This window comes from Achromobacter spanius, from assembly GCF_039673305.1.
GTDB lineage: Bacteria > Pseudomonadota > Gammaproteobacteria > Burkholderiales > Burkholderiaceae_B > Achromobacter > Achromobacter spanius_F.
In genome coordinates this window covers 1-57,043 of the sequence record NZ_JBDJLJ010000022.1, presented here as the reverse complement: position 1 = coordinate 57,043, position 57,043 = coordinate 1, and the positions used below count along the sequence as shown (strand labels likewise).

Below are 57,043 nucleotides of genomic sequence, written 5' to 3'. Positions count from 1 at the left end.
GGGGAACAATCCGCAGGCTTGCGCACCAGGCTGGTGCGCTTTGCGGCGCAGACGGGCACCAGAATGGTGGCGTCCGCGCCGTCTGTGCAACGGGCGCGTCGGGCGACAGCAGTCCGCTCAGCCCGGCTGCGCCAGCAGGCGCTGGATCTCCGCCTCGGTCTCTTTGTACCGGCCTTCGCCGAAGTGGCTGTACACGACCTTGCCCTGTTTATCGATCAGGTACGCCGCGGGCCAGTACTGGTTGCGGTAGGCGCTCCAGGTGGCGTAGCGGTTGTCCTGCGCCACCGGGTAGGTGATGCCGAAGCGCTGCAGGGCCTTTTCCACATTGGGCGTGGACCGTTCGAAGGGGAACTCCGGCGTATGCACGCCCACCACCACCAGCCCCTGGTCCTTGTACTTCTGGTGCCAGCTCGTGACGTAGGGCAGCGTGCGGATGCAGTTGATGCAGGTGTAGGTCCAGAAATCCACCAGCACGACCTTGCCGCGCAGCGACTCCATCGTGAGCGGCTCGCTGTTGAGCCAGTTTTCGATCCCGGTGAATTCCGGAGCCTGAGGTGCGGCGGCGGCTGGCGCAGCCTGCGCGGCGCCTTGCATCAGGGAGGCGGCGATCAGCGCGCCCAGGGCAATCTTCTTGAACGTGGCAAACATGGTGAGCTCCTTGAGGGTCAGGCGAAGAGGTTGCTGATCCAGGCATAGGCCAGGACGTCGTACTGGAAATGGATGGCGATGGCGGTCAGGACGAGCAGCACGCCGAAACCCTGCTGCAGCCGATGCGTGTGGCGCGACAGCCCCCGGACGCGGGTGGCGATGGCTTGTCCGCCGTAGGCGATCACCAGCATGGGAACGCCCGCGCCGATGGCGAACACCAGCAGCAGGGTGCTGGACTGCACCAGGTCCTGCGCCTTGGCGGCCAGCACCAGGATCGAGGCCAGCACCGGCCCCGCGCAGGGCGTCCACACGGCGCCCAGCGACAGGCCCAGCACGAAGCCGCCGGCATTGCCGCTGCCGGTTCCCCCGGCGGCGGACAGGCGCTGCAAGGGGCCGCCCACGCGGGCGATCAGGCGGTCGTAAGGTTCGGGCCAGATCCGCGCCAGGCCGAACAGCGCCAAGAGGACGATGGAGGTCGAGCGCACCGCTTCGTGCACGGATTCGTTCAGGTTGGAAAGCAGGCTGAGCGCGATGCCCAGGCCGGCGAACGCCAGCACGAAGCCGGACACGACGAACAAGGGGCGCAGCCGGTCGCCGCGTTCCAGCGAGGTGCCCAGCAGCACCGGCAACAGGGGCAGCACGCAGGGCGACGCGATGGTCAGCATGCCGGCAAGCAGAGCGATGGGAGTGTTGATGAGGTCCATGGGGGTCGTCCTTTGGAAAGTGACCCCATTGCACCCGCCGCACGTATCCGGCATGTGCCGGATGGGCGGTTTTTTTCAAGCGCGTGTATCCGCCGCCTCGGCGTATACAGTACGACACACTCCAGGGAGCCGCCGGCGCTATAAAGCGATCACACCCCGTACCGGAGCCTCACATGAAGCGCTTTCTTGCCGTCCTGCTGCTGCTCTTTGGCGGTTTCACCGCCGAAGCCGCCAAGCCCTTCCAGTGCCAATTGATCTCGAATACCCGTCCACGCCGCGATCCCCTGCCCCCGGGCGAACGCTAGGCTTCGATAGAATCCCGATACCCATCCGGCGCGTCCGGCGCGCCGTCATCCTCGAACAACAAGGCACCCGAAAATGGATCACATAGACCACGTCATGATCGTGGACGACGATCGGGAAATCCGTGAACTCGCCGGCGGCTTCCTCAGGAAGAACGGCCTGAACGTCACCCTGGCGGCCGACGGGCGGCAGATGCGGTCCCTGCTGGAAAGCCTGTCCGTCGACCTGATCGTGCTGGACATCATGATGCCCGGCGATGACGGCCTGGTGCTGTGCCGCGAACTGCGCAGCGGCAAGCACCGCCGCATCCCCATCCTGATGCTGACGGCGCGCAGCGACGACATGGACCGCGTCCTGGGCCTGGAAATGGGCGCCGACGACTATCTGGTCAAGCCCTTCGTGGCGCGCGAACTGCTGGCGCGCATCAAGGCGATCCTGCGCCGCACGCGCATGCTGCCGCCCAATTTCCAGGTGACCGAGCCCGGGCGCGAGATCGCCTTCGGCAACTGGCGGCTGGACACCACCGCGCGCCACCTGCTGGACGCCGACGGCACCATCGTGTCGCTCAGCGGCGCGGAATACCGGCTGCTGCGCGTCTTCCTGGACCATCCGCAGCGCGTGCTCAACCGCGACCAGCTGCTGAACCTGACGCAGGGCCGCGACGCCGACTTCTTCGGGCGCTCGATCGACCTCCTGGTCAGCCGCCTGCGCCAGCGGCTGCGCGAAGACGCGCGCGAGCCCATGTACATCAAGACCGTGCGCAGCGAAGGCTATGTCTTCTCCGCCGCGGTCGACGTCTCGGAATCCGGCCAGTGAGCGCCGCCGCGCCGCGCCCGTTCGCCTGGCCCCGCACGCTGGTCGCCCGGCTGTTCCTGATCTTCGTGGCGGGCCTGGTCCTGGCCTATGGCCTGTCGTTCGCGTCGCTCTTTTATGAACGCTACAGCGCCACCCGCAACATGATGCTGGGCGACCTGGAGCGCGACGTCGCCATCGCCATGGACATCCTGGACCGGCTGCCCGCCGCCGAGCGCCCCGCCTGGCTGCCCCGCCTGTCCAGCAACAACCGCCAGTACCTGCTGGGCGACGGCAAGGCGGACCAGCCGCTGGGCAATGACGCCGCCCGCACCGCCGCGCAATCGATCGAGGCCGCGCTGGGGCCGGACCGTCCGGTGACGGTGCACGCCATGGCCGACGATCCGCGCCACATCCAGGCCCGCGTCGTGCTGTCCGACGGGCAGCCGGCGATCCTGGACATCGAGCTGTCCCGCATGCGGCCGGCGCCGTGGCTGTTCGGTGTGCTGGGCGTGCAGCTGTTGCTGCTGGCCGGCTGCGCCTGGCTGGCCGTGCGCCTGGCCGTCCGCCCGCTCACGCGGCTGGCCCGCGCGGCCGAGGAGCTGGACCCCGACAAGAAAAGTCCGTTGATGGACGAAGCCGGCCCCGCCGAGGTCGCGCATGCCGCCGTCGCCTTCAACGCCATGCAGGATCGCATCTCGGCCCACGTCGCCGAGCGCATGCAGATGCTGGGCGCCATCTCGCACGATCTGCAGACGCCCATCACGCGGATGAAGCTGCGCACCGAATTCATGGACCCGTCCACCGACCGCGACAAGCTCGCTCAGGACCTGAACGAGGTGGAGCGCCTGGTGCGCGAAGGCATCGACTACGCCCGCAGCGCGCACGGCAAGGCCGAAACGCCTGCGCGCATCGACCTGAACGCCTTCCTGGACAGCCTGGTGTGCGACTACCAGGACACGGGCAAGGACGTCAGCCTGACGGGCGACGCCGCGCCGGCGCTGTCCACGCGCCCGCACGCGCTGCGGCGCATCCTGGGCAACCTGATCGACAACGCGCTCAAGTTCGCGGGTGCGGCCGAAGTCGCCGTGGCGGCGCGGGACGGCGCGAACCTGTCGATTTTCGTGCTGGATCGCGGGCCGGGCATCCCGGCGGGCGAACTGGACGCGGTGCTGCAGCCCTTCTACCGCCTGGAAAGCTCGCGCAGCCGCGACACCGGCGGCACCGGCCTTGGGCTGGCCATCGCGCACCAGCTGGCGGCGGCCCTGGGCGGCGCGCTGATCCTGAGCAACCGCGAGGGCGGCGGCCTGTCGGCTGAAGTGCGGATCGCGCCGATCGGCCTGTAGCCCCGGGGCGTCAGGATGCCGGCGTATCTATGGGGACGGCACCCTGGCCGCCCCGCAGCGCGCCCGACTGCAGCAGCGGCTTCAGGATGCCGGCCGAGTACACCCGCGCCAGGTTCACCAGGAACTCCGTGAAGTCCGCCTTCGCCGCGTGGTCGGCGCTGTCGGAGATGATGCGCATCACGGCGAACGGCACGCCGAATTCATGGCAGACCTGCGCCATCGCGGCCCCCTCCATTTCCAGGCAGAGCGCATCGGGCAGGCGTTCGCGCAGCGCGTGGGCCAGGTCGTTGTCGTTGACGAACACGTCCCCGGTCGCGATGAGGCCGTGATGGACCTGCGGCGGCGCGGACGCGGACGGCAGGCCGCCGTTGCCCGCGAATTCCCGGGCGCTGTCCAGCAGCAGCGCGCTCAGGGCCGGATCGGCGTCGAAGCGCTCGCGTCCCAGCAGGGGGATTTCATGCCGGCCGAACAGGGGCCGCGCGTCCATGTCGTGCTGCATCAGCGCCTCGGCCACGACCACGTCGCCCACCCGCACCCGCGGATGCAGGCCGCCCGCCAGCCCGGTGAAGATCACCCGGGACACGCCGAATTCCTGGATCACGATGGATGCCGTGGCCGCGGCGGCCACCTTGCCGATGCGGCTGAGCGCGATCACGCAGGGCGTGCCCCACAGGCTTCCCACCTGGAAATCGCGCATGGCGATGCGGCGGGTTTGCGCGCCGGGATCCATGGCCGCCAGCAGGTCGGCGATTTCTTCGTGCAGCGCGCCCAGGATGGCGAGACGTCCCATGATGTTCTTCTTCCGTGAATGATGCGCGGCCGCGTGCCGCCAGGGCGCAACATACTCCAATGCCATCGCGTCCGCCAACGCCTGCGCGGTTTGTATCGCAGCGTATCCGGCGGTCCTTTCGACACGTCGCGATGCAATCCCGCCGTGTCGCGGACACATGGCCGATACAGCGCCTTGTTGCAATGCAGGCTCTCAACCCACTGGCGCAGCCCGGCCGCGCCGACACCCTGGAGTCATCATGGCAAAGCAACTCGAGCAGGTCCTCTACACCGCGCACACCCACACCACCGCCGGCCGCGAGGGCGCCGGGCGCAGCAGCGACGGCGAACTGGACGTGACGCTCAGCACCCCCGGGTCGGGCAAGCCCGGCACCAATCCCGAACAGCTCTTCGGCGTGGGCTATTCCGCCTGCTTCATGGGCGCGATGAAGCGCGCCGGGGCCACCCACGGCATCGCCGTGCCGCGCGACGTCGCCATCGACGCCAGCGTGTCGCTGGGCAAGGTCGACAACGGCGCCAACTTCGCGCTGGGCGTCACCCTGGCCGTCTCGCTGCCCGGCTTGACCGCCGAACAGAAGCAATTGCTGGTCGAGTCGGCGCACCAGCTCTGCCCGTATTCGCGCGCCATTCGCGACAACATCGACGTGCGGTTCGAGATCGTCTGACGCCCGACGTCCGGCGCGTTCCGGAAAGCGGCCCCTCTGAACCGGCCCCGAAAGTTGGACAGGATCCAGCGTTCGGGGTCTTGCGCATCGGGCCGTTTTTTCGCGGCTTTCAGATACCAACCGATCGCAGTCCGGATTGCTGCTGATGCTGTAGTAAAGGCGTACTCCCATGCGCGGCCTGCAATGTTTTCGCCCAGGGAAATCGCCTTCTCGGCAGGCGCTAGCTAGGCAAAAAGATGGTGTACATCCATGCAGCAGGGAAACCACGCGCCCTGCCCGGCCTGCCGTGCGTGATAGCGTGCGTCACGCAGGCGTGGTCCCAGCCGGCGACAGAGGTATCGAAAGACTCTATCTGTGTGTGGGAGACGATCATGGTGAAGAACCTTGCCGTATTCTTCGACGGAACCTGGAACGAACCCAACGACCGCACCAACGTCTACGAGCTGTACAAGGCCGCGCCCGAGACCAGCACGCAGGAAACGCTCTACATCGAGGGCGTGGGCACCCAAGGCCAGGGCCTGTGGGCCGCCATCGACAAATTCATGGGCGGCGCCTTCGGCGCGGGGCTGTCCGCCAACATCCGGCAAGGCTACCGCTGGCTGTGCCAGCGCCACGAGCCTGGCGACCGCATCTTCCTTTTCGGCTTCAGCCGCGGCGCCTACTCCGCCCGCAGCCTGGCGGGCATGGTGCGCAAATGCGGCCTGCTGAAAACTCCCACCGAAGACGGCGTCGCCGAGGCCTACGCGCTGTACCGCGACGACTGCGCGCCGTCGTCCATCGAAGCCGCCGCCTTCCGCGACCGGTTCTCGCGCGAGACCGACCTGCACTTCGTCGGCGTCTGGGACACCGTGGGCAGCCTGGGCATTCCGGTCGGCGGCATCCCGTTTCCCGGCTTCTCCGGGTTCTACAACTTCCACGACACGGAACTGAGCAACCACGTCCTGAACGCGTACCACGCCATCGCCACCAACGAATACCGCGAACCCTATTTCCCGACGCTGTGGACCCGCCGCGCCGACTCCCCGCCCCGCCCGGCCCACCTGCCCGTCGAGCAGCGCTGGTTCATCGGCGCGCACTCCGACGTGGGCGGCGGGTACCAGGACGGAAGCCTGCAGACGCTGCCCGCGTCATGGCTACAGGAAAAGGCGCGGCAGGCGGGATTGGAGGCGGGCACGGTGCAGCGGATCTCCACCGACTACGAGCAATGCGAGCCGCATGACTCGTACAAGGAATTCACGGAGAAGGTGCCGATTCCGGTGAAGAAGCGGCCGAGGCTGTGGGACAGGGAGACGGTGCTGAACCTGACGATCGATGATCGGCTGGTCCGGCGGTTTGAGAGGAACCAGGGGTTTTTGAGGGAGTATCCGGATTTCAGGGATGAACTGGGGAAGCTGGAGGTGGGGAAGTAGGGGCGCCCCGCGCGCGGCGGTGGCCGTCAGGCCGCTTCGTGCACGCGCATTTCGACGTGCAAACCGGCCGCGACCGCCATGTTCACCAGCGCATCCAGTCCAAACAAGTTTATCTTGCCCCGCATCAGATCCGAGATCCTCGGCTGGGTAACGCCGAACAAACGGGCGGCCTGCGCCTGGCTCATCGGAGACTGCGTAATGTGATGCTTCAAAGCCATCATCAATACAGAACGCAGTTTCAAGTTTTCTGCTTCTGCCGGCGTGTCTTCAATGGCATCCCACACGCTGCCGTGCTGTTGTTTGTTCATCAGATCAGTTCCCCCAACAAGTCCCGGTATCGCTTTGCGAGAGGCGTAGAGCACGACGCGCGGACAGGGCAGCCGCTTTTCTTCCTGCCGAATGGCGCCCAGGGAACGAGCGCGTCGCAACGCTGGAACTTGGGCAGGAAACCCTCTGTTCACTCGATCGGCTGATGAGTAAACAATGTCGTGCGGCACGCTTTTACTGTCGATCAGATGAGTCCGAATCTGCGAAGTGTCAGCAGAGAATCACCCCGCCGCATACCCCAACGCCACGCTGGCCGCCAACGCCTCCTTCTTCACCGCCGCCACCACCGCTCCATCCGCCGACACATCAAACCCGCCCGTCGCGCCCAGCGCGGTCAATACCGCGCAGACCCGCCCGGTATGGTCATACAGCGGCGCCGACACGGCGCTGATGCCGCGCAGATTCGTGTCCTTCACGGTGGCGCACCCCGACGCCCGCACTTCCCGGCGCAAGGCGCCGATGGGGTCGTCTCGATCCAATAGCGCGCGCTGCTCGGCCGGGGCGCCGGCCAGTTCGGCTTCCGCCAACGCCTGCACGGGGGCCTCGTCCAAGAGGCCCAGGAACGCGCGGCCGGTGGCCGACCACAGCATCGACAGCACGGAACCCACGCGCACGTTCACCGTGACCGGCAGGCCGGGTTCCTCGAAGCGCACGATGGTCGGGCCTTTGTTGCCCATGACCGCGATGAAGCAGGTGACGGCCAGGCTTTCGCGCAGGCGGACGAGCGCGGGTTCGCCTATGCGCAGGGGGTCGGCCTGGCGCATGGCAGCCACGCCGACGTACAGGGCTTCGAGGCCCAGGTGGTACTGCTGGGTGGCGACTTCCTGGTCGACCAGGCCCTCGGCGATCAGGCTCATCAGGTAGCGGTGCACCTTGGCCGGGCTTTCGCCGACGTGGGCGGCCAGGGCGGTGAGGCTGGCGCGGCCGCCCAGGCGGGCCAGGCCCTTGAGCACGGTCATGCCGGTTTCGGCCGCCTGCACTCGCTGGCGGCGCTCGCGCGGGCGCGCGGCGGGATCCGATTCGAAGTCGGGGTCGGATGCGGGCGGCAACGCGGCTTTGCTCATGGGGAAATGCTGCTCCGGAACGGGTGCTCGCAGGCAAACGGGGGACTGAAAGCCTGGAGCGGCACTAAGGTTAACCCTTCTTTATAAATTACGCATTGCGTATATGATTTACGCAAACGCAAACAAGGAATGCAATTTTGACATTCCACAAAGAGGAGACTTGCCCATGCGCAGTGTTAAACACCATGTCCTGGCCGGCCTGCTGGCCCTGCCCCTGCTGGCTTGTGCCAGCGCGTCCGCCCAGCAGCCGGCCGCCGCCTACCCCGCCAAGCCCGTGCGCTGGATCGTGCCCTACGCCGCGGGCGGCGGGTCCGACTTCCTGGCGCGCAGCATCGGCCAGGGCCTGACCGGGCGCCTGGGCCAGCCGGTCGTGATCGAAAACAAGCCCGGCGGCAATACCGCCATCGCGGCGTCGGAGACGGCGCGCGCCCCGGCCGACGGCTACACGATGCTGTCCGCCGACAACGGCACGCTGGTGTTCAATCCGGCGCTCTACAAGAAGCTGTCGTATGACCCGGCGAAGGACCTGGCGCCCGTGACGTTGATGGGCCGGTTCCCGATGATCCTGGTGGTCGGCCCGGCCATGAAGGTCAACTCGGCCAAGGAGTTCCTGGCGGAAGCGAAAAGCCGCAAGGAAGGGCTGGACTACGCCTCGGCCGGCGCCGGCAGCCCGCACCACCTGGCGATGGAGCTGCTGAAGGTGGAAGCCGGCCTGACGCTCACGCACGTGCCCTATCGCGGCGCGTCGCCCGCGCTGGCGGACGTGGCCGGCGGGCAGGTGCCCGCCATGATGGTGGACCTGGCCGCGGGCGCAGGCTTCATCAACGGCGGCAAGGTGAAGGCCCTGGCGGTCGCCAACCCGACCCGCCTGCCGCAATTGCCGGACGTGCCGACGTTCGCGGAAATCGGGCTGAAGAACGTGGAAGCGGCCGCGCAAGTGGGCGTGGTGGTTCCCGCCGGAACGCCCAAGCCGGTGATCGACGCCCTGAACAAGCAGGTCGTGGCCACCATCAATGACCCCGCCACGCGCCAGCGCCTGGTGGAATTCGGCATCGAGCCCGTGGGCAATACGCCTGCGCAGTATGCCGAGATGCTGACGAGCGAGCGCGCCCGCTGGCAGAAGCTGATCACCGACCTGCGCATCACGCTGGACTGATCGCACCGGCCCGCCGCCAGCCCCGGCGCGCGGCGGGCCCGCAAGACGAACACACGGAAGACCCCATGAATCAAGCACCCGCCTCCCCGCGCCCTTCGGGCTGTCCCATCGACCACGCGGCGCTGGCCGCCGCGCAAAGCCCGACGGGCTGTCCGGTCAGCCCGCGCGCCGCCGCCTTCGATCCCTTCGGCGACGGCTACCAGCAGGATCCCCCGGAATACGTGCGCTGGGCGCGCGAGCAGGAACCCGTGTTCTACAGCCCGCAACTGGGCTATTGGGTGGTGACGCGCTACGAGGACATCAAGGCGATCTTCCGCGACAACATCACGTTCAGCCCGTCCATCGCGCTGGAAAAGATCACGCCGACGGGGCCGGAAGCCAACGCGGTGCTGGAGTCCTACGGCTACGCGATGAACCGCACGCTGGTGAACGAGGACGAGCCCGCCCACATGCCGCGCCGGCGCGTGCTGATGGACCCGTTCACGCCCGAAGAACTGAAGCACCATGAACCCATGGTGCGCCGCCTGACGCGCGAATATGTGGACCGCTTCATCGACGACGGCCGCGCCGATCTGGTCGACCAGATGCTGTGGGAAGTGCCGCTGACCGTGGCGCTGCATTTCCTGGGCGTCCCGGAAGAGGACATGGACCTGCTGCGCCAATATTCCATCGCGCACACGGTCAACACCTGGGGCCGTCCCAAGCCGGAGGAACAGGTCGCCGTGGCGCACGCGGTGGGCAACTTCTGGCAGTTGGCGGGCAAGATCCTGGACAAGATGCGGCAGGATCCGTCCGGCCCCGGCTGGATGCAATATGGCCTGCGCAAGCAGCAGACGCATCCGGAGGTCGTGACCGACTCGTATCTGCATTCCATGATGATGGCCGGCATCGTCGCGGCGCACGAGACCACGGCGAATGCCTCGGCCAACGCCTTCAAGCTGCTCTTGCAGCACCCGGAAGCCTGGCGCGAGATCTGCGCAGACCCGGACCTGATCCCCAACGCGGTCGAGGAATGCCTGCGCCACAATGGCTCGGTCGCGGCGTGGCGGCGGCTGGCGACGCGCGACGTGGAAGTCGCGGGCGTCGCCATTCCGGCCGGTTCCAAGCTGCTGATCGTGACGTCGTCGGCCAACCACGACGAGGGGCAGTTCGAAGACGCCGATCTGTTCGATATCCGCCGCGAGAACGCCAGCGACCAGCTTACTTTTGGCTATGGCTCGCACCAGTGCATGGGCAAGAACCTGGCGCGCATGGAGATGCAGATTTTCCTGGAAGAGCTGACGCGCCGCCTGCCGCACCTGAAGCTGGCGGAGCAGGCCTTTACCTACGTGCCCAATACGTCTTTCCGCGGGCCGGAACACCTGTGGGTGGAATGGGATCCGGCGCTCAATCCGGAACGCGCCAATCCCGCCCTGCTGCAGGGGCAGCAGCCCGTGCGCATCGGCGAGCCGTCCTCGCACGCCATCACCCGCCCGGTGGTGGTGCAAAGCGCGATGCAGGCCGCCGATGGCGTCGTGCGCCTGCGGCTGGTTTCGCCCGACGGCAAGCCCCTGCCCCGCTGGTCGCCGGGGTCGCACATCGACGTGGAGTGCGGGGACACGGGGCTGTCGCGCCAGTATTCGCTGTGCGGCGATCCGGCCGAGAGCGGCGTGTTCGAGATCGCGGTGCTGCGCGAGGCCCATGGCCGCGGCGGTTCCGCCTGGATGCACGAGCATGCCGTGCCGGGCGCGCGCCTGCGCATCCGGGGTCCGCGCAATCATTTCCGGCTGGACGAATCCGCCGGCAGGCTCATCCTGATCGCGGGCGGCATCGGCATCACGCCCATCAGCGCCATGGCGCGCCGCGCGAAGGAGCTGGGGCTGGACTATGAGCTGCATTACAGCGGCCGCTCGCGCCCCTGCATGGCGCTGGCCGACGAGCTGGCGCAGTTGCATGGCGACCGCCTGCGCCTGCACATCAAGGACGAGGGCGGCCGCGCGGATTATGCGGCACTGCTGGCCGCGCCGCAGGACAAGGCCCAGGTCTACGCCTGCGGGCCGCAGGGCCTGCTGGATGCGCTGGCCGGCTGCTGCGCCGCATGGCCGGAGGACTCGCTGCGCGTGGAACATTTCCATTCCACGCTGGGCACGCTGGATCCGTCCCGGGAGCAGGCCTTTGAAGCGGTGCTGAAGGATTCGGGAATTGTCATCACCGTGCCCGCCGACCAGACCCTGCTCACGGCGCTGCGCGGCGCCAATATCGACGTGCAGAGCGACTGCGAGGAAGGGTTGTGCGGGTCGTGCGAGGTGCGCGTGCTGGAAGGCGACATCGACCACCGGGATGTCGTGCTGACGCGCGCGGAGCGCGAGGCCAACAGCAAGATGATGGCGTGCTGCTCGCGGTCGTGCGGGGGGAAAAGGGTCGTGCTGGAGCTTTAAGGACTTTTACCCGGACGACCCAAAAAAACGCCCCGGCGGTTCACGCCGGGGCCATCCCTGCACCACACACTGCTGCTTGCTCAATCCATCCCGTTCAGTTCGGGAACACCTTGATCTGGTCGCTCTTCAGGACGTCGGGCGTCAGGCTCTTCTCGATCCAGGCCATCGACGTGTCCGTCACCCCCGGCGTCACCAGTTCGGCCGGGACGATGGTGATGTCGGCCAGCACCTTGAACGGATACTTGTCGCTCTTCTTGGTCACGCCGAAGAGCTGCGCTTCCAGCGCCTGGCCGTCGGCGCGATGCATCTTTACTTCGCGGCCATAGCCCTTGAAGCTCACGTCATGCATGGCGGCCGCCACCTGTTCCGGCGTGGGCCAGTTGCCGCCGTTGTCCTTGATGGCCTTTTCGTAGCCCGCCTTCAGGCCCTGGATGCCCTGCACCATGTGATAGACCGAGTAGATCGGATAGGCGCCGGTCTTGTCGTGGAATTTCTTCACGAAGGCCTGGTGCTGCGGATCGTCCTTGGTTTCCGGATGCAGGAAGTAATGGTCGCCGCGCGCGCCGACCAGCACGCCCTCGGGCAACGCGTTGCCCAGGCGCTCCAGCGAGCTTTCCGCCAGCGACAGCACGAAGGTGGAGTTCTTGAACAGGTTGCGCTGCGAGGCCTGGCGCACGAAGTTGTCCAGGTCGCCGCCCCACGAGGTGGAGACGATGACGTCCGGGCGCAGCGCCTGCAGGCGGCTGATCTCGGTGGAGAAGTCGGCGGCGCCGAACTTGGGGAACATCTCGGCCACGACCTTGACGTCGGGCTTGAACTTCTTCAACGCGGCCAGGAAGATGTCGCGCGAATCGCGGCCCCACGCGTAGTCCTGGTTCACGATCGCGATGGTCTTGAAGTCGGGCTTGACCTTCATCAGGTACAGCACCTGGGCGACCATTTCCGTGGTGGCGTTGGCCTGCGTGCGCACCACGTACTTGTAGTTCTTGCCTTCCAGCGCCTTTTCGGTGCCGCAGTCCCACAGCACGTTCAGCACTTTCAGGTCTTCGGCCACCGGCGCCACGATGTTGCAGTGGCCGCTGGAGATGGCCGACAGCATGACGCGCGTGCCGCCTTCGGCCAGGCGGCGGTATTCCGACAGCAGCTTTTCGCCGCCGCCGCCTTCGTCGATGTAGCTGGGCACGATCTTCACGCCGTCGATGCCGCCGTTGGCGTTGATGTCCTGGATCAGGATGTCGGCCGCGTCGCGGGCCGGCACGCCGAACACCGAGGCGGATCCCGACAGGAAGGTCGAGATGCCGACATTCAGTTCCTTGGGCTTGTCGGCGGCGACCGCCAGCGAAGCGAGTCCCGACAGCAGGGTGGCGCCCAGCAAGGCCGCCAGTCTTGAGGTTTTCATGGTGTTGTCTCCAGTGTTGTAGTCGGGTCTGTGCCCTTAGAAAACGATGGCGTCGCGCAGGCTGCCGCCGGTGGCGAGGTGATCGAACCCCTCGTTGATCTGGTCCAGCGAAAACGATCGGCCCATCATCCTGTCCACCGGCAGGCGGCCGGCCTTGTACAGGTCGATGTAGCGGCTGATGTCGATGGCGGGCACGCCCGAGCCCAGGTAGCTGCCCCGGATCTCGCGCTCTTCGCCCACCATCTGCGACAGCGACAGCGGGAAGCTGAACTTGGGATTGGGCAGGCCGGACGTGACCGTGGCGCCGCCGCGGCGAGTCAGCTTGTAGGCCGTTTCAAAGGCGGGCACGGCGCCGGCCATGTCGAAGCCGTAATCCACGCGCCCGCCCGCCAGGTCCATGAGGTCGTCGTCCGACTTCACCTGTTTCGGGTTGACGATGTGGGTAGCGCCCAACTCCCTGGCCAGCGCCAGCTTTTCGTCGCTGAGATCGATGGCGACGACGCGGCGCGCGCCGGCGGCCACGGCGGCCAGCAAGGCCGACAGGCCCACGCCGCCCAGCCCGACGATGGCGGCCGTGTCGCCCGTCTTGATGCGGGCGCGGTTGATGACGGCGCCCGCGCCCGTCAGCACGGCGCAGCCGAAGAGCGCCGCCTCGCGGTGGCTGAGCTCGACATTCACCTTGACGCACGAACGGCGCGACACCACGGCGTATTCCGCGAAGCAGGACACGCCGGTGTGGTGGTTGATGTATTCATCGCCGATGTGCAGGCGGCGCTCGCCACCCAGCAGCGTGCCCTTCGTGTTGGCCACGGCGCCGGGCTCGCACAGGGCCGGGCGGCCTTCCATGCAGGGGTTGCAGCAGCCGCAGCTGGGCACGAACACCATGGCGACATGGTCGCCGGCCTTCAGGTCCGTCACGCCGGGGCCGGTCTCGACGACCTCGCCGGACGATTCGTGGCCCAGCACGATGGGCACGCCGCGCGGCCGGTCGCCGTTGATGACCGACAGGTCGGAATGGCAAAGGCCCGCCGCCTTGATCCTGACCAGCACCTCGCCAAAACCGGGCGGGTCCAGTTCGATGTCCGCGATGGTCAGGGGCCGGGTCTGCGCATACGGCCCCTCCACCCCCACTTCCCGCAATAACGCCGCTTTGATTTTCATGCGCCTTCATCCACAGAAAGAGATCGGAACCGCAGCCTGGCGCGGCGCCGGGTGTGCGCCGGGGCGGCCGGGCCCCTGCGGGCCAGCGGCCGTCCGGCTCCCTGCCCTACACCGTGCGTCCGCCGTCCACCGGGAATTCCACGCCGGTGATGAATTCGGCGGCGTCGCTGGCCAGGAACAGCGCGGCCGCGGCCACGTCGGACGGCTGGCAGAAGCGGCCCAGGGGGATGGTCGACACGAACTTGGCGCGATTCTCCGGCGTATCGGGCAGGCCCATGAAGAGCTCGAACATGCCGGTGATGCCCATGACGGGGCAGATGGCGTTGACGCGGATGCCGTCGGAACCCAGTTCCACGGCCATGGACTTGGACAGCACGTTGACCGCGCCCTTGGACGCGTTGTACCAGCTGAGTCCGGGACGCGGACGGATGCCGGCGGTCGACCCGATGTTCAGGATCACGCCGCGCTTCTGCTTGCGCATGACGGGCACCACGGCCTGCGCCATGTGATAGATGGACTTCACGTTGATGTCGAACATGCGGTCGAACATGGCCTCGTCCACGTCCAGCATGGGCTGGTTCTTGTGGGTGATGGCGGCATTGTTCACCACGATGTCGACCGACCCGAACTTGTCCAGGCAGGCGCGCACGGCGTTGTCGATGTCGGCGCGGCTGGACACGTCGGCCTTCACGGCCAGCGCCGCGGCGCCGACCTCGGCGGCCACGCGGTCGGCGGCCTCTTTATTGATGTCGGCGATGACCACCTTGGCGCCTTCCTTGGCGTACAGCTTGACGATGCCCTCGCCGAAACCGCTGCCCCCGCCCGTGACGATCGCGACCTTGCCTTGCAACTGGCTCATTTTCTGTCTCCGTATGATGCGCGGCGATCACTCGCCATAGAACTGAATCAGGGTCTTGGTGGTGCTCATTTCTTCCAGGGCGATGAAGCCTTTTTCGCGGCCGTGCCCGCTCTTCTTGACGCCGCCGAAGGGCAGCTCCACGCCGCCGCCCGCGCCGAATCCGTTGATGTAGACCTGGCCGCACTTGATGCCGCGCGCCACGCGCTGCTGGCGTCCGCCGTTCTCGGTCCAGACCGCACCCAGCAGGCCGTAGTCGGTGGCGTTGGCCAGGCGAATGGCCTCAGCCTCGTCCGTGAACGGCAGCGCCACCAGCACCGGGCCGAAGATCTCCTCGGTCAGCAGATCGCTATCGTGGCTGGCGGCGCTGAACAGCGTGGGCTTCACGAAGTAGCCGCCCTTGGGCACGCCGTCGGCGATGCCGCCCTCGGCCGCCACCTTCAGGCCGTCGGCCAGGCCCTTGGCGATGTAGCGGTTGACGCGGTCGAACTGCGCCTTGTTGACGACGGGGCCGCAGGTCAGGTCCATGTCCGGCGTGCCGGCGCGCACCTTCGAGAATTCCTCGGCCAGCGCCTTCATGAAGTCCGCGTAGATGCCCTTCTGCACCAGCAGGCGGCTGCCCGCCGTGCAGGTCTGCCCGGTGTTGTGCACGATGCCCTTCACGATGGCGGGAATGGCCAGCTTGTAGCTGGCGTCGTCGAACACGATGTGCGCCGACTTGCCGCCCAGTTCCAGCACGCACTTGACCGCATTGACGGCGGCGGCCTGCTGGATCAGCACGCCGACCTCGTTCGAGCCGGTGAAGGTGATGAAGTTGATGCCGGGATGGCGCGACAGCGCGGCGCCCGCTTCTTCGCCCAGGCCGGTCACGATGTTCAGCGCGCCGCGCGGAAAGCCGACTTCCAGCGCCAGTTCGGCCACGCGGATGATGGACAGGCAGGCGTCCTCGGCCGGCTTGACGACGGCGGCGTTGCCCATGGCCAGCGCCGGCGCCACGCTGCGGCCGAACATCTGCGCGGGATAGTTCCACGGGATGATGTGGGCGGTGACGCCCAGCGGTTCGCGGATGAGCTGCACCGAATAGTCTTTCTGGAACGGGATGGTCTGGCCGTGGACCTTGTCGGCCGCGCCGCCGTAGAACTCGAAATAGCGCGCCAGCACGGTGATGTCGCCCCGCGCCGTGGACATGGGCTTGCCCGTGTCGCGCGATTCCAGCTGGGCCAGTTCCTCGTGGTGCGCCAGCACGCTTTCGCCCAGGCGCAGCAGCAGCCGGCCGCGCTCCAGGGCCGTCATCTGGCCCCAGGCGCCGTCCAGCGCATCGCGCGCCGCCTGCACGGCGTCGTTCACGTCGGCCTGCTGGCCGCGCGGAATGGTAGTGAACACCTCGCCGTCTACCGGCGAGACGACCTCGAGCTTGCGGCCGTCCCGGGCATCGACCTGGCGGCCGTCGATAATCATCTGCGTCATTGAGAGTCTCCGTGGGGATTCAGTTCAGCGTGATCGAGCCGCGCTCGATCGTCCATATCTGGTCGGGAATGTCGCCGAGCAACTTCACGTTGGACTCGGTGATCACCACGCACAGGTCGGGCTGCATTTCCTTCAGCCGCGCCAGCGCCTCGGTGTAGTCGCGCGCCAGCTTGGGCGCGAGTCCCTGAAAGGGCTCATCCAGCATCAGCAGGCGCGTGCCGACCATGACGGCGCGCGCCAGCGCCACCATCTTGCCCTGGCCGCCCGACAGGGCGGAGCCGGACCGCTTGAGCATGGGCTCCAGCTGCGGCACCACCTTCAGCACCGTTTCCATGCGCGCCTGGATGTCGGCCTTGGACTGGCCCTGCACCTCGCAAGGCAGATGCAGGTTTTCCTCGACGGTCATGGTGGGGAAGATGACCCGGTCCTCGGGGGCATAGCCCACCTTCAGCGCCGCGCGCCGGTGGCCGGGCAGCGCGGTGAGGTCGGTGCCGTCGAAGGAGATCTTGCCGGACTTGAGCCGGGTCAGTCCCATGATGGTGCGCAGCAGCGTGGTCTTGCCCGCGCCGTTGCGGCCGACGATGCCGATGGTCTTGGATGCGTCGAAACTGGCGCTGACGTCGCGCAGGATGCGGTTGCCCGCCAGGTCGACGTTGATGGCCGATAGGTTCAACATGGTTCAGGCCCCCAGCACTTCGCTACGGATTTGCGGGTTGTTCAGGACGTCGGCGGGCGAGCCGTCGGCGGCCACCTTGCCGGCGATCCAGGCCGCCACCCGCGTGGCGTAGCGCGACACGATGTCCACGTCGTGCTCGACGAACCAGCTGGTCACGCGCCGTTCGTCCAGCGCATGCATCACGGTTTCCATCAACGCGAATTTGTCCTCGGAGGCCACGCCGCTGGTGGGTTCGTCCATGATCAGCAGCTTGGGCTGCAGCGCCAGCGCCATCGCCACGTCCAGCAGCTTGCGCTTGCCCTCGGGCAGTTCGATGCAGGCTTCGTCGGCGTCGGGCAGAAGGCCCACCAGGTCCAGCGTGGCGTCCACTTCGCGCCCGTCGATGGTGCTTTCCAGCGGACGGAACCAGCTCAGTTCCTTGTTGCGGCGCGCGGCCGCGATCTGCACGCACTCGCGCACCGTGTGCTCGGTGAAAAGCTGCGGCAGCTGGAACGAACGCCCCAGTCCCAGGCGCACGATCTTGCGCGGCGCCATGGCGGTCACGTCCTTGCCGTCGAAGTAGACCTTGCCCTTGGACGGCGCCAGGTAGCCCGTGCAGATGTTGATGAAGGTGGTCTTGCCGGCGCCGTTCTGCCCGATCACCGCCAGGCGTTCGCCTTCGTGCAGTTCGAAGTTGATGTTGTCGGCCGCCACCACGCCGCCGAAGGCCAGGTACAGGTCGGTGGTTTGAATGAGGGGTTTCATCTTCAGTTCCTTGCCGCGGCCTGCACGGGGGCCTGGGTGCGGCGCTGGGCGCGCTCGCGCGACTTGATGCGCTTGTTGATCTGCCCGACAAAGCCCGTGGGGAACATGAAGATCACCAGGATCAGCGTGAGGCCCAGCAGGAACTGCCAGAGGCCCGGGAAGTACGCCGCGGACACCAGCTTGACGGATTCGAAGCCCACCGCGCCCAGGAACGCGCCCGCGGCATGGCCCGCGCCGCCCAGGATGGTGATGAAGACGAATTCGCCCGACCGCAGCCACGACCCGATTTCCGGCGTGACCAGTCCCTGCATCAGCGCCAGGATCGCGCCCGAGAACCCGACCACCACGGCCGACAGCAGATAGCCCTTCCACATGATGAAGTACGCGGAAAACCCCAGGTATTCGATGCGCGTTTCATTGGTCTTGATGGCCGACAGCGCCTGCCCGCTGCCCGAACGGAAGTAGCGCTGCACCCACCACGCCAGCACCAGCGACAGGACCAGCGTCAGGAGCAGCAGCGCGCGCTCGAAGGATTCGCGCTCCATGGCGATGCCGGCCATGGTGGGCCGCACGATGCGCATGCCGTCCGAGCCGCCCGTCAGCGTGTACAGCTTGCCCAGCAGGGCGAACAGCACCATGCTCAGCGCCAGGTTCAGCATGCCGAAGAAGATGCCGCGGTAGCGCACGACGAACAGGCCGATGACGACGGCGGCCGCGAAGCTGGCGGCCACCCCGGCCAGGATCAGCGCCAGCGCGTCGATGCCCGGCACGGCCTTGGCCAGGAAGGCCACGGTGTACGCGGAAATGCAGGCGAACATGGCATGGCCGAACGAGATCTGGCCGGCGCGCGCCATCACCGACACGCCCAGCGCGGCGATCGCGTAGGTCAGGCCGATGACGATGGGCGTGATGGTCCAGGACCAGGTGTAGCCGAGGAACAGCGTGACCAGCGCGGCCAAAAAGCTGAGGACAGGCACTTTCATCAGATCGTCCTCGCCTGGGCCACGGTGAACAGGCCGTGCGGACGGATGATCAGCACCAGCACCATGATGATGTAGGGGACCGCCACCTCCAGTTCGGGCGCGGCGTAGACGGCGATGGCGCGGATGACGCCGATCAGGAGCGCGGCGATCAGGGCGCCGGTGATCTGGCCCAGTCCGGCGGTGGCGACCACCGCGAACGACAGCACCGTCATGTCCGTGCCGGCGCCCGGCACCAGCGAGGTCGTGGGCGCGGCCAGCGCGCCGCCCAGGGCGCCCAGGATGGTGGCGATCACGAAGGTGACGTATCCGATCTTCTTGGCGTTGATGCCCAGGGACGTGGCGACCTCGCGGTTGTGCGTGGTGGCCACAGTCTGCTTGCCCAGCTTGGTATGGCGCAGGAAGTATTCCAGGCACACGTAGGCCAGCAGCGCGGTGACCGGCACCACCACCAGTTGGTAGGTGGTGTAGGTGATGTCGCCGATCTCGATGTTGCCCAGGCGGTTCACGACTTCGCTGGCGCTGTAGGGCTGCGCGCCCCACAGCAGGCGCTGGATGTCTTCCAGCATCAGGAACGCGCCGAAGGTGAGCAGCAGCTTGAGGATGGGGTCGTAGTTCTGGGCGCGGCGGATCAGCACGAACTCCATGATGCTGCCCAGCGCGAGCCCCACCGCGATGGCCGCCACGAACAAGGCGGCGAACAGCAGGATGGGGGAGTCGGTCTTGGGCGCCATGAACATGACAAGGCTGGCGGCGGCGTAGCCGCCAAAGGCGTAGAAGGCGCCGTGGGCGACGTTCAGGATGCCCATCACGCCGAACACCAGGGTTAATCCCATCGACACCAGGAACAGCAGACTGGCGTATGCCACGCCATCCACCAAGGCGAGAGGCAGTAGATCCAAGGTCAAGCGTCTTCTCCCAATACGCTGAGCACGGACGCGGCGATTCCTGGAATGCTGCGCAACGTGCGGGCTTGCGCCCGGGCGCGCCCGGCGCGCCCTTGTCTCTTGTCAACCTTTCCGTGTCCCCGCGCCAGGGTTGACGCAGGGGCCGGAAGGCGCTTTTTGTCAGGCGGATAGCCAGCCCCGCGATGGCGCCGGACAGACCCGCCTGGGTATGTGTGCGAAGTATAGGTAGGGGTTTATCGGGCAGCTATTTATCTTTGTGCAAGCCGGGTTTAACAAGCGGTGGAGTGGCCGCGGGCCGCGGCGCGTCCCGGCCCATCGCGGCCAGCGGCGCCCGGGTCTGATAGTCCGGGATAATCCGGATCTGCGCCTCGTCCGGCAGGCGTACATAACGGCCTAGGCCATCCGGCGCAAGCGCGCCCACGTCCAGCAGGGCCAGCGCGGCGCCGGCCGCGTCGCGCACGTCGATGCGCAATTGCGGCGGCGCCAGGCCATAGGTTTCGCCGGCCTCGGGCGTCAGCACGCGGTCGCTGCGGGCCTGCGAGAACAGCGCGACGAAATCGGCCGCGTCGAACCCCGGCGCCGCGTCCGGCGGCGACGCGGTCCAGCCTTGCGGGCCGCGCGTCAGGCTGACCGTGCCGGCAGGCGCGGCCAGCGTCACGCGGGCTGCCCGGCCCGCCTCCCAGGCATAGAGCCGCGCGGGCTTGCCGCTGTCGTCATGCAGATGGGTATGGCCGCCATGGTGCGCAGGCGACTCGGCCGCCTCGCGCCATTGCCAGGCCGACAGCGCGATGCCCGCCGCCAGCAGAGCGGACCACAAGGCGCGCGCGCCTTTCACCGACGCCTCCACCACAGCAGCAGCCCCGCCATCAGCGCCAGCAGGGGCAAGGCCACGGTGCTGGTCCAGAACACCGCGCGCATCTGACGGTTGGTCAGTTCCACGCGGCGGTTCTCGTAGTGGCGGGGCCGGATCGTCAGCAGCGCGTCCTCGCCCGCCAGCAGGGTGACGGCATTGGTGAACAGCGCGCCGTTGCCCAGCGTGGCGAAATGGCGGTTGATGGCGAAGTCGCTGTCGCCCGCGACCAGCAGCGTGGGACGCGCCGAGCCGTCCTCGGCAGAGGCCTGCGCGTTGCGCGTGGCCAGCGCCATCAGCGTGTAGCGCGACGCTGGCCGCCCTGGCGGGTGGGCCTCGGCGGAGGTCTGCGCCAGCGGCGTCACTACCACGCCGGGCGGCAGCGCCTCGCCGGCCGGCTCCAGGCCCGCCGCGCCGGGAAAGAAGCTGAGCGGCAGGCCGCGCGTCATCTTGTGCCGCGTGTAGTCGCTGACCGCCGGACTGCCCGGGTCGTTGCGGTAATGGCTGCCCGGATCGGCCAGCGGGCCCGCGGCCAGGGCGATGCCGAAGTCGGCCAGCAGTGCGTCCAACCCATGCCGGGTATCGGGTTCGAGCAACAGCAGCGTCTTGCCGCCCGCCCCCGTCCAGCGGCGCAGGGCCTGTGCATCGTCTTCGCCGAAGGGCGTGCGCGGTCCGGCGGCCACCACCACGGCGCAGCGCGGCAGGGCCTGCGCCAGGCTGCCGGCGCTGACCGCGCGCGTGGAGAAGCCCAGCGTCTGCAGGGCGTTGCGCGCCATCGCCATGCCATGCTGTTCATGGACTTCGACGCGGGCCACCAGGTTCTCGTCGCCGTCGTGCTCTTCCAGGTCGTCCAGCGACGTCAGGCTGTCCAGCGCGGCCTCGCCGTGACCCTGCGTGAAGCACACCGTCTGCGCGCCGTTCTGGCTGATGCGGATGAGCGCGTTGGTGAAGTCGGTCTCGGTGCCGCCGTTGATGGTCGTCTTGCGTTCGCCCGAGGCCAGCACCGCGCTGCCCGCGAACTGGATGCCGGCGGCGCGGGCCTCGGCCGGACGCAACGCCGGATCCACGCCGCGCACGCGGATCAGCGGGTTCTCGCGTTCATACTGGCGCAGCAGTTCCAGGGCGTCGACCATGCTTTTGTTGCGCAGGTCGTAGAACCACGTCACTTCCACCGGCTGGCGCACCTGGCGCGCGACCTCCAGGCTTTCCGGCGCCAGGCTGTACACCCGCTGCGCGGTCAGGTCGATGCGCCCCAGGTGACGGGCGGCCCACAGGTTCAGCGCCAGCAGCAGCGCGGCCACGGCCAGCACGGGCAGCCACAGCGACAGGCGCCTGGCGGCGCGGCGCAGGACCGGGCGGCTCATCGCAGCCTCCAGCGCTTCAAGTTGACCGCGGCCACCATCAGGGCCAGCACGGCCACGCTGGCCAGCGTGACGGTCGCGGGACCGGGCAGCACGCCCCGGATGAAGTCCACGTGCTGGGCCGACAGCGACAAGGCCTGGAAGAACGGCGACAGCGCGGGAAACGCGTCCAGCGCGGCCGGGTAGTCGATGAACCACAGCAGCACCAGGATGCCCCAGGTGGCGCTGGCCGCCACGATCTGGTTCGAGCAGGCGCTGGACACCGCGATGCCGATGGCGAGGAACAGCGCGCCATACAGGAACACGCCGATGTAGCCGCCCATGATGGGGCCGTAGTCCGGTTCGCCGTACCAGGCCAGCGGCAGCACCGCCGACATGGTGCCCGCCAGCATCAGCGCCAGCATGGTCAGGCCGGCCGCGTACTTGGCCGCGACCAGGGCCACGTCCGACAGCGGCAGTGTGAGCAACAGCTCCAGCGTGCCCTGCCGCGCCTCTTCCGCAAACGCCCGCATGCTGACCAGCGGCATCACCAGGATCAGCAGGATGGTCATGTTGTGGAAGGCGGTCACCATCTGGCCCGTGCTGACGAAGAACAGGTTGAAGCTGAACAGGTAGCCCGACAGGGCCCAGAACACCGCCACGACGGCCAGCGCGACGGGCGAGCCGAAGTCGGTGCGCAGTTCTTTGCGGTACAACGCCGCGAAACCCTTCATGCGCGCCTCCGTAATGGGGGATCGTTGGGCGCCAGCGCCGCCAGCAGGCGGGCCTCGACCGCTTCCTGCGCCGGCAGCACCGCGCGCAGCTCGGCGTGCGCCAGCACGGCGCGCATCACCGCATCGCAGGCCGCGCCGCTGGCGGCGGGGCTGTCCCAGGCGATGCGCCATTTGCTGTGGTTCGCGTCCAGGACGGCGACGTCCACGCTCCGCACGCCCGGGCAGGCGGACAACGCCGCCCGCAGCGCGGCGTGCCCCGCCGCGGGCAAGGCAAGATGAAGCTGCAGCGCGGCGCGGGACTCGCCCAGCGCCGCGTCCTGCACCAGCCGGCCCTGGCGCAGGATGGCGATGCGCGTGCACAGCGCCTCCACTTCCTGCATCAGGTGGCTGCTGAACACCACCGCCCGCCCCTGCGCGCAGCGCCGTATCATGGCGCGCGCCTCGACGATCTGCACGGGGTCCAGGCCGTTGGTGGCCTCGTCCAGCAGCAGCACCGGCGGATCGTTCAGCACGGCCTGCGCCAGCCCCACGCGCTGGCGCTGCCCCTTGGACAGGCGGCCGATCACCGACCGCGCCACGCCCTGCAGGTCGAAGCCGTCGATGGCCCGTTCGATCGCCTGGCGCCGCGCCCGCGCGCCGCCCTGCACTTTCACGCCGGCGCCGAACTCCAGGTACTGCGTCACGGTCAGCGCGTCATAGAGCGGCGCGCGTTCCGGCAGATAGCCGATATCGGCGTTGCCGCGCCCCGGGGCGGGTTCGCGTCCGCGGATCTCGATGCGTCCGCTGTCGGGCGTGTAGAAGCCCGCCATCAGGCGCAGCGTGGTGGTCTTGCCGCTGCCGTTGGGGCCCAGCAGCCCCAGGATTTCTCCCGGCCTGACGGACAGGCTGAGGGAATCCAGGACCTGGCGCGGCCCGAACGACTTGCAGACCTGGTGCAAGGCAACGGCGGGCTCCATGGCGCGCCCTCAGTCGAACACTTTGGTCTTGGCGTTCTGGGCGTGCTGCTCCGCGTCATGGCTGTACCAGAGCTGGCCCTGGCGCGCGTCGCGGATCTGCTTGAGGCGATCGATGGCCAGCATGGACGCCGCGGTGTTCCAGGTGATGCCGGGAATCACGCCCGCCTCGTTCTCGCCCGTGTAGATGGCGTCCGCCGCCAGCAGCACCGTGCCGGTCTTGGGCAGCTTCACCTGCAGCGACTGGTGGCCCTGCGTGTGGCCCTTGGTGTCCAGCAGCACGATGGTGCCGTCGCCGAACAGGTCGAAGTCGCCCTCCACCTGGATGAAGTCGTAGTCGCGGGTGGTGTCGAAGTCCTTCATCACGTAGGCGGCGCGCTGGAATTTCTCGGGCCACCAGGCGGCGCGCAGCTCGGCCTTCTGGACCACATGCTTGGCCTTGGGGAACATCTTGATGTTGCCGGCGTGGTCCAGGTGGAAGTGCGAGTACACGACGTACTTCACGTCGCTGACGTCGAAGCCCGCCGCCTTGAGCTGGCGGTCGATGACCTCGTCGCGGCCCTGGATGGAATTGAACGCCCCGCACAGGCCCTGGCCCCAATAGTTGGCGCAGTTGCCGTCGGCCGTGGCCTGGTTCATGCCCGTGTCGAACAGCACCAGGCCGCGCGGATGCTGGATCACATAGGCGGGAACCGGAATCTTGATCTTCGTGCCCACGTCCACCATGGCGGTCATGAAGCCCTTGTCCAGCTCGATCTTGCCCACCGACAACTGCATCAACTTCACGTCCGTCGGCGGCGCGTCGGCGGCTTGCGCCCATCCGCCCGTCATCACCGCCACCGCCGCAACCATCGCCTTCCAGCTCTTGCTCATTGTTGTCTCCTCGAACCAACGGGGGGAGCCGCAGCCAGGCGGCGGCGGCCGATCAGCAAGCTCCCGGTGTGTCCCGGGTTCACATCGTCGACAGGGTGTTTTCCGTGCGAGGGGGCCTTGCGGCGGGCCGCGCCAGAACGCGCGGCCGGAAACGGCATCTGACGGCCGTTTTCTCTGTTGCGCACTCTGACGCAGCCCGGGTTGGCTGCCAATTAAGGATTCGTTAAGCAGGGCTTCGCGGCGCGCGAAGTGGGGGGAACCCTAGGGCGCAGTCCGCGCCTGCAGTTCGGCGAACGACACCAGTTCACCGGCGAGCGCGCTGGCCATGACGGTGGGCGGGCTGGCCAGCCAGACGCTGCCCGGCCCCGACCGTCCCGGGAAGTTGCGGTTGATCGCGCTGACCGTCACCTGCGAAGCATCCGTGGATGACCCCGGTCCGCAATTGGCGCAGGCGCCGCAGGACGGCTGCAGGATGCGCGCGCCCACGGCGGCGAAGGTGCGGTCGTAGCCTTGCGCCACGCAGTAGTCGCGCACGGCGGTGGTGCCGTACTGCAGGTACAGCGCCACGCCGTCCGGCAGCGTCAGCCCGCGTGCGACCGCCCAGGCCAGCACGTCGTGATAGTGGTCGAAGTCCTCGCGCTTGCCGGCGGTGCAGGACCCGCCATAGGCGATGTCGATGCGGGGCCGTTCCCGCAGCGACGACAGCGGCACGCCGTTGCCCGGATCGCCGGGCGCCGCCACCAGCGGCGACAGCGCCGCGCAGTCCACGCGCAGCGTGGCGGAATACTCGGCCCCGGGATCGCTCTGCATCCACGGCTCGATGCCGGCGTCCACGCCGCGGCGTTCCCGCAGGAAGCGCGCCGTCTCCGCGTCCGGCGCGACGATGCCCGTCAGGCCGCCCAGTTCGGCGGTCATGTTGGTCAGCGTGGCGCGCTCATCGATGGACAGGCCGGCCACCGCCTCGCCCGTGAACTCGAACACCTTGCCCACGCCCGCCCCCGCGCGGATCTCGGGCAGCGCCAGCAAGTGCAGCACGATGTCCTTGGCCGTGATGCCCGGCGGCGGCGCGCCGGACAGATCGATGCGCAACGACGCGGGCATCGTCAGCCGCACCGCGCCCGTGACGAAGGCGTTCGCCATGTCGGTGGTGCCCACGCCGAAGGCCACGCAGCCCAGTGCGCCGCTGTGCGGCGTGTGCGAATCGGTGCCCACCACGACCTGCCCGGGCAGCGCGTAGTGTTCGGCCATCATGGCGTGCGAAATACCGGCCACGTTGCCGCCGGCGTCGGCCGCCGCCTCGGCTTCCGTCAGCGTGCGGTGCTGGCGCAGGCCGTAGGCCCTGGCGAAATCCCGCTGCGCCTGGCACATCGCCCGCACGTTGGGCACGATGCCCATGCGCACGTGGTTCGGGCTTTCGTCGACGTACGACGTATGGTCCTCGAAGACGACGATGCGGCCGGGATCCGCCAAACGCAGGGGCCGGCCGATCCGCGCATGCAGCATATGGGCGGCCATGCCGGTGTAGTACTCATGGATGAAGCGCCAGTCAGCGCGCAGGAAGACGCCCGCCCCCTGGACGGGTTCACCCGCCGTCGCCGCGGTGCGCAACAGGTGGCGCAGGACGATCTTTTCGAACAGGGTACGCGGCGGCGCGGCGCCGGCCGCGTCCGCCCCGATCTCGACGGGCGCGACCTCGCGCAGCTGCGATTGACCGAAGGCCAGCAGGCCGCCCGCCTGCACGATGGCGGCGGCCAGCGCGTCGCGGCCGGCGACGACTTCGTCGACAGTGATGCGCTCGCCCCGTTGCAGGCGATCCACCAGCCCCATGTCGGTGCTGGTGTAGAGCCCGATGTTGTCGGCGTTCTGGCGATAGATGCGCTCGAAGCTCTCGGCGATCACCAGCCGCACGCCCGCCGACTTCTCGGCCATCGGGCTGTGCTCGCGCGACGAGCCCTTGCCGTAGCGCTTGCCGGCGACCACCACATTGATGCCCGCCTGCCGGACCGCGTCCACGCCGATGGGCAGCGCGTCGCCCGCGCGAAAGCCGGTGTAGGGGTAGCGGCCCAGCTTCTCGTCGAAGTGCGTCAGGATCGGCACCGGCGTGATCTCGTCGGTGGAGATGTCGTCGCGCAGCGCACAGGCCCGGCCCGGCGCCAGCGCGCCGCCAGCGAGCTGTTCGGCCACGCAGGCCGGATCCCGCGCCAGGAACAGCAGGCGGGCCGGGGCGTCGAGTACGGTTGCTGCGGTCATGGCAATGCGGCTATTCAATGGTGACGCCCGCGGCCTTGACCAGCGCCTGGCTCTTGGTGATTTCGGCGGCAAGCGTCCTGGACGCCTGCTCGGCGCTGCTGCCCTGCGCCACGAAGCCCTGCGGCGACAGCGCCTTCAGGACCGCCGGCTCCTGCATCGTCCTGGCGGTGGCGGCCTGCAGTGTCTGGACGATATCGGCGGGCAGGCCGGCCGGGCCGATCAGAGAAATCCAGGCGTCATAGGAATAGCCCTTCACGCCCGCCTCGTCCAGGGTGGGCACATCGGGCAGGATGGCAAGGCGTTGCGGGGTGCTGACCGCCAGGGCGCGCAGCTTGCCCGCCTGAACCTGCGCCAGCACCGACGGCGTCGCCAGGAACGCCACCTGGATCTGTCCCGACATGACGTCGGTGATCAGGGCATTGCCGCCCTTGTACGGGATATGCATCATGTCCACGCCCGCCTTGGACTTGAGCAGTTCCCCGGCCAGGTGCAGGACGCTGCCCGTGCCAGACGAGCCGTAGTTGATCTTGCCGGGCTGCTCGCGCGCGGCCTTCAGCAGGTCCGCCATCGTCCTGTACGGCGCATTTTCCGCCACCACGACCACCAGCGGCGTCGTGCCGATGACGGAGATGGGCGTGATGTCCTTGACCGCGTCATAGGGCATGCTCTTGTACAGGCTGGGGTTTATCGCATGGTTGGACGACACGATGCCCAGCGTGTAGCCGTCGGGCCTGGCCGACACGAGCTGGCGCGTGCCGGGAATGCCGGCCGCGCCTGCCAGGTTTTCGACGATCATGGGCTGGGCCAGCGCCTTGCCCAGGTTCTCGGCCACCACGCGCGCCACCATGTCGGCGGTGGAGCCGGGCGAGGTGGGCACGATCAGCCGGATGGGTCGGTCGGGATAGCCCGCGGCAGCCGCGGTGGACGCCGCGCACAGGGCGCCAAGGGCGAGCGCACAGCTCGCAAGCAATCTGGTGGGGGTCATGGTGTCTCCGTATAGGACGCAGCGGGGTCTGTATGCCCCGTACCGGCGATGAACGCGCCTTGACTATACGAATACCGCCGCGATTGCCGAAGTGTCTTCTCGGCAATCCAGCCATCGCGAAACGCGACGGCGCGTTGGCGACGGCGCGTGGGCGACGGCGCGTCTGCGACGGCGCGATCGCGACCGCCCGCTGGCGAGCGCGTCAGCCCTGCTGGGCCAGGAACTTGACCAGGCTGCCCGCCGTGGCGGAAAGCTGGGCCTGTCCCGGAAACACGATGCAGAGCTGGCGCCTGGCCCAGTCGTCGGACAGGGGACGCACCACCACGTCCAGCGCCTGCAGGTAGAGTTCGGCCACCTGCTGCGGCATCACGGCGATGCCCAGGCCCGCATGCGTCATGCGGCACAGCGCGTCCAGGCTGGCCACGCGGATCTTGACCGACAGCGTCTTGCCCAGCACGGCGGCGCGGGCGGCCAGCAGCTGGGTCAGCGCGCTGTTCTCGCGCAGGCCGACGAAGGTCTCGTCGACGATGTCCTGCAGGCTGAGCTGGCGGGCCGCGGCCTTGGGGTGGCCGGACGGCAGCATCACCGCCAGGCGGTCGCGGCGGTAGGGCAACTGCTCCAGGCCTTCCGCGCCGGCGATCTGGTTGCAGATGCCGAAGTCGGCGGCGCGCTCGCGCACCAGCCGCAGGACGTCGGGACTGTGCTGTTCTTCCAGGTCGATATCCACATCGGGGAACAGCCGCTGGAACGCGGCCACGTCTTCCGGCAGGAACTGCACGATGGCCGACAGGTTGGCCACCACCCGCACATGCCCTTTCACGCCCTCGTAGAAGCGCGACAGCTCCGCGCCCATGGCTTCGACGTCGCCGATGATCTGGCGCGCGTGGCGCAGCACGGTCTGTCCGGCCGGTGTGGCCGTCACGCCGCGGGTATGGCGGTCGATCAGCGGCAGTCCGATCAGGGCCTCCATGTCGGCGATGCGCCGGCTGACGGCGGATGGCGCGATGAACTCGCGCTCGGCCGCCCGCGCGATGGTGTTTTCCTGGCACACCGCCACAAAGAGGCGCAGCGAGGTCAGGTCGAGTTTGCGGAGGATGTTTTCCATGGCGTGGCGGGCCGGGCGGCGGGGCAGGCCCGCATTGACGGGGGATCGTACACCACCGCGCCGCCCGCGCGTTCAGGCCGCCCGCTGCTCCCGTCCGCCATTGCGGTAGCGTTCCCACAGCGCCGCCTGCCGCGCCCGGGCCTGCTCCACGCTCTTCTCCTTCACATGGCCATAGCCGCGGATGGCGTCCGGCACGTCGGCCAGTTCCAGCGCCGCGTCGCGGTTGCCGGCGTCCAGGGTTTGCGCGAACTCCGCGGCCAGCGCCAGGTAGTCGGCCGCCAGCTGCCGCTCCATGCGGCGCTCGGCCGTCTTGCCGAACACGTCCAGCCAGGTGCCGCGCACGCGCTTCATGGGCGCCAGCGCGCGGAACGCCAGCGCCATCCACGGGCCGAAGGCGCGCTTCTGCAGGCGGCCCCGCGCGTCGCGGCGCGCGAACGCCGGCGGCGCCAGGTAGTAGCGGACCTGGTAGTCGCGTCCCGGCTCGCCCTCGAACTGCGCACGCAGCCGGTCCTTGAAGGCGGGATCGGCGTACAGGCGCGCAACTTCGTACTCGTCCTTGTAGGTCATGAGCTTGGCCAGGTTGCGCGCCACGGCGCGCGTCACCTCGTGGCGCTTCTCTCCCAGCGCGGATTCGCGCGCGCGCACCGCCTCCACGGCCGCCCGGTAGCGGCTGGCGTAGGCCTCGTCCTGGTAGGCGCGCACATGCGCCGCCAGCCGCTCGACCAGCGCGTCCAGGGACTCCGGCAGCGCCACCAAGCGCCCGGGCGCCGCCGGACGCAGTGCATCCGCGCCGCGATGCGCCGCCTGCCGGCCCAGTTCGAAGGCGGCCAGGTTCTTTTCCACCGACACGCCGTTGATGCGGATCGCCTGGCGCAGGCTGTCCAGCGCCAACGGCAGGCCGCCCTTCTGCCAGGCATAGCCCAGCAGCAGCGGATTGGCGTAGATGCTGTCGCCCAGCAAGGCTTCGGCCAGCGGCCCCGCCTCGATGAAGTCGCAATGGCCGCCGGTGCTCTGGTCCAGCGCCGACTGCGCCTGCGCGCCCGGAAAACGCCAGGCGGGCTGCGACAGGAACGCGGCGGTGGGCGCGGCGCTGCTGTTCACCACCGCGCGGCCATGATCCGGCCGCAGGCGCGACAGCACCTCGGGCGACGCCGCCACCAGCGCGTCGCAGCCGATCACCAGGTCGGCCTCGCCCAGCGCCACGCGGGTGGCGTGCAGGTGTTCCGGCCCGTTGGCGATCTGCACGTGGCTGAGCACCGCCCCGCCCTTTTGCGCCAGGCCCGCCATGTCCAGCACGGTCACGCCCTTGCCTTCGATGTGCGCGGCCGCGCCGAGCAGCGCGCCGATCGTGACCACGCCCGTGCCGCCCACGCCCGCGACCACGATGCGGCACGCGGCGCCGGGCGCGAGGGCCGCGAGCGCGGGCTGGGGCGCCTCGGGCAGCCCCACCGCCTCCCCCGCCTGCCCGGGCTTGCGCAGGACGGCGCCTTCCGCCGTCACGAAGCTGGGGCAGAAGCCTTCCACGCAGGAAAAATCCTTGTTGCAGGTGGACTGGTTGATCCGCCGCTTCGTTCCCATGGGCGTATCCAGCGGCTCCACGGACAGGCAGTTCGACTTCACCGAACAGTCGCCGCAACCTTCGCAGACCGCCTCGTTGATGAAGGCGCGGCGGGGCGGGTCGGGATACTCGCCGCGCTTGCGGCGGCGGCGCTTTTCGGTGGCGCAGGTCTGGTCGTAGATGAGCACCGTGGTGCCCTCGGTGTCGCGCAGCGTGCGCTGCACGTCGTCCAGGGCCTTGCGGTGATGCACTTCAATCCCGGCCGGCCGCGTGCCGCCGCCCGCGTACTTCTCGGGCTCGTCCGTCACGACCACCGTCTTGACCACCCCTTCCGCCAGCATCTGCGCCGCGATCTGCGGCACGGTCAGCACGCCGTCCACGGGCTGCCCGCCCGTCATCGCGACGGCATCGTTGTAGAGGATCTTGTAGGTGATGCGGGCGCGGGCCGCGACCGCCGCGCGGATGGCCAGCAGGCCGGAATGGAAATAGGTGCCGTCGCCCAGATTGGCGAAGATGTGCCGTTCCGACGTGAAATCCTTCTGGCCCAGCCAGGCCACGCCCTCCCCGCCCATCTGGCTGAACGTGTCGGTATCGCGGTCCATCCACATCGCCATGTAGTGGCAGCCGATGCCCGCCACCGCGCGCGAGCCCTCCGGCACGCGGGTGGACGTGTTGTGCGGACAGCCGGAACAGAACCAGGGCTTGCGCTCTTCCACCAGCACCGGCCGGCTGGCCTCGCGCTCTTTCGCGTCGATCACGGCCAGGCGCGCCGCGATGCGGGCGCGCAGCGCGTCCGACAGGTCCGCCTTTTCCAGGCGCGCGGCAATCGCCCGGGCGATCAGCGCGGGCGACAGCTCGTAGCGCGCGGGCAGCAGCCAGCCGCCGCGCGGCGTGGACCATTCACCGCCGCCGTTCTCGCGCTCGTCGAACTTGCCGTACACGCGCGGGCGCACGTCGTCGCGCCAGTTGTAGAGTTCTTCCTTGAGCGCGTATTCCAGGATCTGGCGCTTTTCCTCGACCACCAGGATTTCCTTCAGCCCGGTCGCGAATTCGCGGGCGTCCCGCGCGTCCAGCGGCCAGATGCAGCCCACCTTCAGCACCCGGATGCCGGCCTGCGCACAGGCCGCTTCGTCCAGGCCCAGGTCGTTCAGCGCCTGGCGCACGTCCAGATAGGCCTTGCCGGCGGTCATGATGCCGAAGTGCGCGCGCGGCGAATCCAGCACCACGCGATTCAGCTTGTTGGCGCGCACGTAGGCCAGCGCCGCGTACCACTTGTGGTCCAGCAGCCGCGCCTCCTGCGCCAGCGGCGAATCGGGCCAGCGGATGTTCAGGCCGCCGGCCGGCAGGCTGTCTTCGGGCAGCACGATCCGCACGCGTTCCGGGTCCACGTCCACCGACGCGCTGGACTCCACCACGTCCGTCACGCATTTCATGGCCACCCACAGGCCGGTGTGGCGGCTCATGGCCCAGCCGTGCAGGCCGTAGTCCAGGTATTCCTGCACATTCGACGGATACAGCACCGGGATGCCGCTGGCGATCAGCACGTGTTCCGACTGGTGCGCCACCGACGAGGATTTCGCGGCATGGTCGTCGCCCGCCAGCATCAGCACGCCGCCATGCGCGGACGTGCCCGCCGAGTTGGCATGCTTGAGGACGTCCACCGACCGGTCCACGCCCGGCCCCTTGCCGTACCACATGCCGAACACGCCGTCGCGCTGCGCGCCCGGAAACAGGTTGAGCTGCTGCGAGCCCCAGACCGCGGTGGCCGCCAGGTCTTCGTTTACGCCAGGCTGGAAAACGACGTCGCTGGCCTTGAGATGGCGCTTGGCTTTCCACAGCGCCTGGTCCAGCCCGCCCAGCGGCGATCCGCGATAGCCGGAGACGTAGCCGGCGGTATTCAGCCCGGCCTGCTGGTCGCGCTGCTTCTGCATGAGGGGCAGGCGCACCAGCGCCTGCGTGCCGCTGAGATAGACGCGGCCGGTGGGCTGCAGGTATTTGTCGTCCAGCGACAGGCCATGGGTATCGGCCACGCCGGGGGGTAGAGGGGCGTTCACGGGCTTGTCTCCTGCCATCTGCGGTGGGGGGATTTGGTGTTTTTCCGCAGTGTAGGAAGGGCGGCCGCTATCGTATATTCATATATTCATGTAGCTGGTATTCGATAAACACATGGCTAACGACGTCACCCTCAGGCAGCTGCGGTACTTCGCCGCGGCCGCGCGCACCGGCCGGTTCTCCATGGCCGCCGCGGACGAACACGTCTCGCAGTCGGCCGTCACCAACGCGGTGCTGGCGCTGGAAGCGCAACTGGGCGTGCGCCTGTTCGATCGCCATCCCCACGGCGTCACGCTTACGCCGGAAGGCCACAACTTCCACCAGCGCGCCCGCGACGTGCTGGATTCGCTGGACGACGCCCTGCGCGAACCGGGCTTCCAGCGCTACGCGCTGCGCGGCTCGGTGCGGATCGCGGCGTCGTACACCGTGCTGGGCTACTTCCTTCCCGACCTGCTGGCGCGCTTTCGGCGGCGCTATCCGGATGTGGTGCTGGACCTGGTGGACATGGACCGGCCCGACATCGAACACGCCGTTGCCAGCGGCGACGTCGAACTGGGCGTGGCGCTGCTGTCCAACGTCGACAAGCGGGATCGGTTCGGCCACCAGGTGCTGGTGCGCTCGCGGCGCCAGTTGTGGACGGCCTCCGGCCACCCGCTGCTGCAGGCCGCCGCCCCGTCGCTGGCCGACATCGCGCGCTATCCGTACATCCTGCTGGAAATGGACGAAGGCGAACGCTCCACGCTGAACTACTGGCGGGCGCACGGCCTGGAGCCCGACATCGCATTCCGCACGCGTTCGATGGAAGCGCTGCGCGGGCTGGTGGCGCACGGCTTCGGCATCACGATGCTGTCGGACATGGTTTACCGGCCCTGGTCGCTGGAAGGCCGCAAGATCGAAGCGGTGCCCATCACCGACGCCGTGCCGCCCATGGAGGCCGGCCTGCTGTGGCACCCGCGCGCAGCCATGGCCAAGCCGGCAGACGCATTCCGGCAGTTCATGACCTACGCCTGCGGCGTCTGACGCCCGCCCTGGCGCGGGCCGGACGGCGCGCGCCTACACCAGCGCCGCGCCCTTGCGGCGCGTGAACTGCGCCAGCGACCGCAGCGCCAGCGCGTGCATGGCGGCCACCGACGGCAGCAGGGTCTCTTCCTTGCGCGTCAGCACGCCGACGATGCGTTCCACCACCGGCTCCGCCAGCGGCACGAAGGCCAGGCCGCTGCCGGCAGCCGGCCGCGCCAGCACCGGCAGCACGGTGACGCCCAATCCGCCCACTACGCTGGCCAGCAGCGACGCGCGGTTGGACACGACGATCGCCGGGTCGTCGATGGCGCTTCCCAGCTGGCGGTTCTTGAGCGTGTCAAAGGTGGCGTTGCCGATCAGGCGCTCGTCCGCCAGCGCCGCCCACGGCACCGGCCCGCGGCGGCGAGCCAGCGGATGGCTTTTCCTGCAGACCAGCCCGAACGCGTCGCGCGCCACCGGCGTGAACGCCACCTCGGCCGTGCGCGGCGCCTGCCCCGCCACCCCCACCTGCACTTCGCCGGACAGGACCAGGCGGTGCACTTCCGGCGACGGCTCGTCCAGCGCGCGGATGCGGATGTCGGGATGGCCGCGCGCGTAGCGCTCCAGCAGCCGCGGCAGCCATTCGTCCGCCAGCGACGGCATGACCGCCAGCGACACCGGCCCCTGGCTGCCCCGGCCGAACTGGCGTGCGGCATCCAGCACGCGGTCGTGGGTGGACAGCAGTTCGCGGAACAGCGGCGCCACCGCCAGGCCCAGCGGCGTCAGCTGGGCGCGCTTGCCGGGTTCGAACAGCGGGGCGCCCAACTGCTGCTCCAGGTCCTGCATGGCGGCGGAAACCGCGGCCTGCGACCGGAACGTGCCCTGCGCGGCCAGGCGGAAACTGCCGTGGTCCGCGGCGAGCAGGAACTGACGCAGGTGCTGGATCTTCAAGGGCGTGGGCATGGGCTGTGGGCGGTAGGCTGTGGATGCATCAAATTCGGATTTTCCGAAATTAGCTTACGTTAATTTGGATTGTCAAAAATCCGCCGCGCGTCGAACAATGGGGCCGTCATTTCATCCATGGATTTCGGAGCAGCGCGTATGTCATCACTGCAAGTGCGCAAGGTAGTCAGTTACGTCGAGAAAACCCTCATCGAAGGCGGCCGCGCGGCCGAACGCCCGCTGGTGATGATCGTGGCCGCCGCCGTGATCCGCAATCCGTGGGCCGGCCTGCCGTTCCAGGAAGACCTGCGTCCCGGCATCCTGGAAGCGGCGCCCCCGCTGGGCGAACTGCTGGTCGCCGAAATCCTGCGCCAGGCCGGGTCGGCCGACAACATCGAAGCCTACGGCAAGGCCGCGGTGGTGGGCACCGCCGGCGAGGTCGAGCACGCGTCCGCGCTGATCCACACGCTGCGCTTCGGCAACGCCTACCGCAACGCGGTGGGCGGCACCAGCTATCTCAGCTTCACCAACATGCGCGGCGGTCCCGGCTGCGTGATCTCCGTGCCGCTGATGCACAAGCTGGACGAAGGCCTGCGCTCGCATTACCTGACGGTGCAGACCACCATCAACGACGCGCCGGCGCCCGACGAAATCGTGATCGCGCTGGGCGCGGCCACCTCGGGCCGCCCGCACCACCGCATCGGCAACCGCTATTCCGACCTGCAGGAACTGGCGCAAGAGGCGCAAGCCAAATGAGCGCGCAACGGCGGCGCTCCGGGCGCGGCGAACCCCTGGTGCTGCTGCACGGCGTGGGGCTGGACCACACCTTGTGGGACGACCTGACGCCCCTGCTGGAACCCGACTTCGACGTGCTGCGCTACGACCTGCTGGGCCATGGCGCGGCGCCCGCGCTGCATGGCACGGCGCGGATCGAGGATTTCATCGCGCAACTGGACGACGAACTGGACCGCGCCGGCTGGCGCAACGCGAATGTGCTGGGCTATTCCATGGGCGGCCTGATCGCAGGCGCCTATGCCGCGGCGCGTCCCGAACGCGTCGCCCGGCTGGTTCTGCTGAGCACGGTGTTCCGGCGCACGGATGACGAAGCGGCGGCCGTGCGCGCACGGCTCGCGTCGGCAGCCACTCAGGACGCCCAGGCCGCTGCCCAGGTGTCGCTGGCCCGCTGGTTCACCCCGGAATTCCAGGCCCGGCGCCCGGACCGCGTGGCCCGGATCGGCCAGCGCCTGCTGGACAACGACCGCGCCAGCTTCCTGGCCGCCTACACGCTCTTTGCCCATGGCGACCCGATCCTCGCGCAGGCGGCGCCCGACATCGCCTGCCCGGCCCTCGTCATGACCGGCGAGCACGACGTCGGCTCCAACCCGCGCATGACGCGCGAGCTGGCGCGCGCCCTGCCCAGCGCGTGCGCGCGCGTGGCGACGGCGCAGCGGCATATGCTGCCGGTGGAGGAACCCGCCACGGTGGCCGCGGCGCTACGGAGCTTTTTCCAGGCGCGCAAACCCGAATCGTCCAGCGCATAGAGACGAACCGCGAAAAGACCACCCCAGGTGGAGATGGAGACAGACAACATGAACCGCAGAACCCTGATCAAGAGCATGGCGGCGCTGGCCCTGGCCCCGCTGGGCGGCGCCGTGCGCGACGCCGCGGCGCGCGAAGCGCCCTTGCGCGTCATCGTGCCCTTCCCGCCGGGCGGCGGCACCGACGTGCTGGGCCGCGTCATCGCCGCGTCGCTGGAAGACGCGCTGGAGCGCTCGGTCATCGTGGAAAACAAGCCCGGCGCCAGCGGCATGCTGGGCGCGGACTACACCGCCAACGGCGCGAAGGACGGCAGCATGCTGCTCTTCGCCGGCCTGGTGCCCTCGGTGCGCTACTACGCGCGCCCGCCCGAAGAGGTGCTCCAGCAGCTCGCCCCCGTCTGCCCGATCGCCCGTTCGCCGTACATGGTGGCGGTCAACAGCGACCTGCCCGCCAAGACGCTGGGCGAACTGGTGGCGCAGGCCAGGCGCGAACCCAAGGGACTGACGTTCGGCACCCCTGGCAACGCCACGCCCCAGCACCTGGCCACCGAACTGCTGCAGGCCGCCTGCGGCATCGAGATGCTGCATGTGCCCTACCGCGGCACCGGCCCCATGATGACCGACCTGCTGGGCGGACAGATCCAGGTGGTGGTCGCCACCGTGGCCGCGGTCGAGCCCTATCTGAAAAGCGGCCGCCTGCGCGTGCTGGCCGTCACCAGTCCGCAGCGCCTGCCCAAGTACCCGGATATCCCCACCGTCGCCGAAGGCGGCTTTCCCGGCTTCTCCGCGCAGATCCAGTTCGGCACCTACTGCGCCGCCGGCACGCCCGAGGCCACGGTCGCCGCGCTGAACCAGGGCGTCAACCGCGCGCTCAAGACCGAGGCCGTGCACGCCAAGCTGGCCGAACAGGGCTTCGAACCCACGGGCGGCACGCCGGGGCAGCTTCAGGAAGCGCTGCTGGCGGAAATCCGCGACGTCGCCGGGCTGGTGCAGGCGGGCAAGGTGCGCGTGGACCTGTAGGGACGCATGGCGCACGGTTGCGGACGGACGCGGCGCCTCACTAGAATCGCGGTTCGTCCCACTGGCGCCTGTCCCTACCGATGCTTCGATTCCCCTCTGCCCTGACGGGCGCGCTGGCCCTGGCCGCGCTACTTGCCTGCGGCGCGGCGCAAGCCGCCCGCGACGCCTGCCCGCAGGCGGCGGATATCGTCCGCGCGGCATATCCCCAGGCGCCCGCGCCCGACGCCGACGGCAACGTCCGCCTCGGACGGGACAACGTCGTCATCCGGATTTCCGACGCCGAATTCGGCGAACCCTTCGCCGTGACCTGCAAGGCCTGGCCCGCCAACCCCGACCTGCTGCTGGCGGCGATTCCGCTGATGCAGGACCGCCCGGACCAGGACGACGGGCACGACGGCGACCTGCGGATATTGGTGCTGGATCGCGCAACGCTCAAGGTGCTGCATGACCTGCGGCTGGACGGACTGATGTCGGACGACGCCGTCCGCCTGGGCGGCGTGTCGTTCGACACGGCCCGCTATGACGTCGCGCCCGGGCGCCGCGCCTTCGGGCTGCGGATCTCCCGCGAAGGCTCGTCGCGCGCCAATCCGTTTTCCGAAACCAGCCTGCGCCTGTTCGACATCGGCCCCAAGGGGCTGGACATGGTGCTGGACGGCCTGGTCGTCGACCGCTCGAACGGCGAATGGGACACCAACTGCGCCGGCGAATTCACCGAGCGCAGCGTCAGCCTGGCCATGGGCGGCGGCAGCGCCAACGGATTGCGGGACCTGACCGCAACCGAGTCGCACGAGTCCAGCCGTGCGGCCATGCAGCATGGCGACTGCGTCGAAAAGATCCTGGACAAGGGCAAGACGACGCGCACGCTGAAGTTCGACGGCCGGCGCTACCAGATCCCCGAGCCCCTGCGTTCGCTGGACCGCGAGACTGCTGGATAACCAGCATTTACAGCGGCGTCTCCGCCTGTGCATGCTGCCGAATGATCCGGCGCAGATCGGGCGAACCATGGAGACGACATGCCTAGTCAGGAATCCCTGCATTCCGCCCATATCCGCGAGATCGAACAGGTCGGCCAGGGCCGGCCCACGCAGCGCGACGCGCACGTGGTGCGCAGCTGGCTGCGCTGCCTGGACCAGTACCGGCTGGATCCGGCGCAGGCTTGCGAGGCCTATATCGTCCCCGACGGCCGCCTGCGCGAACACCGCCAGCAATCCGAAGCCCTGATCTCCATCGCCCGCAGCGGCCTGGACCACCTGTTCCGCCAGGTCGCCGGCCAGAACTACGTGCTGCTGCTGGCCGACCGCCAGGGCGTCACCGTCGAATTCCTGGGCGATCCGCTGCAGACCGCGCGGCTGCGCAAGGCCGGCCTTTATCTGGGGTCGGAATGGTCCGAGCAGCGCGCCGGCACCTGCGCGGTCGGCGCCTGCCTGGAAACGGGCGAGTCGCTCACCATCCACCAGACCGACCACTTCGACAACACGCACACGCCGCTGTCCTGCACCGCCGCGCCCATCTACAGCGCCGACGGCGAACTGGCGGCCGTGCTGGACATCTCGCTGCTCAGTTCCCCCAGCCTCAAGGCCAGCCAGAACCTGGCGCTGCACCTGGTCAACAGCACCACGCGCCGCATCGAACTGGCCAACCTGATGGCGCGCACGCGCAACGAATGGGTGCTGCGCTTTGCCCGGTCGCCCGAATTCCTGGACGTCGATCCGGAAGCGGCGATCTCGCTGGACGGCTCGGGCCGCATCCTGGGCATGACGCACAGCGGCGCCAAGCTGCTGGCGCGCGCCGCCGGGCTGGACTGGCGCAATCCGGCCGACCTCATCGGCCAGTCCGTCACGCGCTTCTTCAACGTGCAGCTGGACGACCTGCCCCAGTACACCCGCGCGCGCGCCCCACAGGACCGGCTGATCGTCGCGCGCGACGGCGACGCCCTGTTCGCGCACGCCATCGAACCCAACCGCCGCGCGCGCGGCGCGTCGGTCACGGTGGCCGCGACGCCGTCGGCCCTGCGCGGCCTGGACGGCGGCGACGCCCGCATGGCCGCGCTGCAGGCCCGCGCCGCCAAGCTGGCGCGCCAGGGACTGCCCATCCTGCTGCAGGGCGAAACGGGCGTCGGCAAGGAATACCTGGCGCGCGCCATCCATGACGCCAGCGGCCGCGCCGGCCGCTTCGTGGCCGTGAACTGCGCGGCCATCCCCGAATCCCTGATCGAAAGCGAACTGTTCGGCTACCTGCCCGGCGCCTACACCGGCGCCGCTCCCAAGGGGCGCAAGGGCCTGATCGAAGAATCCGACGGCGGCACCCTGTTCCTGGACGAGATCGGCGACATGCCGCTGGCGCTGCAGAGCCGCCTGCTGCGCGTGCTGGCCGAGTCCGAGGTCACGCCCATCGGCGCCAATGCGCCGCGCGCGCTGCGCCTGGCGCTGGTGTCGGCATCGCATCGCGACCTGGGCGCACAGGTGCGCGACGGGCGCTTCCGCGAAGACCTCTACTACCGCATCAACGCCGCCGCCCTGACCGTGCCGCCGCTGCGCGAACGCCAGGACCTGGACTGGCTCATCGCCCGCATGCTGGCGCGGCACCAGGACGAATCCGGCGCGCCCGTGCTGTCGCCCGCCGCGCTCATGGCCCTGAAGGCCCATGCCTGGCCGGGCAACATCCGCGAGCTGGCCAACGTGATCGCGGTGGCCGCCGCCCTGTGCGAACACGGCGTCATCGAACCCCACGACCTGCCCGACACGCTGGCCCCGGCGGCCGGCGCCGCCAGCGCCGAGGAAGCCGCGCTGCGCACGGCCCTGGCCGGTTGCGCCGGCAACGTGTCGGAAGCGGCGCGGCGGCTCGGCGTGGACCGGTCCACGGTCCATCGCCAGATGCGGCGCTACGGGGTGTCGCCGCGCCGCTGACCGCGCCCGCCCGCCGCCACACGTTCGCCCCCCCTTTTCGCGCCACACCCGCACGCCACAGGTGTGGCATCCGCCACGGGGCCGGCTGCCAGCCCGGTCCCGTTCCCGTCGCGCACACCGTCGCGCTGGGGCTGGCACGGCATTTGCATGGTTGGAAGCGGCGCCCACCGTCCGGCACAGGGCGGAGCCGCCGCCGGACGGGAAACCCCCGCCACGACAACGACAGCCCGCCCCGGGCAAGGAGACAAGATATGCCGACCGACCAAGCCGCCGACGCCGCGCTGGACGAAGTGCTTGCGCGCCTGAACACCGCGCTGGGCAACAAGGACATCGACGCCGTCGTCCGGATGTTCCAGGACGAATGCTATTGGCGCGACCTGGTGCTGTTTTCCTGGAACCTGCGCACCCTGGAAGGCCACGGCCAGGTCCGCGACATGCTGCAGCAGCAGCTCGGACAGGTCGAGCCCGTCCGCTTCACGCGCGACGACGCGGAAGGCGCCTCCGACGAGGGCGGCGTGCTGCAGGGATGGTTCCACGTCGACACCAACCTGGCGCGCGGCTACGGCCACATCCGCGTCAAGGACGGCAAGATCTGGACCCTGCTCACCACCATGTCGGAACTCAAGGGCCACGAGGAACCCAGCGGCGTGCGCCGGCCCATGGGCGCGGAACACGGCAGCAGCCGCGAGCGCCAGACCTGGCTGGAAAAGCGCGAACGCGAAGCGGCCGAACTGGGCTACCAGACGCAGCCCTACGTGCTGATCATCGGCGGCGGCCAGGGCGGCATCGCGCTGGGCGCGCGGCTGCGCCAGCTCGACGTGCCCACCATCATCATCGAAAAGAACGAGCGCGCCGGCGACAGCTGGAGGAAGCGCTACAAGTCGCTGTGCCTGCACGACCCGGTCTGGTATGACCACCTGCCCTATATCCCCTTCCCCGAGAACTGGCCCGTCTTCGCCCCCAAGGACAAGATCGGGGACTGGCTCGAGATGTACACCAAGGTGATGGAGCTGAACTACTGGACCTCCACCGTCTGCGAGTCGGCGCGCTACGACGAGCAGAAGCAGGAATGGGAGGTCAAGGTGCTGCGCGACGGCAAGCCCGTCGTGCTGCGCCCCAGGCAGCTGGTGCTGGCGACCGGCATGTCGGGCAAGGCGAACGTGCCCAGCTTCCCGGGCCAGGACGAGTTCCAGGGGGAACAGCAGCATTCGTCGCAGCACCCGGGGCCCGACGCCTACCGCGGCAAGAACGTGGTCGTCATCGGCGCCAACAATTCCGCCCACGACATCTGCGCGGCGCTGTGGGAAGGCGGCGCCAACGTCACCATGGTGCAGCGCTCATCCACGCACATCGTGCGTTCCGAGACCCTGATGGACATCGGCCTGGGCGGGCTGTATTCCGAACGGGCGCTGGCCAGCGGCATGACCACGCGCAAGGCCGACCTGACCTTCGCGTCCGTGCCCTACAAGATCCTGGCGCAGTTCCAGATCCCGCTGTATGAGCAGATGCGCGAGCGCGACGCCGAGTTCTACAGAAAGCTGGAAGCCGCCGGCTTCATGCTGGACTGGGGCGACGACGGCTCGGGCCTCTTCATGAAATACCTGCGCCGCGGCTCCGGCTACTACATCGACGTGGGCGCCTGCGATCTCATCATCGACGGCCGCATCAAGCTGCAGTCGCGCACCGACGTCAGCCGCCTGACGCGCGACGCCGTCGTGCTGACCAACGGCGTGACCCTGCCCGCCGACCTGGTGGTCTACGCCACGGGGTACGGATCGATGAACGGCTGGGCCGCGGACCTGATCAGCCCGGAGGTGGCGGACAAGGTCGGCAAGTGCTGGGGACTGGGATCCGACACCACCAAGGACCCGGGCCCCTGGGAAGGCGAGCAGCGCAACATGTGGAAGCCCACGCAGCAGGAGGCGCTGTGGTTCCACGGCGGCAACCTGCACCAGTCGCGCCACTATTCCCAGTATCTGTCCCTGCAATTGAAGGCCCGGCACGCCGGCATCCCGGTACAGGTGTACGGCATGCAGGAAGTGCACCACAAGCGCTAGGCGCGCTGCCCCCAGCCGGCGCAGGCGGCCTGGCGGCCGCTTGCGCCCGCGCCCCGGCACGGGGTAAATTGTTGACAATTCAATGCGCCCAGCGCATTTTTTCCCGTTCACACCCCTTCAAAACGGACGGATTGTCGACACCATGAGCAAAGTGCTCACCCTGCCGGGCACGCCGCCGAACGACGGCGAAACGCTGTCGGACCACATCTTCCGCAAGATCCAGTCCGCCATCGTCAAAGGCGAGATCGCCCCGGGCAGCAAGATTTCCGAACCCGAACTGGCGCGCATCCACGGCGTCAGCCGCGGCCCGCTGCGCGAAGCCCTGCACCGGCTCGAAGGCCAGAAGCTGCTGGTCCGCGTGCCGCACGCCGGCGCCCGCGTCGTGTCGCTGTCGATCCAGGAACTGGTCGAACTCTACGAAATCCGCGAATCACTGGAAGGCATGGCCTGCCGGCTGGCCGCCGAACGCATGCCGCCGTCGGAAATCGACGAACTGCGCGGCGTGCTGGAAGCCCACGAGCGCGACGAAGCCTTCCAGGCCGGCCTGGGCTATTACCAGCAGGAAGGCGACTACGATTTCCACTACCGCATCGTCAAGGGCAGCGGCAACCAGATGCTGTTCCGCATGCTCTGCGATGAACTCTATCAACTGGCGCGCATGTACCGCATCCAGTATTCGACAACGCCGAACCGCCCGCGGCAGGCCTATGCCGAACACCACCGCATTCTCGACGCCATCGCCGACGGCGACGGCGAGCTGGCCGAAATCCTGATGCGCCGCCACATCCGCGCATCCCGCATCAACATCGAACAACAGATCGCGCAGAGCACCCAGCAGCGCACGGAGGCATGATGAACAAGTCGTACCGCAAGACCCTGCCCGGCACCCGCCTGGACTACTTCGACGCCCGCGCGGCGGTAGAGGCCATCGCGCCCGGCGCGTATGACGGCCTGCCCTATACCTCGCGCGTCCTGGCCGAAAACCTGGTGCGCCGCTGCGAACCGGCGCAGCTGACCGACTCGCTCAAGCAGCTTATCGAGCGCCGCCGCGACCTGGACTTTCCGTGGTTTCCGGCGCGCGTCGTCTGTCATGACATCCTGGGCCAGACCGCGCTGGTGGACCTGGCCGGCCTGCGCGACGCCATCGCCGACAAGGGGGGCGATCCGGCCAAGGTCAATCCCGTCGTGCCGGTGCAGCTGATCGTCGACCATTCGCTGGCCGTGGAATACGACGGCAACGATCCCGACGCCTTCGCCAAGAACCGCGCCGTCGAAGACCGCCGCAACGAAGACCGCTTCCATTTCATCGACTGGACCAAAGAGGCCTTCGAGAACATCGAGATCGTGCCGCCCGGCAACGGCATCATGCACCAGATCAACCTGGAGCGGATGTCGCCCGTGATCTACACGCAGGACGGCGTGGCCTTTCCCGACACGCTGGTGGGCACCGACAGCCACACGCCGCACGTGGACGCGCTGGGCGTCATCGCCATCGGCGTGGGCGGCCTGGAAGCGGAAAACGTCATGCTGGGCCGCGCGTCCTGGATGCGCCTGCCCGACATCGTCGGCGTCGAACTGGCCGGCCGCGCCCAGCCCGGCATCACCGCCACCGACATCGTGCTGACCCTGACCGAATTCCTGCGCAAGGAAAAGGTCGTGGGCGCCTACCTGGAGTTCTACGGCGAAGGCGCGTCCAGCCTGACGCTGGGCGACCGCGCCACCATCTCGAACATGGCGCCCGAATACGGCGCCACGGCCGCGATGTTCTCCATCGACCAGCAGACCATCGACTACCTGCGCCTGACCGGGCGCGAAGACGCGCAGATCGCGCTGGTGGAAACCTACGCCAAGACGGCCGGCCTGTGGTCCGACAGCCTGAAGGCCGTGCAGTACGAGCGCGTGCTGCGCTTTGACCTGTCGACGGTCGTGCGCACGCTGGCCGGCCCGTCCAACCCGCACCGCCGCCTGCCGGTGTCGGACCTGGCCGAACGCGGCATCGCCGGCGTGGTCGAAAACCAGCCGGGCCTGATGCCCGACGGCGCCGTCATCATCGCCGCCATCACCAGCTGCACCAACACCAGCAACCCGCGCAACGTCATCGCCGCCGGCCTCCTGGCGCGCAACGCCAACCGCGCGGGCCTGACGCGCAAGCCGTGGGTGAAAAGCTCGCTGGCGCCGGGATCCAAGGCCGTGCAGCTTTATCTGGACGAAGCCGGCCTCACGCAAGACCTGGAAAAGCTGGGCTTCGGCGTGGTGGCGTTTGCCTGTACCACGTGCAACGGCATGTCCGGCGCGCTGGACCCGACGATCCAGCAGGAAATCATCGACCGCGACCTCTACGCCACCGCCGTGCTGTCCGGCAACCGCAACTTCGACGGCCGCATCCATCCCTACGCCAAGCAGGCCTTCCTGGCCTCGCCGCCGCTGGTCGTGGCCTATGCCATCGCCGGCACCATCCGCTTCGACATCGAACGCGACGTGCTGGGCGTGGCGTCCGACGGCCGCGAAATCCGCCTGAAGGACATCTGGCCCAGCGACGAAGAGATCGACGCCATGGTCAAGTCGGCCGTCAAGCCCGAGCAGTTCCGCAAGGTCTACGCCCCCATGTTCGGCATCAAGAACGACCGCAAGGCCGCCGCCAGCCCGCTGTACGACTGGCGTCCGCAAAGCACCTACATCCGCCGCCCGCCGTACTGGGAAGGCGCGCTGGCCGGCGAACGCACGCTGCGCGGCATGCTGCCGCTGGCCGTGCTGGGCGACAACATCACCACCGACCACCTGTCGCCGTCCAACGCCATCCTGCTGGACAGCGCAGCGGGCGAATACCTGGACAAGATGGGCCTGCCCGAAGAGGACTTCAACTCCTACGCCACGCACCGCGGCGACCACCTGACCGCGCAGCGCGCCACCTTCGCCAACCCCAAGCTCTTCAACGAAATGGTGAAGAACGCCGACGGCACCGTGAAGCAGGGCTCGCTGGCGCGCGTGGAGCCCGAAGGCCAGGTCATGCGCATGTGGGAAGCCATCGAGACCTACATGGACCGCAAGCAGCCGCTGATCATCGTGGCCGGCGCCGACTACGGCCAGGGATCCTCGCGCGACTGGGCCGCCAAGGGCGTGCGCCTGGCCGGCGTGGAAGCCATCGTCGCCGAAGGCTTCGAACGCATCCACCGCACCAACCTGATCGGCATGGGCGTGCTGCCGCTGGAATTCAAGCCGGGCGTCAACCGCAAGACGCTGGCGCTGGACGGCACCGAAAGCTACGACGTGATCGGCGAGCGCACCCCGCGCGCCGACCTGACCCTGGTCATCCACCGGCGCAACGGCAGCACCGAACAAGTGCCCGTGACCTGCCGCCTGGACACCGCCGAGGAAGTCTCCATCTACGAGGCCGGCGGCGTGCTGCAGCGCTTTGCCCAGGACTTCCTGGAGGCCTCGACCGCATCCGGCGCAGGCAAGCTGGCGGGCTGACCGCCACGTTCCGACAGGCGGGCGCCGCGGCGCCCGCCGCCCGACACCCGACACTTCAGGACTGCTCTATGGCACATGCACCTCAAATCAAGATCGCCGCCACCTACATGCGAGGCGGCACCAGCAAAGGCGTGTTCTTCAAGCTGGACGACCTGCCCGAATCCGCGCGCGCGCCCGGCGCCGCGCGCGACGCGCTGCTGATGCGCGTGATCGGCAGCCCCGATCCCTACGGCAAGCAGATCGACGGCATGGGCGCCGCCACGTCCAGCACCAGCAAGACCGTCATCGTCGCCAAAAGCACGCGCCCGGACCATGACGTGGACTACCTGTTCGGCCAGGTCTCCATCGACAAGCCCTTCGTGGACTGGAGCGGCAACTGCGGCAACCTGTCCGCGGCGGTCGGCCCCTTCGCCATCGCCAACGGCCTGGTCGACGCGGCCCGCATTCCGCAGGACGGCGTGGCCGTGGTGCGAATCTGGCAGGCGAACATCCAGAAGACCATCATCGCGCACGTGCCCATCACCGGCGGCGCGGTGCAGGAAACCGGCGACTTCGAACTGGACGGCGTGACCTTCCCGGCCGCCGAGCTGCGCCTGGAATTCATGGACCCGGCCGAGGAAGGCGACGGCGGCTCGATGTTCCCCACGGGCAAGCTGGTCGACGACCTGGAAGTGCCCGGCGTGGGCACGTTCAAGGCCACGATGATCAATTCCGGCATTCCCACGATTTTCCTGGAGGCCGCGGCCCTGGGCTACAACGGCACGGAACTGCAGGACGACATCAACGGCGACGCCGCCGCGCTGGCGCGCTTCGAGACCATCCGCGCGCACGGCGCGCTGCGCATGGGCCTGATCAAGGACATCGCCGAAGCGGCCAGCCGCCAACACACGCCCAAGGTCGCATTCGTCGCGCCCCCGAAGGAATACGTGTCGTCCAGCGGCAAGCGGATCGGCACGGGCGACATCGACGTGCTGGTGCGCGCCCTGTCCATGGGCAAGCTGCACCACGCCATGATGGGCACCGCCTCGGTCGCCATCGCCACCGCGGCCGCCGTGCCCGGCACGCTGGTCAACCTGGCCGCGGGCGGCGGCGAACGCGACAACGTCTGCTTCGGCCATCCGTCTGGCACGCTGCGCGTGGGCGCGCAGGCCCAGCTGGTCGACGGCGAATGGAAGGTCACCAAGGCCCTCATGAGCCGCAGCGCGCGGGTGCTGATGGAAGGCCGCGTGCACGTGCCGCGCGAGGGCTTCTGAGCCGGGCGCGGCCGCGCGGGGACTTCTGAGCGCGGCGCGGCCGCGCGCGGTTTTCCCCGCGTTTCAGGCAGGTTTTCAAGTATTGCGAGCCGCGAGCAAAGGCTCGCAATTTTCGTTTTCGGACCGGCCCCGACTGGACGCCATCCGCATCCGCCCCTATACTTTCGGTCTGTTGTCACTCATCACCGGCCCCACCGAGGCTTCGCCATCGGGGGCAACCGTCACAAGGCCGCGAACAGCGGCCCGGCGCCAGCGCCGAAACACCATTGCCCAGCCCAGGCCCCACGGCCGGCGGCTGCGGAACAACCCCCTGCCCACCCGGCAGGACCACTGCTCACCGCATTGAGCCCCATCCGTGTCGGCGGCGCCCTGTTGGCCGCACGCGGGCCTCATGCCGCAGCAAGGCACCGATACGGTGTGTCTTGACCCTGTCCAATCCGGGCCGCCATCCGCCGCCCGGCCGGGCAGGCACGCGACCGCGCGCTCCAAACGCACACGCCAGGCCCGCGGTCCGCTGGTGTTTCGTCCTGGCCATGGGCAGGCCCGCCGCCCATCGCACTCCGCGGAAACGGCGCTCAAGCAGCCACGGCGCAAGCTCGGCATGGCTGCCGAGGAGTAAGGACCCACACAATGCAAGAGACAGTTTTCTTCCAGTTATCGGCGACCACCGCCATCCTGCTGCTGGCCGGTTTTTACGGCGCCACCTTCCTCATGTCGCTGTTCATCGGAGAAAAGCACGAGAATGTGGACGGCTACATGGTGTCGAACAACGCGGTCGGCTTCGGCCTGTCGGCCGCCAGCATGATCGCCACCTGGATATGGGCCGCCTCGTTCTACGCCAGCGCCACGTCCGGCTTCAAATACGGCCTGTCCGGCCCGCTGCACTACGGCTTCTGGGGCGCGCTGATGATTCTCTTCATCTATCCCTTCGGCAGGCGGTTCCGTCAACTGGCGCCCAAGGCGCACACCTTGGCCGAGGTGATCCACGCGCGCCACGGGGCTTCCAGCCAGATGATCATGGCGGTGTCGAACATCGTGGGAAGCTGCATCAGCCTGATGGTGAACTTCACGGCGGCGGGCGCGCTGGTGTCCATCCTCAGTCCGCTCAGTTTCATCCAGGGCGTGCTCATCGCGGGACTGGGCGTGCTGTCCTACACCCTGTGGTCGGGCTTTCGCACGTCGGTCATGACCGATTTCGCGCAGCTTGCCGCGATGATCATCGCCGCCGTCATCATCATCCCGCTGATTTTCTTCAACGCCGGCGGGCCCGACCTGCTGCAGGCCAACATGTGGCGGCTGGACAGCGACCAGGCGGACTTCTATTCCACCAAGGCGATCATGGAACAGGGCGCGCCCTATTTCGTGGCGGTGCTGGCCTACGCGATCGGCAACCAGACCATCGCCCAGCGCCTTTTCGCCGTGCGCGAAGACCTGATCAAACCCACCTTCCTGACGGCCACGGTCGGCTATGGCGCCGTGGTCATCGGCCTGGGCATGCTGGGCCTCCTGGCGTTGTTCACGGGACTGGAACCGGCCGGCGGCGACATGAACAACATCATTCCGCAAATGGCCTCGACGTATCTGCCGCCCTTCGGCATTGCCCTGTTCTTCCTGCTGGTGGTGGGCTCGCTGTCCTCCACCGCCGACTCCGATCTGGCCGCCCTGTCCGCCATCGTCATGACCGACGTCTACGCCAAGAACATCGCGCGCGGCAGGCCCGATCCGCGGCGCATGCTGTGGTGGGGCCGTGCCACCATGATCGCAGCCACGATGATCGGCGTGATTTTCGCCAGCCTGCGCCTGGACATCCTGGTCATGCTGGTGTTCGTCGGCGCGCTGTGGGGCGCCATCGTTTTTCCCGTGATCGCCAGTTTCTACTGGGACCGCGTCGACAACCGGGCCTTCGTCGCGTCGGTGCTGGCCGCGGTCTTGCTGTTCACCGTCGTACGCTTCGAACTGCTGCCGATCACGGGCGCCGTCGCCGTGTTTTTCGAGGTCTGCTCGGCGATTGGCGGCGGCGTGGTGCTGGGGCTGATGGCGTTCGGCTTTTTCGGGCGCACGGCCGCCATCGTCGTGGGTGTGCTGGGCGCGGCGGCCATGCTGCCCGCCTTCCTTGGCAATCTGCGCGACTACATCGTGCTGATGGGATCCCTGACCGCCTATGGCGTCAGCGCCACCGTCTGCGTGGCCTTGAGCCTGCGCAACCGCGAGCGCTTCGACTTCGGCCTGCTGAGCGAACGCGTCACCTCGTTCCATCGCGGGCAGGCCGAGGCCGCGCACGATCCGGCGTTGGCGCCCGCCGGCGCATCGGCCAAAGCCTGACCCGCCCCCTTGCACCACCAGGAGACTGCAATGCTGTTGACCGCCTACTTTCTGATCTGGCCGACGATTTCGGCCGCCATTCTCGCGATCCTGTGCGTCACGCTATGGAAGGACATCCGCGTCGCGCGCCGCAGCGGGAAGACCATGATCTGATGCCCCCGGCGGCGCGCCCCGCCGGGCCGCCGCGAGTTCAGGGCGCGCCAGGTGCGCTTCCCAGCGCCTTGAGCACCGCCGTGCCCGTGGCCACCACGCTGTCGGCGACGCTCAGTTCGCCCTGCATGAAGACAAGGCTGGACGTCGCGCGCAAGACCCGGCCGCGCACCTCCAGAAACTGCCCCTCGCGCGCCGCGGCCAGGAAATGCGTGTCCAACTGCACCGTGACGCAGGCGCGCCGGCCCAGCGCTTCCCACGCGATGGCGCTGAGCGCGTGGTCCAGCAGCGCGGTCAGCAAGCCGCCGTGCACCACGCCCGCGGGATTCAGGTGATCGCCCGTGGCCTGCAAGCCGTAGGCCCAGCCATCCGCTTCCTTGCGCACCCACAGCGGGCCGATCAGGCCCGCGAATCCCGGCAGGACTTTCTTGCGCCAGCCTTCCGGGATGGACGATTCGGGGATCGGCGTCGCGCTCATGCGGTCAGTTCCTTGCGGCCAGCAGGTGCGACAACGCGCCCGCCTCGTCCTGCAGCTCGCGGGCCAGCGATTCGACGCGCGCCGCATCCAGCTGTTCGGCCAGGCCCGCGGCCACCAGCGCATGCGTCATGCGCTGGTGGCTGTCGAACACCGGCACCGCGATCACGACGACGCCGTTGATGTAGTTGTTGCGGTCCACGCTGTAGCCCTGACGCCGCACCGCGTCCACGTCCGCCTTCCACGCCGCGAATTCGGGCGCCTGGTCCCAGCGCAGCGCCTTGAAGCGGCGCTCCAGCTCCTTGTCCGAGAACTCGGAGAATGCGGCCACCAAGCGGCCCGTGGCGCTGATCAGCGCGGGAAAGCGGCTGCCCACGTCCACGTGCAGGCGGAACGGCGCCGTGGATCGCGACAGGGCCAGCACCACCATGTGGTCGCTGCCCGAGACTTCGACGCCGATGGCGGTGACGTTGGCCGCCGCCGCGATCCGGTCCAGCACCGGCTGCGCCAGCGCGGGAAACGGATTGCTTTCGATGACGCTGCGCGCCAGCGTCAGCATGCCCACGCCCAGGCTGTAGCGCTTGGCGCCGGTGTCGACCTTGACCAGCCCTTCCTCGACCAGCACGCGAAGAATGTGCAGGCAGGTGCTGGTCACCATGCCCAGTTCCTGCGAAATCGCCTTCAGCGTCATCGGTTCGCCGCCCCTGCCCAAGAGGCGCAGGATCGCGATCGAACGCGTCACCGCCGGCACGGGCCGAACGCGCGGGCCCGCGGCTGCCGCGGGTTCCTGGGTACTGGTTTCGCTCATCTGGTTCTCCGTTTTATTGCGGCAAGCATACCTTGCGTGCCGCTCCTGCCGATGGCTTCGATGGTCCGATAATTGTATATATACAATCAATAAACGTCATTGACAATTTATTTTGCGGCGCGCATAGTGGCTTCAACAGGTTGCCGAATCCCACAGGTGCGACGAAATGACGAAGCTGACCGAGACCCTTTCTTACGCCGACGCCCAGGCGCTTTGCTCGCCGGAAAAGCTCTGGGAGCTTTTCGACGGCGACCGCGACTTCATGAACATCGCCCACGAATGCATCGACCGGCATGTGGCCAAGACGCAGCCGGCGATCATCCTGGTGCGCGCCGCGGGCGGCGACGAGGCCTACTCGTTCCGCCAGATTTCGGAGGATTCCTCCCGCTTCGCCCACTACCTCGCCGAACAGGGCGTGCAGCCCGGCGACCGCGTGGCCGTGATGCTGGAACCCTCGCTCCCGTTCTATGTCGCCATGTTCGGCGCCATGAAGATGGGCGCCATCGCGGTGCCGCTCTTCACGCTGTTCGGCCCCGACGGCATCCGGCTGCGCGTGCAGGACTGCAAGCCCAGCATGCTGGTGACCAACGCCGACAAGGCGCCGCTGGCCGCGGGCGCTGACGACATGCGCATCGTCATCGCCGACGAGGCGTTCATCGGTTCACTCGCCGCCTATCCGTCCCGCTACGAGTGCCGCACGCGGGCCGACGACCTGGCCATCTTCCAATACACGTCCGGCACCACCCGCGAACTGCCCGACGCCGTCAAGCACACCCACCGCGCGCTCGTCACGCTGATGCTGGCCGCGCTGTACGGCACGGGCGTGCGCCCCGGCGACCGCTTCATGTGCCCGTCGTCCCCGGCCTGGGGGCACGGCCTGTGGCACGGCACGCTGGCGCCGCTGGCCCTGGGCGTGACCATCGGCGCCTACGCCGGCAAGTTCAACGCCGAACGCCTGCTGCAGGCGCTGCAGGACCACGGCTTCAACAACATCTCGGCCGCCGCCACGCACTACCGGATGATGCGCAACTGCGGCGCGGCCGGCCGCTACCGCTACCGCCTGGACAAGGTCTCCTTTACCGGCGAACCCATCGACAGCGAAACCTCCGCCTTCGTCGAAGCCACCTTCGGGCGGCCCGTCTGCAGCATGTACGGCACCACGGAAATCGGGGTCTGCCTTGTCAACTACCCCGGCGCGCCCGACTTCGCCGTCAAGTCCGGCTCGTTGGGCAAGCCCGTGCCCGGCCTGCGCGTGCAGGTTCAGGACGCCGCTGGCCAGCCCTGCGCGCCCCGCGAAACCGGCGAACTGAAACTCTGGCGCCGCGACGCCTGGGTCGCCACCAAGGACCTGGGACGGGTCGACGAAGACGGCTACTTCTGGCATGGCGGTCGCGCCGACGACGTCATCATCTCGGCCGGCTGGACCATGAGCGCGGTCGAGATCGAAGACGCCATCCTCAAGCACCGCGACGTGGCCGAGGCCGCCGCCATCGGCGTGCCGGACGCCTTGCGCGGCCAGGTGGTCAAGGCCTTCGTGGTGTCCGCGCGCCCCGGCGACCCGGCCTTCGTCGAAGAAATCCAGGACGCCGTGCGCAGCCGCCTGGCCCAGCACGAATACCCGCGCCAGGTGGTGTTCGTGGCCGAACTGCCCAAGACGCCCGCCGGAAAGATTCATCGCAGGAAATTGCGCGAGCAAGAGCTTGCGTCCCCCGCCCCGACGCCCGCGGGCGCCGCCCACGCTTAGCGACCACGCCATTACCCCCAGGAGACATCATGCTGACCCAGGCCAAGACCGAAAGAAGCTTCCCCAAGATCACCGAACGCGGGCTGGACGAGCTGCGCGAACGCATCGGCATCAAGATCGGCGCCACCGCCGAGCCCTGGTGCTACGAAGCCACGCGCGACAACATCCGCCACTACGCACACGGCATCGGCGACGACAATCCGCTGTGGACCGACCCCGAGTACGCGGCCAAGACCCAGTACGGCGGCATCATTGCCCTGCCCAGCTTCCTGTTTTCCACCAGCCGCATCGTCTCGGGCTACGTGGGCGGCCTGCCCGGCGTGCACGCCATGTGGTCCGGCGCGGACTGGACCTGGCACAAGAACGTCCGGCGCAACGACACCATTTCGACCGAAGCGCACCTGAAGAACCTGATCGAACACCAGACCCGCTTCGCCGGCCGCGCCGTGCAGCAGATCTACCACGTGGACTTCTTCAACCAGGACGGCGACAAGGTGGCCGAGGCCGATAGCTGGTGCTTCCGCACCGAGCGCGACCATGCCCGCGAACAGGGCAGCAAGTACAAGGAAGTGCGCGCCCGCGAGCCGCGCCGCTACAGCCCCGAGGAAATCAAGGAAGCCTACAAGCTCTACGCCCAGGAAGAAGTGCGCGGCGCCACGCCGCGCTACTGGGAAGACGTGAAGGAAGGCGAAGCGCTGCCCGTGATGTTCAAGGGTCCGATGACGGTGACCGGCTTCATCGCTTACGCGCAGGGCTGGGGCGGCCTGTACATCCGCGCCAACAAGCTCGCGTGGCAGCTGATCGACGCGCACCCGGGCGTCGGCATCACCAACCGCTTCGGCATCCCCGACGTGCCCGAGCGCGTCCACTGGGAAGAGGACTTCGCGCTGGAAGTCGGCGCGCCGGGCGCCTACGACTACGGTCCCGAGCGCAACTCGTGGCTGACGCACCACCTGACCAACTGGATGGGCGACGCGGGCTTTCTGCGCAAGTCCACCTGCAAGATCCGCCGCCACAACCCCGAGGGCGACATGCTGTTCTTCAAGGGCAAGGTCGTGCGCAAGTACGTGGAAGACGGCCGCCATCTGGTCGAGATCGAACAGGAAGCGCGCAACCAGGACGACGAGCTTTCCGTGCTGGGGTCGGGCGTGGTGGAATTGCCTACCCGCGGCTGACCGGCGGAAATCACCAACTCGAGGTGGGCGATGTCTGATTCATCGGAACAAGCTGCACCCGCCCCCGCCGCCCCTGCCCGGGGCGCGCTGGAGGGCCTGCGCGTCATCGACCTGTCGCGCGTGCTGGCGGGGCCGCTGTGCTCGCAGATGCTGGCGGACCAGGGCGCGGACGTCATCAAGGTCGAGCCGCCCGGCGGCGACGAGACGCGCACGCTAGGGCCGCCGGTCAATGAGGATGGCGCCGCCGCCTACTTCACGGCGGTCAACCGGGGCAAGCGCGCCATCGGACTGGACCTTTCCAGGGCGGCGGGCCGCGACGTGCTCCTGGCCTTGCTGGAAGACGCCGACGTGCTGATCGAGAACTACATCCCGGGCACGATGGCCAGGTGGGGGCTGGACTACGAGGCGGACCTGAAACCCCGCTACCCGCAGCTTATCCACTGCTCCATCACGGGCTTCGGCGAGGACGGCCCGCTGGGCGGCTTGCCCGGCTACGACGCCGTGCTGCAGGCCATGTGCGGCCTGATGAGCGTGAACGGCGACCCGGCCAGCGGCCCCACCCGCGTCGGCGTGCCCATCGTCGATCACCTGACCGGCTACACCGCGCAGTCGGGCATCCTGCTGGCGCTGTACCACCGCGCGCGCACCGGCCTGGGCCAGCGGGTTGAAGTCGCCCTGTTCGACACGGCGCTCAGCCTGCTGGTGCCGCATGCCGCCAACTGGATGCACACGCAGCAGGCCCCCGGCCTGCTGGGCAGCGCGCATCCCAACATCGCGCCCTACGACCGCTATGCCTGCAGCGACGGCGAAATTTTCCTGGGCGTCGTGAACGACCGCCAGTTCCGCCGGTTCTGCGACTACGCGGGCCTGGCCTCGTTGCCGGACGATGCGCGCTTTGCCACCAACCGGTCGCGGCTGGCGCACCGCGATGCCTTGCGTGACGCCATCGAGCACGCGCTGGCGTCACGGCCGCGCGAAGCGCTATGCGCCGAACTGATGCGGCTCGGCGTACCCGCCGGACCCGTCAACACCATACCGGAAGCCTTCGCCCAGGCGCACACCGCCCATCGCGGCATGCGCGTCGACCGCGATGGCTATCACGGCATCGGGCCGGCGGTCCGGCTGTCGCGGGCGCCTGCCCGCGTTGACCGCCTGCCGCCCGCTTACGGGCAGCACACCGACGAGGTCCTCCGGGAGGCCGGCCTCGACGAATCACAAATCGCGGCGCTGAAGGAACTGGGCATCCTGCCGCGCTGGCCTCCACCGAAGCCCTAGCCGCAACCCGATGCAGCCAAATAAAAAATCGAGGAGACCACCATGAAGACACTACGCCTCATCGCCGCGCTCGCGGCGCCGCTCATGTTCGCGCAGCCCGCCGCGGCCGCCGACAGTTACCCCTCCAAGCCCGTCAAGATCATCGTGCCCTACCAGGCCGGCCAGGGCACCGACGTCGCGGCGCGCTACCTGGCCGAGTACCTGGCCCGGGACCTGGGCCAGCCCTTCATCGTCGAAAACCGTCCCGGCGCGGGCGGCAACATCGGCGCCGCCGAGGCCGCGCGCGCCGCGCCCGACGGCTACACCCTGCTGATGGGCACCAACGGCACGCACGTGCTGAACCAGTTCATGTACGCGTCCACGTCCTTCGACCCGGAGAAGGACTTCGCCCCCGTCATGCTGGTCAGCTCCTTTCCCATGGTGCTGCTGACCACCCCGGCATCGCCCTACGCCAGCCTGGCCGACCTGCGCAACACCGCCAAGGCCAAGCCGGACAGCGTCAACGTCGGCATGCCCAGCACCACCGCGCGGCTGGTCTACGAACTGCTCAAGCAACAGGGCGTGGGCAGCATCCGGGGCATCCCCTACAAGGGATCGGCCACCGCCACGACCGACCTGCTGGGCGGACAGGTGCAGGTGGGCATCGACACCGTCAGCGCCGCGCGCTCGTTCATCACCAGCGGCAAGCTGCGCCCGCTGGCGGTGACCTCGCTGAAGGAATCGGCCCTGCTGCCCGGCGTGCAGTCCGTGGCGGCGCAGGGCTTGGACGGCTTCCAGGTCATCGCCTGGAACGGGCTGTATGCGCCCAAGGGCACCCCGCCCGCGGCCGTGAAGCGGCTGAACGACGATCTGACGAAGATCCTGGCGCGGCCCGAAGTGCGGCAGAAGCTGCTGGACCTGGGCCATGAACCGGGCGGCGGCTCGCCCGAGGAACTGGCGGCGTTCGCCCGCAGCGAACGCCTGAAGTGGCAGCCGCTGATCGAACAGGCAGGGCTGAAGGCGGAGTAAGGCTAAGGCCGGACGGCGGCGGGCCTCTTGCGGCCTGCCACCGTAGCTGCCGCGGCCAGTACGATCAACATCGCGGCGACTGCAAACACCGCGCGCAACCCGGCCGCGATCGACTCGGCAGGCGCGGCCGTCACCTCCACCGCCCCGGACCCGGCGGCGAACACCGCCCCCATCGCCGACGCCCCGGTGATCAGCCCGAGGTTGCGCGACAAATTCAGCAAGCCCGACACGGCGCCCCGCTCTTCCCCATTCACGCCCGCCATCACGGCGGTGTTGTTGGCCGCCTGGAACAGCGCATAGCCCGCGGTGATCATGCCCAGCAAGACGACATAGCCCACGACACCGAACGTCGCGGACGCCATCGGCAGCGTCGCCGACGCCAGCGCCATCGCGGACAGGGCGGCCAACGTCATCGGCCGGGCGCCGAAGCGATCCACGCAACGGCCCGCGGGAATGCCGGCCAGCGCGGCCACCACCGGGCCGCAAGACATCGCCAGCCCGACCCGCGCGGCGTCCAGCCCCAGGGCGCCCGCCAGATAGAAAGGGCCCACCACCAAGGTCGCCATCATCACCGTCGCGACCCGCGCGCTGGCCGCGAAGCCTCCCGCCAGACCGGCGCTGCCGAACAGCGCCGGCCGAATCAGCGGATGCGCGGCCCTGGATTCAAGCCTCACGAACAAGCCCGCGCCGGCCGCCGCCGTCGCCAGCAGTACGCCATTGCCCCACCCGAAGCCGCCCCGTCCCAACGTCATCGACAACGCATAGGCCGCCAGCGTCATTGCCAGGAGCGCGCTGCCCTGCCCATCGAACCGGCCCGCCCTGCGCGGGGACCGCGCGCCGTCGGCGGGCAGATGGCGCCAGGCCAGCCAGCACGCCAGCACACCCAGGGGAACGCTGACCAGGAAGATCGCCCGCCAACCCGCCCCGGAAATGAGCGCGCCGCCCAGCGCGGGTCCCAGCGCGGTGCCGGCGGCCGACATCGTGCCCAGCAGACCCATGGCGCTGCCCGCCCGGCCCGGCGGAACCGCCTCGCTGACAAAGGCCATGGTCAACGCCATCATCACCGCCGCGCCCAGCCCTTGCGCCGCGCGCGCGGCCACCAGGATCCAAAGGCCGGGAGCCGCGCCGCACACGGCGCAGGCGACGGTAAACAGCGCCAGGCCCGCCAGCATCAGGCGTCGCCGGCCGATCAGGTCGCCCAGCCTGCCGGCGCTGACGACCGTCGTCGTGATGGCCAGCAAATAAACCAGCACGACCCACTGCACCGCCTGGAACGGCATGCCGAACGCACGCGTCAGCACCGGCAGGCCGACCTTGGCCGAGAAGGTGGCCCCCGCCGGCCCCCCACACACCCACCACAATGAGGCGAGCACCCCCACCCGCCAACGC

The 57,043-nt window shown here is 68.7% G+C and carries 49 protein-coding genes; 23 read left to right on the top strand and 26 right to left on the bottom strand.

The features are described from left to right. Positions 1 to 117 precede the first annotated feature (117 nt). Positions 118 to 648 carry a thioredoxin family protein gene (locus ABE485_RS18050; protein ID WP_346516642.1) on the bottom strand — a complete coding sequence of 177 codons (531 nt, stop codon included), beginning with the start codon at positions 646 to 648 and terminating at the stop codon, positions 118 to 120. 17 nt (positions 649 to 665) lie between these two features. Then, positions 666 to 1,352 carry a cytochrome c biogenesis CcdA family protein gene (locus tag ABE485_RS18045; RefSeq protein WP_346516641.1) on the bottom strand — a complete coding sequence of 229 codons (687 nt, stop codon included), beginning with the start codon at positions 1,350 to 1,352 and terminating at the stop codon, positions 666 to 668. 173 nt (positions 1,353 to 1,525) lie between these two features. Here ABE485_RS18045 and ABE485_RS18040 point away from each other — a divergent pair, with 173 nt between their 5' ends. From ABE485_RS18040 to ABE485_RS18030, 3 genes are all read left to right on the top strand, one after another. Beyond that, positions 1,526 to 1,657, top strand: a complete 132-nt coding sequence (locus ABE485_RS18040; RefSeq protein WP_255595163.1) for a hypothetical protein — start codon at positions 1,526 to 1,528, stop codon at positions 1,655 to 1,657. 73 nt (positions 1,658 to 1,730) lie between these two features. Next, positions 1,731 to 2,471 (top strand): response regulator, encoded by a 741-nt coding sequence (locus tag ABE485_RS18035; RefSeq protein ID WP_346516640.1) that lies wholly within the window; start codon positions 1,731 to 1,733, stop codon positions 2,469 to 2,471. Then, a complete protein-coding gene (locus ABE485_RS18030; RefSeq protein WP_346516639.1) occupies positions 2,468 to 3,793 on the top strand; it encodes an ATP-binding protein in 1,326 nt (441 codons plus the stop codon). Before ABE485_RS18035 ends, ABE485_RS18030 begins: the two co-directional genes overlap by 4 nt. Before the next feature lie 10 nt (positions 3,794 to 3,803). On the opposite strand, the gene ABE485_RS18025 is transcribed toward ABE485_RS18030, so the two are convergent. Beyond that, on the bottom strand, positions 3,804 to 4,583 hold the full coding sequence (locus tag ABE485_RS18025; RefSeq protein WP_346516638.1) for a 5'-methylthioadenosine/adenosylhomocysteine nucleosidase: 780 nt from the start codon (positions 4,581 to 4,583) through the stop codon (positions 3,804 to 3,806). A 238-nt stretch (positions 4,584 to 4,821) separates the two neighbouring features. Here ABE485_RS18025 and ABE485_RS18020 point away from each other — a divergent pair, with 238 nt between their 5' ends. Continuing rightward, the gene (locus ABE485_RS18020; RefSeq protein ID WP_346516637.1) at positions 4,822 to 5,247 is read left to right on the top strand and encodes an organic hydroperoxide resistance protein; all 426 of its coding nucleotides are present in this window, start codon (positions 4,822 to 4,824) and stop codon (positions 5,245 to 5,247) included. Positions 5,248 to 5,618: 371 nt separating this feature from the next. Next, complete coding sequence (locus ABE485_RS18015; RefSeq protein ID WP_346516636.1) at positions 5,619 to 6,656, top strand: DUF2235 domain-containing protein; 1,038 nt, start codon at positions 5,619 to 5,621, stop codon at positions 6,654 to 6,656. Positions 6,657 to 6,682: 26 nt separating this feature from the next. On the opposite strand, the gene ABE485_RS18010 is transcribed toward ABE485_RS18015, so the two are convergent. Next, positions 6,683 to 6,964 (bottom strand): helix-turn-helix domain-containing protein, encoded by a 282-nt coding sequence (locus tag ABE485_RS18010; protein ID WP_346516635.1) that lies wholly within the window; start codon positions 6,962 to 6,964, stop codon positions 6,683 to 6,685. Between the two features lie 240 nt (positions 6,965 to 7,204). Then, positions 7,205 to 8,047, bottom strand: coding sequence for an IclR family transcriptional regulator (locus tag ABE485_RS18005; protein WP_346516634.1), 843 nt, complete (start codon positions 8,045 to 8,047; stop codon positions 7,205 to 7,207). A gap of 166 nt (positions 8,048 to 8,213) precedes the next feature. On the opposite strand from ABE485_RS18005, the gene ABE485_RS18000 reads away from it, so the two are divergent. Together ABE485_RS18000 and ABE485_RS17995 are read left to right on the top strand one after the other, a co-directional pair. Beyond that, on the top strand, positions 8,214 to 9,203 hold the full coding sequence (locus ABE485_RS18000) for a Bug family tripartite tricarboxylate transporter substrate binding protein (RefSeq protein WP_346516633.1): 990 nt from the start codon (positions 8,214 to 8,216) through the stop codon (positions 9,201 to 9,203). A 65-nt stretch (positions 9,204 to 9,268) separates the two neighbouring features. Beyond that, a complete protein-coding gene (locus tag ABE485_RS17995) occupies positions 9,269 to 11,620 on the top strand; it encodes a cytochrome P450/oxidoreductase (protein ID WP_346516632.1) in 2,352 nt (783 codons plus the stop codon). Positions 11,621 to 11,714: 94 nt separating this feature from the next. Here the strand turns inward: ABE485_RS17995 and ABE485_RS17990 are convergent, their stop codons facing one another. From ABE485_RS17990 to ABE485_RS17910, 17 genes are all read right to left on the bottom strand, one after another. Next, a complete protein-coding gene (locus ABE485_RS17990) occupies positions 11,715 to 13,019 on the bottom strand; it encodes an ABC transporter substrate-binding protein (protein WP_346516631.1) in 1,305 nt (434 codons plus the stop codon). 36 nt (positions 13,020 to 13,055) lie between these two features. Next, positions 13,056 to 14,180, bottom strand: coding sequence for a zinc-dependent alcohol dehydrogenase family protein (locus ABE485_RS17985; RefSeq protein WP_346516630.1), 1,125 nt, complete (start codon positions 14,178 to 14,180; stop codon positions 13,056 to 13,058). A gap of 106 nt (positions 14,181 to 14,286) precedes the next feature. After that, the gene (locus tag ABE485_RS17980; protein WP_346516629.1) at positions 14,287 to 15,039 is read right to left on the bottom strand and encodes a glucose 1-dehydrogenase; all 753 of its coding nucleotides are present in this window, start codon (positions 15,037 to 15,039) and stop codon (positions 14,287 to 14,289) included. Positions 15,040 to 15,066: 27 nt separating this feature from the next. Continuing rightward, the gene (locus tag ABE485_RS17975; protein ID WP_346516628.1) at positions 15,067 to 16,503 is read right to left on the bottom strand and encodes an aldehyde dehydrogenase family protein; all 1,437 of its coding nucleotides are present in this window, start codon (positions 16,501 to 16,503) and stop codon (positions 15,067 to 15,069) included. Between the two features lie 19 nt (positions 16,504 to 16,522). Continuing rightward, positions 16,523 to 17,179, bottom strand: a complete 657-nt coding sequence (locus ABE485_RS17970; protein ID WP_346516627.1) for an ABC transporter ATP-binding protein — start codon at positions 17,177 to 17,179, stop codon at positions 16,523 to 16,525. A gap of 3 nt (positions 17,180 to 17,182) precedes the next feature. After that, the gene (locus ABE485_RS17965) at positions 17,183 to 17,923 is read right to left on the bottom strand and encodes an ABC transporter ATP-binding protein (protein WP_346516626.1); all 741 of its coding nucleotides are present in this window, start codon (positions 17,921 to 17,923) and stop codon (positions 17,183 to 17,185) included. Positions 17,924 to 17,925: 2 nt separating this feature from the next. Continuing rightward, the gene (locus ABE485_RS17960) at positions 17,926 to 18,906 is read right to left on the bottom strand and encodes a branched-chain amino acid ABC transporter permease (protein ID WP_346516625.1); all 981 of its coding nucleotides are present in this window, start codon (positions 18,904 to 18,906) and stop codon (positions 17,926 to 17,928) included. Beyond that, positions 18,906 to 19,811, bottom strand: coding sequence for a branched-chain amino acid ABC transporter permease (locus tag ABE485_RS17955; RefSeq protein WP_346516624.1), 906 nt, complete (start codon positions 19,809 to 19,811; stop codon positions 18,906 to 18,908). The genes ABE485_RS17960 and ABE485_RS17955 overlap by 1 nt, the downstream gene beginning before the upstream one ends. Positions 19,812 to 20,055: 244 nt before the next feature. Then, entirely contained in the window at positions 20,056 to 20,628 is a 573-nt protein-coding gene (locus tag ABE485_RS17950) for an electron transporter SenC (protein WP_346516623.1), read from the bottom strand. A 14-nt stretch (positions 20,629 to 20,642) separates the two neighbouring features. Continuing rightward, positions 20,643 to 22,025, bottom strand: a complete 1,383-nt coding sequence (locus tag ABE485_RS17945; RefSeq protein WP_346516622.1) for a GldG family protein — start codon at positions 22,023 to 22,025, stop codon at positions 20,643 to 20,645. Then, complete coding sequence (locus ABE485_RS17940) at positions 22,022 to 22,735, bottom strand: ABC transporter permease (protein WP_346516621.1); 714 nt, start codon at positions 22,733 to 22,735, stop codon at positions 22,022 to 22,024. Before ABE485_RS17940 ends, ABE485_RS17945 begins: the two co-directional genes overlap by 4 nt. Beyond that, positions 22,732 to 23,691: an ABC transporter ATP-binding protein gene (locus ABE485_RS17935; protein WP_346516620.1), complete on the bottom strand. Its 960-nt coding sequence runs from the start codon at positions 23,689 to 23,691 to the stop codon at positions 22,732 to 22,734. The genes ABE485_RS17940 and ABE485_RS17935 overlap by 4 nt, the downstream gene beginning before the upstream one ends. A 9-nt stretch (positions 23,692 to 23,700) precedes the next feature. Further along, entirely contained in the window at positions 23,701 to 24,561 is an 861-nt protein-coding gene (locus ABE485_RS17930) for an N-acyl homoserine lactonase family protein (RefSeq protein WP_346516619.1), read from the bottom strand. A 261-nt stretch (positions 24,562 to 24,822) separates the two neighbouring features. Next, complete coding sequence (locus ABE485_RS17925) at positions 24,823 to 26,811, bottom strand: aconitase family protein (protein ID WP_346516618.1); 1,989 nt, start codon at positions 26,809 to 26,811, stop codon at positions 24,823 to 24,825. A 10-nt stretch (positions 26,812 to 26,821) separates the two neighbouring features. Continuing rightward, positions 26,822 to 27,796, bottom strand: a complete 975-nt coding sequence (locus ABE485_RS17920) for a tripartite tricarboxylate transporter substrate binding protein (RefSeq protein WP_346516617.1) — start codon at positions 27,794 to 27,796, stop codon at positions 26,822 to 26,824. A 202-nt stretch (positions 27,797 to 27,998) separates the two neighbouring features. Further along, entirely contained in the window at positions 27,999 to 28,901 is a 903-nt protein-coding gene (locus ABE485_RS17915) for a LysR substrate-binding domain-containing protein (RefSeq protein ID WP_346516616.1), read from the bottom strand. Between the two features lie 72 nt (positions 28,902 to 28,973). Further along, complete coding sequence (locus ABE485_RS17910; RefSeq protein ID WP_346516615.1) at positions 28,974 to 32,513, bottom strand: indolepyruvate ferredoxin oxidoreductase family protein; 3,540 nt, start codon at positions 32,511 to 32,513, stop codon at positions 28,974 to 28,976. Positions 32,514 to 32,625: 112 nt separating this feature from the next. Between ABE485_RS17910 and ABE485_RS17905 the strand changes: the two genes are divergently transcribed. Further along, complete coding sequence (locus ABE485_RS17905; RefSeq protein WP_346516614.1) at positions 32,626 to 33,531, top strand: LysR substrate-binding domain-containing protein; 906 nt, start codon at positions 32,626 to 32,628, stop codon at positions 33,529 to 33,531. Between the two features lie 33 nt (positions 33,532 to 33,564). Here ABE485_RS17905 and ABE485_RS17900 read toward each other — a convergent pair whose 3' ends face one another. Then, positions 33,565 to 34,473, bottom strand: a complete 909-nt coding sequence (locus tag ABE485_RS17900) for a LysR family transcriptional regulator (RefSeq protein WP_346516613.1) — start codon at positions 34,471 to 34,473, stop codon at positions 33,565 to 33,567. Positions 34,474 to 34,611: 138 nt separating this feature from the next. Here ABE485_RS17900 and ABE485_RS17895 point away from each other — a divergent pair, with 138 nt between their 5' ends. From ABE485_RS17895 to ABE485_RS17845, 11 genes are all read left to right on the top strand, one after another. Beyond that, the gene (locus tag ABE485_RS17895) at positions 34,612 to 35,208 is read left to right on the top strand and encodes an amino acid synthesis family protein (protein WP_346516612.1); all 597 of its coding nucleotides are present in this window, start codon (positions 34,612 to 34,614) and stop codon (positions 35,206 to 35,208) included. Beyond that, entirely contained in the window at positions 35,205 to 35,993 is a 789-nt protein-coding gene (locus tag ABE485_RS17890; protein ID WP_346516611.1) for an alpha/beta fold hydrolase, read from the top strand. Before ABE485_RS17895 ends, ABE485_RS17890 begins: the two co-directional genes overlap by 4 nt. A 48-nt stretch (positions 35,994 to 36,041) precedes the next feature. Beyond that, entirely contained in the window at positions 36,042 to 37,010 is a 969-nt protein-coding gene (locus tag ABE485_RS17885; protein ID WP_346516610.1) for a Bug family tripartite tricarboxylate transporter substrate binding protein, read from the top strand. Positions 37,011 to 37,090: 80 nt separating this feature from the next. Further along, positions 37,091 to 37,945 carry a hypothetical protein gene (locus ABE485_RS17880; RefSeq protein ID WP_346516609.1) on the top strand — a complete coding sequence of 285 codons (855 nt, stop codon included), beginning with the start codon at positions 37,091 to 37,093 and terminating at the stop codon, positions 37,943 to 37,945. Positions 37,946 to 38,023: 78 nt separating this feature from the next. Continuing rightward, positions 38,024 to 39,916, top strand: coding sequence for a sigma-54-dependent Fis family transcriptional regulator (locus ABE485_RS17875; RefSeq protein ID WP_346516608.1), 1,893 nt, complete (start codon positions 38,024 to 38,026; stop codon positions 39,914 to 39,916). Between the two features lie 251 nt (positions 39,917 to 40,167). Next, positions 40,168 to 41,973, top strand: a complete 1,806-nt coding sequence (locus tag ABE485_RS17870) for an NAD(P)/FAD-dependent oxidoreductase (RefSeq protein WP_346516607.1) — start codon at positions 40,168 to 40,170, stop codon at positions 41,971 to 41,973. Positions 41,974 to 42,115: 142 nt separating this feature from the next. Then, the gene (locus ABE485_RS17865) at positions 42,116 to 42,826 is read left to right on the top strand and encodes a GntR family transcriptional regulator (protein WP_346516606.1); all 711 of its coding nucleotides are present in this window, start codon (positions 42,116 to 42,118) and stop codon (positions 42,824 to 42,826) included. Then, a complete protein-coding gene (acnD, locus tag ABE485_RS17860) occupies positions 42,826 to 45,444 on the top strand; it encodes a Fe/S-dependent 2-methylisocitrate dehydratase AcnD (RefSeq protein ID WP_346516663.1) in 2,619 nt (872 codons plus the stop codon). The genes ABE485_RS17865 and acnD overlap by 1 nt, the downstream gene beginning before the upstream one ends. Before the next feature lie 68 nt (positions 45,445 to 45,512). After that, entirely contained in the window at positions 45,513 to 46,697 is a 1,185-nt protein-coding gene (gene prpF, locus ABE485_RS17855) for a 2-methylaconitate cis-trans isomerase PrpF (protein WP_346516605.1), read from the top strand. 630 nt (positions 46,698 to 47,327) lie between these two features. Continuing rightward, a complete protein-coding gene (locus tag ABE485_RS17850; protein ID WP_346516604.1) occupies positions 47,328 to 49,019 on the top strand; it encodes a sodium:solute symporter family protein in 1,692 nt (563 codons plus the stop codon). Between the two features lie 30 nt (positions 49,020 to 49,049). After that, complete coding sequence (locus ABE485_RS17845; RefSeq protein ID WP_346516603.1) at positions 49,050 to 49,172, top strand: putative transporter small subunit; 123 nt, start codon at positions 49,050 to 49,052, stop codon at positions 49,170 to 49,172. 37 nt (positions 49,173 to 49,209) lie between these two features. Here the strand turns inward: ABE485_RS17845 and ABE485_RS17840 are convergent, their stop codons facing one another. Together ABE485_RS17840 and ABE485_RS17835 are read right to left on the bottom strand one after the other, a co-directional pair. Continuing rightward, on the bottom strand, positions 49,210 to 49,647 hold the full coding sequence (locus tag ABE485_RS17840; RefSeq protein WP_346516602.1) for a PaaI family thioesterase: 438 nt from the start codon (positions 49,645 to 49,647) through the stop codon (positions 49,210 to 49,212). 4 nt (positions 49,648 to 49,651) lie between these two features. Continuing rightward, positions 49,652 to 50,452 carry an IclR family transcriptional regulator gene (locus tag ABE485_RS17835; RefSeq protein WP_346516601.1) on the bottom strand — a complete coding sequence of 267 codons (801 nt, stop codon included), beginning with the start codon at positions 50,450 to 50,452 and terminating at the stop codon, positions 49,652 to 49,654. A gap of 166 nt (positions 50,453 to 50,618) precedes the next feature. On the opposite strand from ABE485_RS17835, the gene ABE485_RS17830 reads away from it, so the two are divergent. The 4 genes from ABE485_RS17830 to ABE485_RS17815 are packed head-to-tail and all read left to right on the top strand — an operon-like array spanning position 50,619 to position 55,654. Beyond that, positions 50,619 to 52,196 carry an acyl-CoA synthetase gene (locus tag ABE485_RS17830; RefSeq protein ID WP_346516600.1) on the top strand — a complete coding sequence of 526 codons (1,578 nt, stop codon included), beginning with the start codon at positions 50,619 to 50,621 and terminating at the stop codon, positions 52,194 to 52,196. A gap of 29 nt (positions 52,197 to 52,225) precedes the next feature. Beyond that, a complete protein-coding gene (locus tag ABE485_RS17825; protein WP_346516599.1) occupies positions 52,226 to 53,371 on the top strand; it encodes an FAS1-like dehydratase domain-containing protein in 1,146 nt (381 codons plus the stop codon). Between the two features lie 30 nt (positions 53,372 to 53,401). Continuing rightward, complete coding sequence (locus ABE485_RS17820) at positions 53,402 to 54,646, top strand: CaiB/BaiF CoA transferase family protein (protein ID WP_346516598.1); 1,245 nt, start codon at positions 53,402 to 53,404, stop codon at positions 54,644 to 54,646. Between the two features lie 42 nt (positions 54,647 to 54,688). Continuing rightward, on the top strand, positions 54,689 to 55,654 hold the full coding sequence (locus ABE485_RS17815) for a Bug family tripartite tricarboxylate transporter substrate binding protein (RefSeq protein ID WP_346516597.1): 966 nt from the start codon (positions 54,689 to 54,691) through the stop codon (positions 55,652 to 55,654). Positions 55,655 to 55,656: 2 nt separating this feature from the next. Here the strand turns inward: ABE485_RS17815 and ABE485_RS17810 are convergent. Further along, positions 55,657 to 57,043, bottom strand: a 1,387-nt coding sequence (locus tag ABE485_RS17810) for an MFS transporter (protein ID WP_430795438.1), incomplete at its 5' end; no start/stop codon positions are given.

Excerpts from the sequence above, each read along its gene's own strand:
- ABE485_RS17880 (WP_346516609.1), top strand. The coding sequence starts at position 37,091 with ATGCTTCGATTCCCCTCTGCCCTGACGGGCGCGCTGGCCCTGGCCGCG.
- ABE485_RS17960 (WP_346516625.1), bottom strand. The coding sequence starts at position 18,906 with ATGAAAGTGCCTGTCCTCAGCTTTTTGGCCGCGCTGGTCACGCTGTTC.
- ABE485_RS17915 (WP_346516616.1), bottom strand. The coding sequence starts at position 28,901 with ATGGAAAACATCCTCCGCAAACTCGACCTGACCTCGCTGCGCCTCTTT.
- ABE485_RS18035 (WP_346516640.1), top strand. The coding sequence starts at position 1,731 with ATGGATCACATAGACCACGTCATGATCGTGGACGACGATCGGGAAATC.
- ABE485_RS17995 (WP_346516632.1), top strand. The coding sequence starts at position 9,269 with ATGAATCAAGCACCCGCCTCCCCGCGCCCTTCGGGCTGTCCCATCGAC.
- ABE485_RS18020 (WP_346516637.1), top strand. The coding sequence starts at position 4,822 with ATGGCAAAGCAACTCGAGCAGGTCCTCTACACCGCGCACACCCACACC.
- ABE485_RS17965 (WP_346516626.1), bottom strand. The coding sequence starts at position 17,923 with ATGAAACCCCTCATTCAAACCACCGACCTGTACCTGGCCTTCGGCGGC.
- ABE485_RS17830 (WP_346516600.1), top strand. The coding sequence starts at position 50,619 with ATGACGAAGCTGACCGAGACCCTTTCTTACGCCGACGCCCAGGCGCTT.
- ABE485_RS17845 (WP_346516603.1), top strand. The coding sequence starts at position 49,050 with ATGCTGTTGACCGCCTACTTTCTGATCTGGCCGACGATTTCGGCCGCC.
- ABE485_RS17985 (WP_346516630.1), bottom strand. The coding sequence starts at position 14,180 with ATGAAAATCAAAGCGGCGTTATTGCGGGAAGTGGGGGTGGAGGGGCCG.
- ABE485_RS17920 (WP_346516617.1), bottom strand. The coding sequence starts at position 27,796 with ATGACCCCCACCAGATTGCTTGCGAGCTGTGCGCTCGCCCTTGGCGCC.
- ABE485_RS17890 (WP_346516611.1), top strand. The coding sequence starts at position 35,205 with ATGAGCGCGCAACGGCGGCGCTCCGGGCGCGGCGAACCCCTGGTGCTG.
- ABE485_RS18045 (WP_346516641.1), bottom strand. The coding sequence starts at position 1,352 with ATGGACCTCATCAACACTCCCATCGCTCTGCTTGCCGGCATGCTGACC.
- ABE485_RS17885 (WP_346516610.1), top strand. The coding sequence starts at position 36,042 with ATGAACCGCAGAACCCTGATCAAGAGCATGGCGGCGCTGGCCCTGGCC.
- ABE485_RS17940 (WP_346516621.1), bottom strand. The coding sequence starts at position 22,735 with ATGAAGGGTTTCGCGGCGTTGTACCGCAAAGAACTGCGCACCGACTTC.
- ABE485_RS17865 (WP_346516606.1), top strand. The coding sequence starts at position 42,116 with ATGAGCAAAGTGCTCACCCTGCCGGGCACGCCGCCGAACGACGGCGAA.
- ABE485_RS17870 (WP_346516607.1), top strand. The coding sequence starts at position 40,168 with ATGCCGACCGACCAAGCCGCCGACGCCGCGCTGGACGAAGTGCTTGCG.
- ABE485_RS18025 (WP_346516638.1), bottom strand. The coding sequence starts at position 4,583 with ATGGGACGTCTCGCCATCCTGGGCGCGCTGCACGAAGAAATCGCCGAC.
- ABE485_RS17975 (WP_346516628.1), bottom strand. The coding sequence starts at position 16,503 with ATGACGCAGATGATTATCGACGGCCGCCAGGTCGATGCCCGGGACGGC.
- prpF (WP_346516605.1), top strand. The coding sequence starts at position 45,513 with ATGGCACATGCACCTCAAATCAAGATCGCCGCCACCTACATGCGAGGC.
- ABE485_RS18015 (WP_346516636.1), top strand. The coding sequence starts at position 5,619 with ATGGTGAAGAACCTTGCCGTATTCTTCGACGGAACCTGGAACGAACCC.
- ABE485_RS18005 (WP_346516634.1), bottom strand. The coding sequence starts at position 8,047 with ATGAGCAAAGCCGCGTTGCCGCCCGCATCCGACCCCGACTTCGAATCG.
- ABE485_RS17980 (WP_346516629.1), bottom strand. The coding sequence starts at position 15,039 with ATGAGCCAGTTGCAAGGCAAGGTCGCGATCGTCACGGGCGGGGGCAGC.
- ABE485_RS17900 (WP_346516613.1), bottom strand. The coding sequence starts at position 34,473 with ATGCCCACGCCCTTGAAGATCCAGCACCTGCGTCAGTTCCTGCTCGCC.
- ABE485_RS17935 (WP_346516620.1), bottom strand. The coding sequence starts at position 23,691 with ATGGAGCCCGCCGTTGCCTTGCACCAGGTCTGCAAGTCGTTCGGGCCG.
- ABE485_RS17850 (WP_346516604.1), top strand. The coding sequence starts at position 47,328 with ATGCAAGAGACAGTTTTCTTCCAGTTATCGGCGACCACCGCCATCCTG.
- ABE485_RS18000 (WP_346516633.1), top strand. The coding sequence starts at position 8,214 with ATGCGCAGTGTTAAACACCATGTCCTGGCCGGCCTGCTGGCCCTGCCC.
- ABE485_RS17990 (WP_346516631.1), bottom strand. The coding sequence starts at position 13,019 with ATGAAAACCTCAAGACTGGCGGCCTTGCTGGGCGCCACCCTGCTGTCG.
- ABE485_RS17815 (WP_346516597.1), top strand. The coding sequence starts at position 54,689 with ATGAAGACACTACGCCTCATCGCCGCGCTCGCGGCGCCGCTCATGTTC.
- ABE485_RS17835 (WP_346516601.1), bottom strand. The coding sequence starts at position 50,452 with ATGAGCGAAACCAGTACCCAGGAACCCGCGGCAGCCGCGGGCCCGCGC.
- ABE485_RS17930 (WP_346516619.1), bottom strand. The coding sequence starts at position 24,561 with ATGAGCAAGAGCTGGAAGGCGATGGTTGCGGCGGTGGCGGTGATGACG.
- ABE485_RS17905 (WP_346516614.1), top strand. The coding sequence starts at position 32,626 with ATGGCTAACGACGTCACCCTCAGGCAGCTGCGGTACTTCGCCGCGGCC.
- acnD (WP_346516663.1), top strand. The coding sequence starts at position 42,826 with ATGAACAAGTCGTACCGCAAGACCCTGCCCGGCACCCGCCTGGACTAC.
- ABE485_RS17875 (WP_346516608.1), top strand. The coding sequence starts at position 38,024 with ATGCCTAGTCAGGAATCCCTGCATTCCGCCCATATCCGCGAGATCGAA.
- ABE485_RS18010 (WP_346516635.1), bottom strand. The coding sequence starts at position 6,964 with ATGAACAAACAACAGCACGGCAGCGTGTGGGATGCCATTGAAGACACG.
- ABE485_RS17925 (WP_346516618.1), bottom strand. The coding sequence starts at position 26,811 with ATGACCGCAGCAACCGTACTCGACGCCCCGGCCCGCCTGCTGTTCCTG.
- ABE485_RS17825 (WP_346516599.1), top strand. The coding sequence starts at position 52,226 with ATGCTGACCCAGGCCAAGACCGAAAGAAGCTTCCCCAAGATCACCGAA.
- ABE485_RS17970 (WP_346516627.1), bottom strand. The coding sequence starts at position 17,179 with ATGTTGAACCTATCGGCCATCAACGTCGACCTGGCGGGCAACCGCATC.
- ABE485_RS17895 (WP_346516612.1), top strand. The coding sequence starts at position 34,612 with ATGTCATCACTGCAAGTGCGCAAGGTAGTCAGTTACGTCGAGAAAACC.
- ABE485_RS17840 (WP_346516602.1), bottom strand. The coding sequence starts at position 49,647 with ATGAGCGCGACGCCGATCCCCGAATCGTCCATCCCGGAAGGCTGGCGC.
- ABE485_RS17820 (WP_346516598.1), top strand. The coding sequence starts at position 53,402 with ATGTCTGATTCATCGGAACAAGCTGCACCCGCCCCCGCCGCCCCTGCC.
- ABE485_RS18050 (WP_346516642.1), bottom strand. The coding sequence starts at position 648 with ATGTTTGCCACGTTCAAGAAGATTGCCCTGGGCGCGCTGATCGCCGCC.
- ABE485_RS18040 (WP_255595163.1), top strand. The coding sequence starts at position 1,526 with ATGAAGCGCTTTCTTGCCGTCCTGCTGCTGCTCTTTGGCGGTTTCACC.
- ABE485_RS17945 (WP_346516622.1), bottom strand. The coding sequence starts at position 22,025 with ATGAGCCGCCCGGTCCTGCGCCGCGCCGCCAGGCGCCTGTCGCTGTGG.